General features: G+C 67.4%; 50 protein-coding genes and 1 pseudogene (1 of these 51 cut by a window edge). 21 read left to right on the top strand and 30 right to left on the bottom strand.

Going from position 1 to position 55852, the window contains the following annotated elements; genetic code table 11:
* Both ABDZ36_RS10330 and cdd read left to right on the top strand, forming a co-directional pair.
* Positions 1-533 carry the 3' end of a phosphohexomutase domain-containing protein gene (locus ABDZ36_RS10330; protein WP_211312172.1) on the top strand. It extends 826 nt beyond the left edge of the window, so only the last 533 of its 1359 coding nucleotides appear in the window; its start codon lies off the left edge, out of view; it ends in the stop codon at positions 531-533.
* A gap of 57 nt (positions 534-590) precedes the next feature.
* Positions 591-983 (top strand): cytidine deaminase, encoded by a 393-nt coding sequence (gene cdd / locus ABDZ36_RS10325; RefSeq protein ID WP_211312173.1) that lies wholly within the window; start codon positions 591-593, stop codon positions 981-983.
* Here the strand turns inward: cdd and ABDZ36_RS10320 are convergent.
* The 3 genes from ABDZ36_RS10320 to ABDZ36_RS10310 all read right to left on the bottom strand — a co-directional run bounded on the left by ABDZ36_RS10320 (position 980) and on the right by ABDZ36_RS10310 (position 3787).
* Positions 980-1891: a DMT family transporter gene (locus ABDZ36_RS10320; protein ID WP_211312174.1), complete on the bottom strand. Its 912-nt coding sequence runs from the start codon at positions 1889-1891 to the stop codon at positions 980-982. The genes cdd and ABDZ36_RS10320 overlap by 4 nt on opposite strands.
* A 95-nt stretch (positions 1892-1986) precedes the next feature.
* Positions 1987-3153, bottom strand: a complete 1167-nt coding sequence (locus ABDZ36_RS10315) for an NAD(P)/FAD-dependent oxidoreductase (protein ID WP_211312175.1) — start codon at positions 3151-3153, stop codon at positions 1987-1989.
* 100 nt (positions 3154-3253) lie between these two features.
* Positions 3254-3787: an Rrf2 family transcriptional regulator gene (locus ABDZ36_RS10310; RefSeq protein WP_211312176.1), complete on the bottom strand. Its 534-nt coding sequence runs from the start codon at positions 3785-3787 to the stop codon at positions 3254-3256.
* Positions 3788-3914: 127 nt separating this feature from the next.
* On the opposite strand from ABDZ36_RS10310, the gene ABDZ36_RS10305 reads away from it, so the two are divergent.
* Complete coding sequence (locus ABDZ36_RS10305; protein ID WP_211312177.1) at positions 3915-4835, top strand: NAD-dependent epimerase/dehydratase family protein; 921 nt, start codon at positions 3915-3917, stop codon at positions 4833-4835.
* A gap of 195 nt (positions 4836-5030) precedes the next feature.
* The gene (locus ABDZ36_RS10300) at positions 5031-5699 is read left to right on the top strand and encodes an AIM24 family protein (RefSeq protein ID WP_211312178.1); all 669 of its coding nucleotides are present in this window, start codon (positions 5031-5033) and stop codon (positions 5697-5699) included.
* Between the two features lie 9 nt (positions 5700-5708).
* On the opposite strand, the gene ABDZ36_RS10295 is transcribed toward ABDZ36_RS10300, so the two are convergent.
* The 6 genes from ABDZ36_RS10295 to ABDZ36_RS10270 are packed head-to-tail and all read right to left on the bottom strand — an operon-like array spanning position 5709 to position 13324.
* Positions 5709-5945 carry a CDGSH iron-sulfur domain-containing protein gene (locus ABDZ36_RS10295; RefSeq protein WP_211312179.1) on the bottom strand — a complete coding sequence of 79 codons (237 nt, stop codon included), beginning with the start codon at positions 5943-5945 and terminating at the stop codon, positions 5709-5711.
* A 51-nt stretch (positions 5946-5996) separates the two neighbouring features.
* The gene (locus ABDZ36_RS10290) at positions 5997-7925 is read right to left on the bottom strand and encodes a molybdopterin oxidoreductase family protein (protein WP_211312180.1); all 1929 of its coding nucleotides are present in this window, start codon (positions 7923-7925) and stop codon (positions 5997-5999) included.
* Positions 7926-7928: 3 nt separating this feature from the next.
* On the bottom strand, positions 7929-8654 hold the full coding sequence (locus ABDZ36_RS10285) for a helical membrane plugin domain-containing protein (RefSeq protein ID WP_211312181.1): 726 nt from the start codon (positions 8652-8654) through the stop codon (positions 7929-7931).
* Positions 8655-10934: a formate dehydrogenase subunit alpha gene (fdhF, locus tag ABDZ36_RS10280; protein WP_343749304.1), complete on the bottom strand. Its 2280-nt coding sequence runs from the start codon at positions 10932-10934 to the stop codon at positions 8655-8657.
* The gene (locus tag ABDZ36_RS10275) at positions 10931-11860 is read right to left on the bottom strand and encodes a 2Fe-2S iron-sulfur cluster-binding protein (protein WP_211312182.1); all 930 of its coding nucleotides are present in this window, start codon (positions 11858-11860) and stop codon (positions 10931-10933) included. The genes fdhF and ABDZ36_RS10275 overlap by 4 nt, the downstream gene beginning before the upstream one ends.
* Positions 11861-13324, bottom strand: coding sequence for an NADH-ubiquinone oxidoreductase-F iron-sulfur binding region domain-containing protein (locus ABDZ36_RS10270; RefSeq protein ID WP_343749303.1), 1464 nt, complete (start codon positions 13322-13324; stop codon positions 11861-11863).
* 438 nt (positions 13325-13762) lie between these two features.
* Between ABDZ36_RS10270 and ABDZ36_RS10265 the strand changes: the two genes are divergently transcribed.
* The 3 genes from ABDZ36_RS10265 to ABDZ36_RS10255 all read left to right on the top strand — a co-directional run bounded on the left by ABDZ36_RS10265 (position 13763) and on the right by ABDZ36_RS10255 (position 16441).
* Complete coding sequence (locus ABDZ36_RS10265) at positions 13763-13954, top strand: hypothetical protein (RefSeq protein ID WP_211312184.1); 192 nt, start codon at positions 13763-13765, stop codon at positions 13952-13954.
* A gap of 90 nt (positions 13955-14044) precedes the next feature.
* Entirely contained in the window at positions 14045-15223 is a 1179-nt protein-coding gene (locus ABDZ36_RS10260) for a tubulin/FtsZ family protein (protein ID WP_211312185.1), read from the top strand.
* A 3-nt stretch (positions 15224-15226) separates the two neighbouring features.
* Positions 15227-16441 carry a tubulin/FtsZ family protein gene (locus ABDZ36_RS10255; protein WP_211312186.1) on the top strand — a complete coding sequence of 405 codons (1215 nt, stop codon included), beginning with the start codon at positions 15227-15229 and terminating at the stop codon, positions 16439-16441.
* A 42-nt stretch (positions 16442-16483) separates the two neighbouring features.
* Here ABDZ36_RS10255 and ABDZ36_RS10250 read toward each other — a convergent pair whose 3' ends face one another.
* Positions 16484-17227, bottom strand: coding sequence for a hypothetical protein (locus ABDZ36_RS10250; RefSeq protein ID WP_211312187.1), 744 nt, complete (start codon positions 17225-17227; stop codon positions 16484-16486).
* 59 nt (positions 17228-17286) lie between these two features.
* On the bottom strand, positions 17287-17844 hold the full coding sequence (locus tag ABDZ36_RS10245; protein WP_211312188.1) for a metal-dependent hydrolase: 558 nt from the start codon (positions 17842-17844) through the stop codon (positions 17287-17289).
* Positions 17845-17959: 115 nt separating this feature from the next.
* Between ABDZ36_RS10245 and rocF the strand changes: the two genes are divergently transcribed.
* Positions 17960-18880, top strand: coding sequence for an arginase (gene rocF / locus ABDZ36_RS10240; RefSeq protein ID WP_211312189.1), 921 nt, complete (start codon positions 17960-17962; stop codon positions 18878-18880).
* A 108-nt stretch (positions 18881-18988) separates the two neighbouring features.
* Positions 18989-19489 (top strand): hypothetical protein, encoded by a 501-nt coding sequence (locus ABDZ36_RS10235; RefSeq protein ID WP_211312190.1) that lies wholly within the window; start codon positions 18989-18991, stop codon positions 19487-19489.
* Positions 19490-19504: 15 nt separating this feature from the next.
* Here the strand turns inward: ABDZ36_RS10235 and gyrA are convergent, their stop codons facing one another.
* The 4 genes from gyrA to ABDZ36_RS10215 form a co-directional block, all read right to left on the bottom strand.
* Positions 19505-21991 carry a DNA gyrase subunit A gene (gene gyrA / locus ABDZ36_RS10230; RefSeq protein ID WP_211312191.1) on the bottom strand — a complete coding sequence of 829 codons (2487 nt, stop codon included), beginning with the start codon at positions 21989-21991 and terminating at the stop codon, positions 19505-19507.
* A complete protein-coding gene (gyrB, locus tag ABDZ36_RS10225; RefSeq protein ID WP_211312192.1) occupies positions 21988-23916 on the bottom strand; it encodes a DNA topoisomerase (ATP-hydrolyzing) subunit B in 1929 nt (642 codons plus the stop codon). Before gyrB ends, gyrA begins: the two co-directional genes overlap by 4 nt.
* Positions 23917-24000: 84 nt before the next feature.
* On the bottom strand, positions 24001-24540 hold the full coding sequence (locus ABDZ36_RS10220; protein WP_211312193.1) for a CBS domain-containing protein: 540 nt from the start codon (positions 24538-24540) through the stop codon (positions 24001-24003).
* Between the two features lie 31 nt (positions 24541-24571).
* On the bottom strand, positions 24572-24928 hold the full coding sequence (locus ABDZ36_RS10215) for a DUF555 domain-containing protein (protein WP_211312194.1): 357 nt from the start codon (positions 24926-24928) through the stop codon (positions 24572-24574).
* A 272-nt stretch (positions 24929-25200) separates the two neighbouring features.
* On the opposite strand from ABDZ36_RS10215, the gene ABDZ36_RS10210 reads away from it, so the two are divergent.
* From ABDZ36_RS10210 to ABDZ36_RS10200, 3 genes are all read left to right on the top strand, one after another.
* The gene (locus tag ABDZ36_RS10210) at positions 25201-25368 is read left to right on the top strand and encodes a hypothetical protein (protein ID WP_211312195.1); all 168 of its coding nucleotides are present in this window, start codon (positions 25201-25203) and stop codon (positions 25366-25368) included.
* A gap of 59 nt (positions 25369-25427) precedes the next feature.
* On the top strand, positions 25428-26162 hold the full coding sequence (psmB, locus tag ABDZ36_RS10205) for an archaeal proteasome endopeptidase complex subunit beta (RefSeq protein ID WP_211312196.1): 735 nt from the start codon (positions 25428-25430) through the stop codon (positions 26160-26162).
* A 231-nt stretch (positions 26163-26393) separates the two neighbouring features.
* On the top strand, positions 26394-26795 hold the full coding sequence (locus ABDZ36_RS10200) for an HIT family protein (protein ID WP_211312197.1): 402 nt from the start codon (positions 26394-26396) through the stop codon (positions 26793-26795).
* Here the strand turns inward: ABDZ36_RS10200 and ABDZ36_RS10195 are convergent, their stop codons facing one another.
* Both ABDZ36_RS10195 and ABDZ36_RS10190 read right to left on the bottom strand, forming a co-directional pair.
* Positions 26796-28361, bottom strand: a complete 1566-nt coding sequence (locus tag ABDZ36_RS10195) for a glutamate-cysteine ligase family protein (RefSeq protein ID WP_211312198.1) — start codon at positions 28359-28361, stop codon at positions 26796-26798. It abuts the gene before it with no gap.
* A gap of 69 nt (positions 28362-28430) precedes the next feature.
* Entirely contained in the window at positions 28431-28595 is a 165-nt protein-coding gene (locus tag ABDZ36_RS10190) for a hypothetical protein (protein WP_211312199.1), read from the bottom strand.
* 130 nt (positions 28596-28725) lie between these two features.
* On the opposite strand from ABDZ36_RS10190, the gene ligA reads away from it, so the two are divergent.
* The gene (gene ligA / locus ABDZ36_RS10185) at positions 28726-30390 is read left to right on the top strand and encodes an ATP-dependent DNA ligase LigA (protein ID WP_211312200.1); all 1665 of its coding nucleotides are present in this window, start codon (positions 28726-28728) and stop codon (positions 30388-30390) included.
* Positions 30391-30414: 24 nt separating this feature from the next.
* The gene (locus tag ABDZ36_RS10180; protein ID WP_211312201.1) at positions 30415-31185 is read left to right on the top strand and encodes an HAD-IIA family hydrolase; all 771 of its coding nucleotides are present in this window, start codon (positions 30415-30417) and stop codon (positions 31183-31185) included.
* Here ABDZ36_RS10180 and ABDZ36_RS10175 read toward each other — a convergent pair.
* The 5 genes from ABDZ36_RS10175 to ABDZ36_RS10155 all read right to left on the bottom strand — a co-directional run bounded on the left by ABDZ36_RS10175 (position 31182) and on the right by ABDZ36_RS10155 (position 39459).
* Complete coding sequence (locus ABDZ36_RS10175; RefSeq protein WP_211312202.1) at positions 31182-32282, bottom strand: DNA topoisomerase IV subunit A; 1101 nt, start codon at positions 32280-32282, stop codon at positions 31182-31184. The two genes, ABDZ36_RS10180 and ABDZ36_RS10175, sit on opposite strands and share 4 nt — an antisense overlap.
* The gene (locus ABDZ36_RS10170) at positions 32279-36379 is read right to left on the bottom strand and encodes an ATP-binding protein (RefSeq protein WP_211312203.1); all 4101 of its coding nucleotides are present in this window, start codon (positions 36377-36379) and stop codon (positions 32279-32281) included. Before ABDZ36_RS10170 ends, ABDZ36_RS10175 begins: the two co-directional genes overlap by 4 nt.
* A gap of 156 nt (positions 36380-36535) precedes the next feature.
* Entirely contained in the window at positions 36536-37534 is a 999-nt protein-coding gene (gene purM, locus ABDZ36_RS10165) for a phosphoribosylformylglycinamidine cyclo-ligase (protein WP_211312204.1), read from the bottom strand.
* A gap of 45 nt (positions 37535-37579) precedes the next feature.
* Positions 37580-38176, bottom strand: a complete 597-nt coding sequence (locus ABDZ36_RS10160; protein WP_211312205.1) for a zinc metalloprotease — start codon at positions 38174-38176, stop codon at positions 37580-37582.
* Positions 38173-39459 (bottom strand): TraB/GumN family protein, encoded by a 1287-nt coding sequence (locus ABDZ36_RS10155; protein WP_211312206.1) that lies wholly within the window; start codon positions 39457-39459, stop codon positions 38173-38175. Before ABDZ36_RS10155 ends, ABDZ36_RS10160 begins: the two co-directional genes overlap by 4 nt.
* A gap of 120 nt (positions 39460-39579) precedes the next feature.
* On the opposite strand from ABDZ36_RS10155, the gene ABDZ36_RS10150 reads away from it, so the two are divergent.
* Positions 39580-39882 carry a UPF0175 family protein gene (locus tag ABDZ36_RS10150; RefSeq protein ID WP_211312207.1) on the top strand — a complete coding sequence of 101 codons (303 nt, stop codon included), beginning with the start codon at positions 39580-39582 and terminating at the stop codon, positions 39880-39882.
* Positions 39879-40412, top strand: a complete 534-nt coding sequence (locus tag ABDZ36_RS10145; RefSeq protein WP_211312208.1) for a PIN domain-containing protein — start codon at positions 39879-39881, stop codon at positions 40410-40412. Before ABDZ36_RS10150 ends, ABDZ36_RS10145 begins: the two co-directional genes overlap by 4 nt.
* A gap of 57 nt (positions 40413-40469) precedes the next feature.
* Here the strand turns inward: ABDZ36_RS10145 and ABDZ36_RS10140 are convergent, their stop codons facing one another.
* From ABDZ36_RS10140 to glpA, 4 genes are read right to left on the bottom strand one after another with little or no spacing between them, the layout of a single operon-like run.
* Positions 40470-41510 carry a ferredoxin--NADP reductase gene (locus ABDZ36_RS10140; RefSeq protein WP_211312209.1) on the bottom strand — a complete coding sequence of 347 codons (1041 nt, stop codon included), beginning with the start codon at positions 41508-41510 and terminating at the stop codon, positions 40470-40472.
* A 46-nt stretch (positions 41511-41556) separates the two neighbouring features.
* A complete protein-coding gene (locus ABDZ36_RS10135) occupies positions 41557-42894 on the bottom strand; it encodes an anaerobic glycerol-3-phosphate dehydrogenase subunit C (protein ID WP_211312210.1) in 1338 nt (445 codons plus the stop codon).
* Positions 42891-44141, bottom strand: a complete 1251-nt coding sequence (glpB, locus tag ABDZ36_RS10130; RefSeq protein ID WP_211312211.1) for a glycerol-3-phosphate dehydrogenase subunit GlpB — start codon at positions 44139-44141, stop codon at positions 42891-42893. Before glpB ends, ABDZ36_RS10135 begins: the two co-directional genes overlap by 4 nt.
* Positions 44131-45855, bottom strand: a complete 1725-nt coding sequence (glpA, locus tag ABDZ36_RS10125) for an anaerobic glycerol-3-phosphate dehydrogenase subunit GlpA (protein WP_211312212.1) — start codon at positions 45853-45855, stop codon at positions 44131-44133. The genes glpB and glpA overlap by 11 nt, the downstream gene beginning before the upstream one ends.
* Before the next feature lie 121 nt (positions 45856-45976).
* Here glpA and ABDZ36_RS10120 point away from each other — a divergent pair, with 121 nt between their 5' ends.
* The 5 genes from ABDZ36_RS10120 to ABDZ36_RS10100 all read left to right on the top strand — a co-directional run bounded on the left by ABDZ36_RS10120 (position 45977) and on the right by ABDZ36_RS10100 (position 50777).
* Complete coding sequence (locus ABDZ36_RS10120; protein ID WP_211312213.1) at positions 45977-46435, top strand: DUF7992 family protein; 459 nt, start codon at positions 45977-45979, stop codon at positions 46433-46435.
* Positions 46436-46626: 191 nt separating this feature from the next.
* The gene (gene glpK, locus ABDZ36_RS10115; RefSeq protein WP_211312214.1) at positions 46627-48159 is read left to right on the top strand and encodes a glycerol kinase GlpK; all 1533 of its coding nucleotides are present in this window, start codon (positions 46627-46629) and stop codon (positions 48157-48159) included.
* 3 nt (positions 48160-48162) lie between these two features.
* Positions 48163-49242: a DUF7973 family transport facilitator gene (locus ABDZ36_RS10110; RefSeq protein WP_211312215.1), complete on the top strand. Its 1080-nt coding sequence runs from the start codon at positions 48163-48165 to the stop codon at positions 49240-49242.
* Positions 49243-49301: 59 nt separating this feature from the next.
* Positions 49302-50474, top strand: coding sequence for a Cdc6/Cdc18 family protein (locus tag ABDZ36_RS10105; protein WP_211312216.1), 1173 nt, complete (start codon positions 49302-49304; stop codon positions 50472-50474).
* Between the two features lie 117 nt (positions 50475-50591).
* Entirely contained in the window at positions 50592-50777 is a 186-nt protein-coding gene (locus ABDZ36_RS10100; RefSeq protein WP_211312217.1) for a hypothetical protein, read from the top strand.
* 19 nt (positions 50778-50796) lie between these two features.
* Here the strand turns inward: ABDZ36_RS10100 and ABDZ36_RS10095 are convergent, their stop codons facing one another.
* The 4 genes and pseudogenes from ABDZ36_RS10095 to ABDZ36_RS10080 all read right to left on the bottom strand — a co-directional run.
* Positions 50797-51168, bottom strand: a complete 372-nt coding sequence (locus ABDZ36_RS10095; RefSeq protein WP_211312218.1) for a DUF8048 family protein — start codon at positions 51166-51168, stop codon at positions 50797-50799.
* Positions 51169-51213: 45 nt separating this feature from the next.
* Positions 51214-52149: a DUF368 domain-containing protein gene (locus tag ABDZ36_RS10090; protein ID WP_211312219.1), complete on the bottom strand. Its 936-nt coding sequence runs from the start codon at positions 52147-52149 to the stop codon at positions 51214-51216.
* 7 nt (positions 52150-52156) lie between these two features.
* On the bottom strand, positions 52157-55258 hold the full coding sequence (locus ABDZ36_RS10085) for an oligosaccharyl transferase, archaeosortase A system-associated (RefSeq protein ID WP_211312220.1): 3102 nt from the start codon (positions 55256-55258) through the stop codon (positions 52157-52159).
* 89 nt (positions 55259-55347) lie between these two features.
* Positions 55348-55749 (bottom strand): annotated as a pseudogene (locus ABDZ36_RS10080) (hypothetical protein); the annotation flags it as partial.
* Positions 55750-55852 lie beyond the last annotated feature (103 nt).

Raw genomic sequence — 55852 nt, 5'->3', positions numbered from 1 at the left:
CGCCGAACGCCTCCGGGCGGATCGACGAGCGCGTCCGCGCGGCCGGCGGGCGGACCGAGCGCGTTCGTCTCGGCGCGCTCCACGAGGGGATCGCGAGCGCGCGCGACGCGGATGGTGACGTCGTCTTCGCGGCCGAGCCGTGGAAGCACATCCACACGCGCTTCGGCGGCTGGATCGACGGCGTCGCCTCCGCGGCGGTGCTCGCGCGCCTCATCGCGGACGCCGGCGGGCTCGACGCCCTGCGCGACCCCGTGACCGAGCGGCCGTACCGCAAGCTCTCCGTCGAGTGCCCGGACGACGCGAAGCCTGCCATAATGGACGCGCTCGGAGACGCCCTCCCGGCGGCATTCCCCGACGCCGACGTCTCGACGGAGTACGGTGTCCGTCTCACCTTCCCCGACGACGCGTGGACGCTGGTACGTCCGTCCGGCACGGAGCCGTACGTCCGGCTCTACGCAGAGAGTGAGGACGTCGATGCCCTCGTCGACGACGTCCGGACGGTCGTCGAAGACGCGATCGCGGACGCGACGTAGTCACGGAATCGCGTGCCGCCACGCGGCGCTTTTGTCGGTGCCGAACGAATCGCACGTATGGCCGTTGACGCGTTGATCGACGCCGCCCGCGACGCCTGCGAGAACGCCCACGTACCGTACTCCGACTTCCCGGTCGGGGCCGCGCTCCGGACGGCGGACGGAACGGTGTACGTCGGCTGTAACGTCGAGAATGCGAACTATTCGAACAGCCTCCACGCCGAGGAGGTCGCGCTCGGGAACGCAATCTCGGACGGTCACGACGCGTTCGATGCGCTCGCCGTCACGTCCGCGTCCCGCGACGGCCTGACCCCCTGTGGGATGTGTCGCCAGACCCTCGTCGAGTTCTGCGACGACGACTTTCCCGTGTTCTGCGACACCGGCGACGGGACGACGCGCCACCTGCTCGGCGACCTCATCCCGGACACCATCACGGCCGCGGACCTCGACTAGGCGAGTATCCGGGCGATAACCCGGCGGTTCGCGAGGACGAACCCGCAGACGATGAGCGCGAACCCCCCGACGAGCGAGAGTGTCAGGGACTCCTCCAGGAACAGGACGCTCACGACCGCGGTGACGATCGGCACGAAGTAGGAGACGAGCGTCGTTCGGGCCGCGCCGATCTCGGCGATGAGCGAGAAGTACGCGACGTACGCCACGGCGGTCGCGACGACCGCCAGGTAGGCAAGCGACCAGTAGAACGTCGGCCCCGCGGCTGCGAGGGTGAGCGGTTCGCCGAGCAGCCACGCCGTGACGGCGAGGAGTACCCCGCCGCAGAGGAGCGCCCACGACGTGCTCGCTACCGTATCGATGTCCGCCGGGAAGCGCTGACTCCCGACGCTCCCGACGGCGACGCAGACGGCAGCGCCAAGTAAGAAGAGTTCGCCGACGGCGTGCGAGCCGCCGAACTGGCTCGGGTCGGGGTGTGCGATGACGACGACGCCGAGAATACCGAGGAGAACGCCGACACCCTGGCTCGCGGAGAGGTCGTCCTCCGGGACGACGAACGCCGCGAGCGCCGTCGCGATGACGGGGTTGAGGCTGAAGAGGACGGAGCTGACGCTGCTCGTGACGTACTGCTGGCCGGCGAAGAGCAGCGCGTTCGCACCGCCGGTGATGAACAGCGCGCCGAAGCCGACGACGAGGAGGTCGCTTCGTGAGCGCGGGAGCCACCGGTCGCCGTCGCCCGCGAGGATCGCGGCCGCGGGAACGGCGATGATGCCAGCGATGAGGAGGCGGAGGGACGCGAAGAAGACGGGTGCGTCCGGGAGAGCGTTCAGACCAATCTTGATCGCGACGAAGGAGCCACCCCACGCGAGTGCGACGTACGCGAAGAGGGCGACGGTCCGGTTCCGTGACACGCCACGTCGCTACGACCGGGCGGGGTTTTCAGCTATCGGAAGCGGCACGCGAGGGGAACAAGACTGACTGCCACCTCCCGAGGGTCGTGAAGGGCTTACAGCACGCCCCAGGCGTCGACGACGCGCTTCGGGCCGGTGATCTTGTTGATCCAGCGGGCCGCGGCGGCCTTCTTCAGGTTCTTCGCGGCGGGGCCGCCGAACGTCTCGATCGGGCTATCGATGCCGTTGAACGAGACCTGGTGGGCGACGGCCTCCTCGCCGATGCTGATGAGCGTCCCCTGATCCTCGTACGTCCAGCGCGTGAGCGGGTGGCCCTCGATCGCGGCGGCGATGTTCTTACCGACGACATCCGCGGCCTGCCAGGCGGCCTGCGCGGTCGGCGGCGCGGGGTTCTCGCCCTGATCGACGAGCGAGTTGTCGCCGATGGCGAAGACACGATCGTCCTCAGTACGGAGGTTCGACCCGGCTTTCAGGCGGTTGTGCTCCTTCTCCAGGTCGACGTCGGAAAGCTCCGAGGGGCCGGTGACGCCGCCCGTCCAGAGGAAGACGTCGTAGTCGAGGTCGTCGCGCTCGTCGAACTCGATGTGGTCGGCCGTCGCGGCCGTGATCGGGTCGTCGGTGAGAATGTCGATGTCGCGGCCCTCGAGGCGGTGGCGCAGCGCGCCCTGGACCTCCGGGTTGCCCGGCGGGAAGATCTCCGGAAGCGCCTCGACGAGCGTCACGTCGATCGGGGCGTGGTTCTTATCGCGGAACTCCGCGACCTCACCGGCCGACTGGATGCCGGAGAGACCGGCCCCACCGACGACGACCTGTGCGGGGTCGTCGCGCGTCGCGTCGCGTGCGGCCTCGCGGACCTGCTCGTGGATTTCGAGGGCGTCGGCGCGACTCTTGAGCGTGAGGGGGTACTCGTCCATCCCCTCGATCCCGTACGTTGCGGTCTCCGAGCCGATCGCGACGAGCACGTAGTCGTACTCGACCGTGGAGTCGTCCGCGAGCTCGACGACGCGCTCATCGACATCCACGTCGACGACCTCGCCCTGAATGAACTCCGTCCCGGGGTCGGCAATCTCGCCGACAGGGATGGTGAGCTTGTCCTGCACGCCCGCATCGCGGATGATGCGATGGGACTCGTGGAGGACGAAGTGATAGTCGTTCTCCGCGACCCACATGAGCTCAACGCGCTCCGGGAGGTGCTTCTGGAGCGAGTTGATCGCCCCGGCACCCGCGTAGCCAGCACCGAGAACGACGACTCTGGTTGCCATGTCGTACGCTGTGCTGGCCGGGAATACAAAGCCTTTGGAATGCGACGAGAGAGAAGGGTCGAAATGAACCGCCGAGTCGCAGGCGATCGAAGGGGCCGTCTCAGTGCTCGGTCGGCTCCGCGGGAGCCTCCATCCGATCGATCTTCAGGATGAGGACGTTCCCCGTGTCGTCCTTGCCGTCGACCGTTCCCTCGACGACGAGCTTCGAGAGCGGCGTCGGGCCGACGGTCACGGCATCCCCCTCGTGGAAGTCACGGACGCTCCCGCGCAGGTGGATCTCCGCGCGACAGAGATCGGGATGGTGGACGCTCGTGAGGCTGATCTCCTGCACGTTCGCGTCCTCGTCCTCCTCGCCGTTGTGGTACACCGGTACCTCGGCGGCCGAATCGAGCTCCTGAACGTCGAGGGCCGTGTACGCGTTCGAGGTCGGCTTATACCCCCCCTTCGGACCGGGGACACCCTCGACCAACTGGAGGGCTTTCAGGCTCTGCATCTGGTTGCGGATCGTCCCCGGGTTCCGATCGACTTCCTCCGCGATGTCCTCGCCCTTCACCGCCCCGTCTTGTTGCGTATAGAGATCCACGAGTGCCCGCAAAATGGTCTTCTGACTCGGCGTGAGTTCGATCGATGACATTGCCGATCGTAGGGCTGGCGCGCGCATAAAACCCCCGAATACGTACCCCCCGGGGAATACAGCGCCCCCGCCTCGTTCGGCCCACGAACACCGGGAAGTTTTCACCGGCCGACACCAACAGTCGCGTATGAACGATCGACGTGTCCTCGTCACCGGCGGCACAGGCTTCATCGGATCGAACCTCGCGAATCGCCTCGCCGCCGACAACGACGTCATCGCACTCGACAACGGGTATCTCGGAACGGCGGAGAACCTCGACGCGGGCGTCGAATACGTCGAGGCCGACGTCCTCGACGACGACCTCCCGACGGATGTCGACGTGGTCTTTCACCTCGCCGCGCTCTCCTCCCGACAGATGCTGGAGGAGAACCCGCGGCAGGGCGCACGCGTGAACGTCGAGGGGTTCATCAACATCGTCGAGCAGGCGCGCGCCGACGGCTGTGAGACGTTCGTCTACGCGACAACGTCCTCGATCTACGGGAGCCAAACTGAGCCCTGCCCGGAGGACATGAACGTCGAGGCCGCGACCGGCTACGACGCCTCGATGCTCGGCCGGGAACGATACGCGGAGTACTACTCGAACTTCTACGATGCGGTGTCGCTCGCGGGAATGCGCTTCTTCTCGGTTTACCAGGGGTACGGTGGTGCCGAGGAGCACAAAGGCCAGTACGCAAACACCGTCTCGCAGTTCGCGGCGAAAATCGCCGAGGGGGAGTCGCCGGTCCTCTGGGGCGACGGCTCGCAGACCCGCGACTTCACGCACGTCTCCGACATCGTCTCCGGTCTCGTTCGCGCCGCCGAAGAGCGTCTCGACGGCGTCTACAATCTCGGGACGGGGGAGAGCTACTCGTTCAACGAGATGGTGGCGCTAATCAACGACGCACTCGATACCGACGTCGAACCGGAGTACGAACCCGTCCCCATCGACAACTATGTCTATCATACGAAAGCCGACATCTCGAAGATTCAGGAGGCGACCGGCTGGGAGCCCGAAATCGACTTCGAGGACGGCGTCGAGATGGTCTGCGAACCGTACCGGTCAGACTGAGCCGGGCGGACGAGTGCGGCATCGGATTCGAGGGGGCGGACGTCGATGGACGTCCGCTCTTGTGGTATTCGGTCTTGAACGCGCTCGATCCACCGATCTGAACACGACCCCCCCCGTTTTCAGCTAATGTTTTTTGTGCCCTCCCTGCGATGTCCCATGTGAGAGCCCTCCACGGCTCGGATACCGACAATGTCCATGGAACTCGACGAGTTCGTCACGGCGAACAAACCGGACGAGACCGGCGAACGCTTCGAACTGGAGAACGGCAAACTCCTCGACATCGCGGTCGATGGCTCCGTGATCACGAAGGCCGGCGCGATGGTCGCCTTCGACGGCGACCTCTCTTTTTCGGGGAAGTCGTCCGCCGAGGGCGGTCTCACAGGCTTCCTGAAGGAGAAAACGACCAGCGAAGGAACACCCGTGATGGAGGTTTCGGGGCAGGGGCATCTCTACGTCGCCGATCAGGGCAAGGAGATCCAACTGCTCAGCCTCGACGACGACGAAGCAATCTCTGTGAATGGCACGGACGTACTCGCCTTCGAGGACCGTGTCTCCTACGAGATCGGCGTCACCGGGAGCCTCGGCGGCGCGTCGGCCGCCGGCCTGACGAACGTCTTCCTCTCCGGACCGGGGACGGTCGCGATCACGACCCACGGCGACCCGCTCGTGCTCACGCCGCCCGTCCGCACCGACCCCGAGGCGACGGTCGCGTGGAGCCGCGACCTCTCCCCGAGCGTCGAGTCGAATCGGAGCCTCAGCGACCTCGTCGGCAGTTCGTCCGACGAGCGCTATCAACTCGTCTTCGAGGGCGAACGCGGCTTCGTCGTCGTCCAGCCCTACGAGGAACTCGGGCCGCAGGCCTGACAGCCGCCTTCAGTTCTCGTCGTCCTCGCAGACGACGTCCGTGACGACGCGGCGCTCGCCGTCGTCGTCGTAGCAGTACGTCTCGTCGGACGCTTCGTCCTCGGTGGCGCGATGCGATCCGTCGCAGAATGGGTGGTCGTCGGAGAGTCCGCAGCGACAGACAGCGACATCGCCCTTCTCGGGGTCGACGTCGTCGGCGTCGAGTGTGAGCGGGCCGTGCGCGTCGCGTTCGACGAGGCGGGACATACGACGAGAAAGGCGACGCGGCCACAAGACGCCGGCGCTACGGCCGCGTCGTCACGTCCGCTTCTCGACCTCGACGCTCGCCGTCCCGGCGCGCACGAGCGGATCGGCCACGTCCGCGTGGAGATACGCGACGCCTTCGCGGACGCCGTCCTCGACGGTGAGGCTCGTCTCGATACTGTCCCCGTCGCCGCGGACGACCACGGCGTCACTCTCGACGAGACCGAGCGCGTCGGCGTCGGCGGGATTGAGATGCAGCAGGTCGTCCGCGGTCGTATCGGCCGCACCGAAGCCGCCGGCGCGCGAGCCGACGACGAGCGCGAGTCCCTCGTCGTCGACTTCAGCGTCCGTTTCGGCGGGCTCGAAGGCGGCACGGCCGTCCGGCGTGGCGAAACGGTCGCGGTAGTCGTCGCCCCACCGCTCGCCGACCGTGACGTCGGCGTGGACCGGACTCACCGCGCGGAGTTCGTCGAAGACCTCACGCGGGTCGTCGTAGTCGAAGCCGTCGCCAACGAGACGAGTGCCGAGGTCGCACAGCGTCTCGAAATCCGGGCGTGCGTCGCCCGGTGGGTCGGCGACGGCGGTGAGCGCCTGCACCCGTCGATCGAGGTTCGTGACGGTCCCCGACTTCTCCACGCCGACGGCGGCCGGGAGGACGACGTCCGCGTGGGCGGTCGTCTCCGTCTCGTAGACGTCGAGAACGACGAGCGAGTCGAGCGCATCGAGGCGCTCGGCCGTCCAGTCAGCGTCACGCTTCGAGATGGCGGGGTTCTCGCCGACGACGAGCGCGCCGCGGATCGACTCGCCGAACGCGGCGAGCGCCTCCTTCTCGTTCAATCCGGGTTCTTCGGATACCTCGACGTCCCAGACGTCCGCGATGCGCGCGCGGGCCGCGGGATCGTCGAGGTCAGCGTGTCCCGGAAGCTCGTCCGGCCGACAGCCGACGTCCGTCGCGCCCTGTTCGTTGTTCAGCCCGCGGAAGAGGGCGAATCCCGCGCCACGTCGGCCGACGCTGCCGGTGAGGCAGAGGAGGTCGCAGAGCGCGCGCGCTGTCGCACCGTCGTCCGCCTCGACGCCCGTGCCGGCGATAATCGCGACGCCGTCCGCCGCGGCGATCCGCTCGGCGAGGTCGCGGACGTCATCCACTGGAACGTCGGTCGCCGCGGCGGCCTGCACGGCGTCCACGTCCGCCAGCGATTCGCGATACGCCTCGAAACCGGTGGTACGCTCGGCCACGAACGACTCGTCGTGGGAGCCGGCGTCAAGGAGTTCGGCGGCGACGGCGTGGAAGAACAGCGCGTCCGTCCCCGGCCGGGGCGCGAGGTGGACGTCCGCCGCGCGCGTCGTCTCGTTCGCCCGTGGGTCGACGTGGACGACGTCGGCGTCACCGCCGCGGACGAACGCGTTGAACGCCACCGGCTGCTGAACGGCCGGGTTCGCGCCGACGACGAGCACGAGGTCACTCTCGGCGAGTTCGTCCACACCGAGCGTCGAGGCCGGATAGCCGAAACGTTCAGCGAGCGCCGCGGCGGCGTTGTCGTGACAGAGGCGCGCGCGGTTGTCGACGGTGTTCGATCCCATCGTCCGCGCGAGCTTCTGCAACAGGTAGTTCTCCTCGTTCGAACAGTGCGGTGCGCCCAGGAACGCGAGCGAGTCGGGACCGTGTGCGTCCGCAGTGTCGCGCAGGCCCGCGGCGGCACGATCGAGCGCCGACGCCCAGTCCGTCGGCACGAGCTCACCGTCCTCGCGGACCAGCGGCTCGGTGAGTCGATCCTCGTCGCCGACGCTCTCGAAGGCGTTGATTCCTTTCGCGCAAAGCCGTCCGTTCGGGTTCGCGGGGCCGGCGACGCCGCGTGCCCGACCACGCATCGCGTCGTCCTCGTCGGCCGGCGCGAGGTGGCAGCCGACGGCACAGAGGGGACAGACGGTCGCGTCCGTCGCCTCCTGTCGTTCGGTCGCTTCGTTCGTACCCGCCTCTTGCATCACCTAGGCGTTACGGCGTCCGAGCCCCTTCAGTATCTCGACGACGTAGCCGAGACCCGCGCGGGCGTCGCTGCTGCCCATCGCGCGCATCGCGCCGAAGAGCCCCATCGGCTCGGATTCCTCCTCGGCCTCGCCCACGGCCCCGAGGACGTCGTTGAGGGCGTCCGCGGTCGTCTCGTCGGCTTCGAGTGCCGAGAACGTCGACGCGAGGTCGAGGAGCGCGTCGAGCTGGCCGGCCTGCTTCAGTTCCATCAGGTCGTCGAGGACATCCGCGAGCTCTTCTGCGTTCTCTCCGACGGTGTTCGCGAGGCGCTCGGCGTCATCCTCGTCGAGCGGCTCCGCGAGCGTTCCCGCGAGTTCGAGGAACATCGTGAGATGGCCCTGCTGTTGGAGACGAACCACGTCGTCGAGGAGGTCCGCGAACTGCCCGGAGTTCTCGCCGAACGACTCCGCGAGCGCGACGGTCCCCTCGTTGCTGATGGCGTCGCCTGCTTGCACGAGCGTCACCATCGACTCGGTGACGTAATCGACCTCCTCGTCGTCCGCACTGGAGATGACGAGGATCGCGGTTTCGAGGACGCTCTCCAGCTCGTCCGTGTACTCGGCGGCATCCGCGTAGTCGCCGCCGTACTCCTCGAGAACGGCTTCGAGTGCTTCGCGGCCCTCCTGCGGTCGCTCCGGCTCCGTGTTCGTCGCGCCCTCGGGGACCTCCCGAACCGGCTGGGCCATCTAGTCGTCACCCCGGGCGGGCTCGACACTCCCCGGCCGGCTCGTCGACTGCTTGCCCTCGACGGGGCTGATGCGGACGGCGGTCGCCTTGAACTCCGGCGTCTTCGCCTCCGGGTCGAGGCGTTCGGAGTCGGTGAGGGTGTTGACGGCCGTCTCGGCGAAGTGGATCGGTGCGAAGACCGCGTCCTCGCCGATGCGCTCGGTCACCTGCGCGGTGACGACGATCTCGCCCTTGTCGGACTCGATGCGGACCGGGTCGCCGTTCTCGATGCCGTAGGAGGCGGCGGTGTCCGGGTTGATCTCGACGAAGTCCCGATCGTTGTACTTCATAATGCCCTCCTCGGGGTGCGTCATCGTCCCCGTGTGGTACTGGTAGAGGACGCGGCCCGTGGTGAGCGTGAGCGGGAACTCCTCGGTCGGCGGCGACATCGGCTCCGCGTAGCCGACCGGCGTGAGGTTCGCCTTCCCGTTCTCGGTGTTGAACTCCTCCGTGTAGAGGCGCTCGGTGCCGGGGTGGTCCTCGTCCCAGCACGGCCACTGGATGCCGCCGTTCTCCTCGATACGCTCATGGCTGATACCGCCGTAGATCGGCGTCAGCGAACGCATCTCCTCGTTGATCTGGTTCGTGTTCTCGTACTCCCACTCGCGGCCCATACGGTTCGCGAGCGCCTGGAGGATCTCCCAGTCGGCCTTCGCGTCGCCCTTCTTCTCGAGGACCTGGTTGACCTTCTGGACGCGCCGGTCCGTGTTCGCGAAGGTACCCTCCTTCTCGAGGAAGGAGACGGCAGGGAGCACGACGTCGGCGTACTTCGCCGTCTCGTTCATGAAGAGGTCCTGCACGACGAGGAACTCCATGTTCTCGAGCACCTCGTCGGCGTGCTTCTTGCCGGGCTCGGAGAGCGAGGGGTTCTCGCCGATGCAGTACATGCCCTCGAGCGGGCCGTCGTCGAAGGCGTTGAACATCTCCGTCGTGTAGTAGCCGCGCTCGGCGTCGATCTCGCAGTCCCACGCGTCCTCGAACTTCGCGCGGACCTCGTCGTCGGCGACCTTCTGATAGCCGGGGAAGTTGTCCGGCAGGGGGCCCATGTCACCGCCGCCGCCCTGCACGTTGTTCTGCCCGCGGAACGGCGAGACACCGGTGCCGGGCTTGCCGACGTTCCCGGTGATGGCCGCAAGGTTCGCGAGCGCCGCGACGTTGTCCGTTCCGTGGGAGTGTTCGGTGATCCCGAGCGTCCACCCGAAGACCGCCCGGTCGGCCTCGGCGATGGTCTCCGCGGCGGAGACGATCTCCTCCGCGGGTGCACCCGTGACCTCCTCGACGTAGTCGAGGGTGAACTCCTCAACCGCCTCCTTGACGTCGTCGAAGCCGTCGGTGCGTTCCTCGACGAACTCCTCGTCGTAGAGGTCGTTCTCGATGATGTAGCGCGTGACGCCGTTGATCCACACGGTGTCGTAGCCCGGGCGGATCTCGGTGTACTGATCTGCGTACTCGGCGATCTGCGTCTCGCGCGGGTCGAAGACGATCAGGTCGCCGCCTTCCTTGACGTGCTGTTTGACGCGCGTGCCGAGCACGGGGTGGGCTTCGGTGGTGTTCGATCCCGTGAGGAAGATGAGGTCCGCCTCCTCGAAGTCCTTCACGCTGATCGACGCCGCGCCGTAGCCGTACGTCTTGGCAAGACCGGCGACCGTCGAGGAGTGACAGAGGCGGTTGCAGTTATCAACCGTGTTCGTCCCGAGCACCTGGCGGGCGAACTTGCCCATCAGGTAGTTCTCCTCGTTCGTCGCCTTCGAGGAGGCGATGACGCTCATGGCCTCGTTGCCGTACTCGTCGATGATGTCCTGGAAGCCCTCGACGACGCGCGAGAGGGCTTCGTCCCAGCTCGCTTCGCGCCACTCGCCGTTCTCGTCGCGGACGAGCGGGTCGGTGAGGCGCTCCTCGGAGTTCGCGAAGTTGTAGGAGAACTTCCCCTTCACGCACGTCGAGATGTCGTTGACGGGGGATTCCTCGGGGTCGGCCGCGCGCGTCGCGAGCACTTCCTCGCCGTCCGTGTAGACGTCGAATCGACAGCCGACGGCACAGTATCCGCAGGTCGTGCTGTCGACGGTGAGCTCGCCCAGGCGCTTATCGCTGATCTGCTGGGCGATGTCGAAGAGCTTGCCCTCCGGCATCGCGCCGGCGGCCATCCCCTCCGCGAAATGCTCGACGTTCCGGTTCGCCTGTTCCTTGGCGTGCTGCATGAAGCCAGCCACGCCCTCCTTCTGCTCGTTGTTACTACTCATAGCCAGTCACCGGGGTTCTCGTCGGGCTCCTCGCTCGGCAGATCCTTGGGTTCGTCGCGCTTCATTCGCGTCATCGGCCCCTTCTGCTCCTTGCCCGTGCTCTCGAGGGATTTCCCGATCGAGTTCTTCTGACTGAAGCCGGGCAGCGGGATCGTCGCCGCGTCCGTGATGCCCTGCTCGACGAGGCTCCCCGTCGGGCAGACCGTCACGCAGTGTCCACAGGAGACACACGTCGAGTCCTCCATCGTCTCCGAGCCGTTCTGGAAGCCGATACGGGTGTCGTTACCGTGGCCCTCCATCCGGAGGACGCCCTCGACCTGCACGTCGTTGCACGCCTCGACGCAGCGGTTACAGAGGATGCACTTGTTGCGGTCGATCTGGATGAAGTCGCTCGAATCGTCGAGGGGCTCGTACGCCTCGCGATCGTCGAAGACGCCGTATCGCGGCTCGACGACGTCGTTCTCGATGGAGGCGTCCTGCAGTTCGCAGCGGCCGTTCTTCCCGCAGGTCGTACAGCGGAGGTTGTGATCGGAGAGAACGAGATCGAGGTTGACGTCCCGGGCCTCCGTCGCGTCCTCGTCGGCCGTCGAGACGGTGAGGCCGTCCTCGGCCGGGAAGCTGCACGACGGCACCATCCCGTGCTCATCGGTCTCGACCATGCAGGTCCGACACTCGCTGCGCGGACCGATCTTCTCCGCTTCGGGGCTGTCCCGATCGTAGTAGCAGAGCGCGGGGACGTTCTCCTCCGTCTCGACGGCCTCGATGGCCTCGATAACCGTCGATCCTTCCGGGACGGCGACCTCCTGGCCGTCGACCGTCACGGTCGCCTCCTCAGCACTCTTCACGTCCGGGTCCGTCGCCGTCCCCGGCACGATCGTCTCCGTCAGTGGCGGTACGTCCGGTCTCTCCGCGTGTTCCGAGCTCATCTACTGTGTCCCTCCAACCGCGCAGGTGCCGCTGGGACAGTCCCCGGCGGCGTGCGCCTCGAACGCGTCGTCGAACTCCCGCATCGCCGTTCGCACCGTGCGGGGGACGTCGCGCCCGAACGCGCAGATACTCGTCGACTCCATCACACCCATCAGCTCCGTCATCCCGCCCTCGTCGTACGTCCCGTCGTAGACGTCGCGGAGCTTCTCGGTGAGCTGCGTCGTCCCCTCGCGGCAGGGCACGCAGCGCCCGCAGTTCGTCTCGGCCGCGACGTTGGCCCGCTGGCCAACGAACGCGACCGGACAGCGATCCTCGCCCAGGATCTCGACGGTTCCCTCAGTTCCGAGGTCGGCCTCGTGCAGCGCGTCGGGGGCGAGCCCGACGTCGAGGTCCGTCGTGATCCCGCCGAACTTCCCGCCTACGCAGGCGGCCGTGAAGTCCTCAACGCCCGCCGCGGCCGTCGCGCTCGCGACCGTGTCCGTCTCGACGAGTTCGACCGTCGTCGTCGCGTCCACGTCGCCCGTCACGGAGACGACGCGCGTCTCCGGGGCTTCATCGCGGAGCACACCGGCGAGACGCGCGTACGTGCGCGCGGTGTGGACGATCGTGGGATTGCCGTAGACGCCCTCGACTTCGGGGCCCGGCGGGCGCAGACGCGCCTCCAGCCGGTGGTTGCCCTCAATCGCCTCGATGGCCATCGTCGGCTCCGCGGCGCGATACGCGTCGGGGCCGGCGACGACCTCAACCGGCACGCCGTAGTCGCGGGCCTCGGCGGCGTCGCGCGCCCGTTCGAGGGCGGCCGCGTCGGCCTCGCTTGCATAGAGATAGAGATAGTCGGCGTCGACGGCGCGCACAGCGGCGCTCGCACCGTCAAGCACGGCGTACGGGTCGCTCTCCAGGAGGAGGGCGTCACCGGGGTTGCCGTGGGCGTTCACGACGACGGAGGTCGGTCCGTCGCGCTCGCGGACGCCGGCCCAGAGGTCGGCGTACGGTTCGTCGGCGCACCAGTCGCCCCAGCCGCGCCCGCACAAGCCCTCGGCGGCGTCGAGGACGGCATCGGCGTCGGCGTCGCTGAAGCCGACTGTGCTCGCGTAGTCGTCGGCATCGCGAGGGTCGGTCCAGCCACAGCGCGCGAGGACGCTGCGGTCGTCCGTGAATCCGTCGAGGGACGGGACCGGGAGCGTATCTGGGGTCTCGTCGTGCTCGACGCGCGCGTCCGCACCGTCGGGAAGCGCCCCATCGCCGAGTGCATCGGCAGCGGCGACAACGGCGTCGGCGTCCGCGTTCGTGACGAACGCCGATGCGCCCTCGTGGGTCGCGACGACGAGGGGTTCGAGCGCGCGGACCCCAGTCGAACCGACCGCGACTACCGGGACGTCGTCGCGCTCAACGCCGTCGACCAGGGCCGCGGCGTCCGCTCCGGCGACGCGGAGCACGGTCGTTCGTTCGGACAGATTAGTCACTACGTGTCACCATTCGGCTAGGGGTTCTCATCCCAGGCAAAAATAGTTACCCGCTCCGTTCCCATCTGCCCCTTCCTGATCGCGGGGGCGTCAGCGGGTTCGTACGGCGCGAAACCGACGGCCTTTGCAAATGTGTTCCGCGTGTTCGTCGCGGTCCCCCCACACGCCGGCGAGGAGATTCAGCGGAGTGAGGAAGGATTCCATGGGTCATCCGACCCGTGGCTGTTGACGTATCGGCACCCGGCCACCGTGATTCCGCCGTCCCGATGACCGGGAGGGTTATGCCGTCGCCTCGCGTCAAGGTGCGACGATGCTTTGGCGATATGACATGCCCCGCTCGACGGCGTCGGACGAACGGAGCAAGTGCTGATGCGCAGTGGGTCGTACTCCCTGGTATTACTCGTTGTCGGCTGCTTCGGGCTTTGTCTCGGTTCTACCGTGTTCCTCCACGCGTTCCTCGGTGCGCCCGTCGCCGTTGCCACCGGAGCGCGAGTCATCGTCGGCGGGAACGCACTCGCCGGGGCGATCGTCGTCGCCGCGAGCGTCGCACTGATGGCCTTCGCCGCTGTCGTCTTCTACATCGCCCAGTACAAACACCGGCGTCGCGCCCGTCACCTCCGGCGCTGGTGAACGCCGCCCCGTCCCCGACTTCGACGGTCGAGTCACCGAAACACACAGCGGATTTATCTGTCCGTGACGAGTTCAAGGAATACGATAGCTATGAAGCTCGCTACGATCGGCGTCGGGAACGCCGGTAGCAAGATCGTGGACCGAATGCTGGAGTTCGAGTCCCGCACGGACCGGAACCTCTGTCGTCACGTTCACGCCATCAACACCGCGCGCACGGACCTCGCGAAGCCCGACTACATCCCCGAGGAACGCCGCGTCCTGATCGGCGACACGAACCAGAAGGCGAAGGGCCACGGCGTCGGCGGCGATGTCGAGGTCGGCGCGGAGGTCGCGAAGGCCGATCTCGACGAGATCCGCCGCGCGTTCGACGACGTCGAGATCCACACGGTGGACGCGATCCTCGTCGTCGCCGGCCTCGGTGGCGGCTCCGGGAGCGGTGGCGGCCCGGTCGTCATCGACGCGCTCCAGGAGATGTACGACGAGCCTGTGTACGCCCTCGGCGTCCTCCCTGGCGAGTACGAGGGCGGGCGGCCGGCGCTCAACGCCGCGCGCTCGCTCCAGTCGTTCGTCTCGAAGGTGGACAACTTCATCGGCTTTGACAACGACGCGTGGCGGGCGCGCGAACAGACCATCGAGGAGGGGTACGAGCAGATGAACCGCGAGCTCGCGGCGCGCCTCGTCACGCTGCTCGCGGCCGGCGAGACGGACGACTCCGACGTCGCCGAGAACGCGATGGACTCGAGCGACATCATCCGCACGCTCAACACCGGCGGTATCTCCTCGATCGGCTATGCCGCGACGCAGGTCGAGGAGTCCTCCGAGGGCCTCCTCGATCGCTGGAGCTCCGATTCGCAGCGCGTCAACCGCGACGACGGGAGCCAGGCGACGAAGATCAAGGGACTCGTCCGGCGCGCCGTCAACTCCCGGCTGACGCTCCCGGGAGAGGTGTCGAGCGCGGACCGTGCGCTCGCCGTCATCTCCGGGCCGCCGAGCGAGTTCTCCCGGAAGGGGATCGAGAGCGCGCGCCAGTGGCTCGAACAGGAGGCCGACACCGTCGAGGTGCTCGTCGGCGACGACCCGCGCGAGAGTTCACCTCGCCTCTCCGCCGCGGTCCTCCTCTCGAACGTCACGGAGGCACCGCGGATCGACGAGATCCAGAACCAGGCCGTCGACGCACAGGAGAAAATCGCCGAGCAGGAGGCGGTGCGTGAGGAGCAGATCAACGACCTGATCACGGACGACAACAACGACCTCGACCCCGTCGTCTAGTCGATGAAGCTCGCACTCGTCGGCGTCGGCTCGGTCGGGAGTCGAATGGTCGATCGTATTCTCGAAGTTGAGGCGGACACCGGGCGGGCGTTCACCCGCGGGAACGCGCTCGTCTGCGACATCGCTCGGACGCCAGCCGACGGGTTCGACGCCGTGCCGGAGGACCAGCGCGTCCTCCTCGGCGACACCCACGAGCGCGTCACCGCGGACGGCGTCGAGGGCGACCTCGAGCTCGCCGTCGACGTCACGAAGAACGACCTGCCCGAGTTTCGGCGCGCCCTCGACTCGATCGCGATCCACGAGTCCGACGGCGTGCTCGTCGTCGCGGACCTCGGCAGTGCCACCGGCGGTGGTGCCGGCTCGGTGCTCGTCGAAGAACTCCAGGGGCTGTACGACGAACCGCTCTACGTCCTCGGCGTTCTCCCGGACGACGACGACGGCGATCACGCGGCGCTCAACGCCGCGCGCTCGCTCCGCTCGATCGTGCCGACCGCGGACAGCACGCTCGCTTTCGACCGCGAAACGTGGCCGGGCGAACCGGGAAGCGACGACGATCCCGAGATCCGCGCGCTGGCGACGCGCGTCGCGACGCTGTTCGCCGCCGGCGAACTCGACTCGTCCGCAGTCGCCGAGAACGCGATGGACTCGAGCGACCTCATCCGCACGCTCGAACCCGGTGGGATCGCCTCCATCGGCTACGCGTCGACGGACGTCGAACCGGACGAACGGGGCCTGTTCGCCCGGCTACTGGCATTTTTCAGCCGTAGCAGCGACGACGAGGACGAGGCGACCGACGCGGCGAAGGTGAAGTCTCTCGTTCGCCAGGCCGCAAACACGCGGCTCACGGTCCCCGCCGAGGTGTCGAGCGCCGAGCGCGCGCTCGTCGTGCTTTCCGGGCCGCCGAGCGAGCTCTCGCGACGCGGCTTCGAGAGCGCGCGCCAGTGGCTCGAAGCAGAGGCGGACACCGTCGAGATCCTCGCTGGCGACGACCCGCGCCCACGCTCGTCGACCCTCGAGGCCGTCGTCCTCTTTTCGAACGTCACCGACGTCCCGCGGATCGACGCCCTCCAGCAGCGGGCGGTCGGCGTGCAGGCGACACCCGACGACGAGCGTGACAGCCGCGACGAGTCGTCGGTCACGGAGGATACTGACGAGATCGAAGAGGCCGAGGAAGTCGCGGGGAATGAGACGGCCCCGCCGTCCGACGCCGCCGAGTAGCGACCGATCGGTCGATTCCGCGATCACCGCCGCGGGGTTCGTTCACCGCCGTCGCGGTTCTCGTTCCTGTGGTCGGACGGTGTCGGCTAGCGTGACGAGCAGGCCGAGCGCCCAGCCGATTGGGACGGCGAACCCGAACCACATCCCGACGAACGCGAACCCGGCGAGGTCGAACTGTGCTCTGATCGTCGCCGCGAGTCCCGCGACGCCGAGGACGTTGTCGAGGAGCCACGCGGCCAGCGATGTGCTGCCGGGGAGGACGACGTTTCCGAGTGTCGGCGAGAAGAGCGCGGCCGTCACCGGCGGGAGGAAGACGGCCGCGACGCCGAAGGGGTACGCGAAGATGAGCGTCAGGGCGCGTGAGCGGTGGCGTGCGAACGCCCAGCAGAGGCCGACGGAAACCGTGGCGACGACGCTCGCGGCGAGGACGGCGCGGAACCCCGCAGTTGGCAGGCGATTCCACGCGAGCGCGCTCAATCCGCCCCAGACGAGCGCGACGACGCCGACGATCACGAGGACGCCGAGCCCGGTGACGATGCGATCGAGCTGGTGGGCGACGTAGCGGATCCAGAACCCGAGGACGACGAACGGGTAGCCGACGGCGATCAGGACGGCACCCACGGCGCTCCAGAGCCAGTACGCGAGGCGCGCTGGCGTGCTGGCTGGTTGCCACCCGCGGGCGGCGTACTCGTCCATCGGCCGGTCGAAGGCGAGGTCGCGCCAGGCGGCCAGCAGCCGCGCAAGGTCGATCCGCACCGCGGCGAAGAGGTCCGGTGACGTTCCCATCGTCCGCTGCTATCGCCGGGGCGGTCATTACTCTCCCGACTCGCCGGCGGCGCGAGCGGCTACCCGAGCAACGCGCGCAGACAGAAGACGACGCCGAGCAGCGCGGTCATGAGTAGACCGACTAGCAGCGCGCTCGCGTTGACGATGGGGGAGTCGCTCCGGAAGAGTCCGACCGCGACGGACCGGTCGGAGACGGGCGCGAACGGCCGGAGGACGAAGCGATCGCGACCGTGCGTCGCGCCGTCGACGGCGATGTGAACGAGCCACGACCCGCCGACGGTCCCGGCGACGCCGAGCGCGATCGCCCCCCACGTCGCCGTGCCGATGGCCGTCCCGACGACCGTCCGGGCCTGTGTGCCCACGCCGAGCACGAGCAGGTAGCACACCGGCGCGAACGCGACCGGGGCGAGGATACTGTGTGGATACCCGCGATGACGCGTTCCCGTGAGCGATTCGAGCGCGTTCGGGAGCGGCGCACAACACGCCCCGAGTACGAGACAGCCGGCGAGCGCTGCACCGGTCGCGAGCGTCGGCGCGATCAGGTCCGCCCCGAGGAGGACGATCGCTCCGCTCGTGATCACTGTCAATACGACACCGAGGTGTCCGCGCGTCTCCATTCACCCCGTCTTTCGGCGTAGCCGAACTTAAATTTCCTCACAGCAGATGCAGGATTCAGATTAGTTCCGCTCGAGACCGTGTTTTTTTAACACGCATCCGCCCGTCAGCCGACGTATGACACGAGACGTACGGATCATCGGTGCGCCCTCTGACTACGGTGCGAACCGGCGTGGCGTCGACATGGGGCCATCGGCCATTCGCTACGCGGACCTCGCGGCCGGGATCGAGGCGGCCGGCGCGGCGGTCACCGACGTTGGCGACCTCGCGGTCCCGCGCGCGGAGGAGCGCGACCCGAACCGCGAGACGCCCGCGACGGGCCGGGCGAACTTCCTCCGCGAAACGCGCGAGGTCTCGCAGTCGCTCGCCGACGCCGTCGCGGGCGCGCTCAGCGAGGGTGCCTTTCCGCTCGTCCTTGGCGGCGACCACAGCGTCGCTATCGGCTCGCTCGCCGGGTCGTCGCGCGACGCCGAGATCGGCGCGATCTGGTTCGACGCGCACGGCGACTTCAACACCCCGGAGACGAGCCCGTCGGGCAACGTCCACGGGATGCCGGTCGCCGCCGCGCTCGGCAAGGGCTCCTTTGCGGACCTCGAGTGGGCGAACGCCCCGGGCCTCCGCGAGGAGAACGTCGCCTACGTCGGCCTCCGCGACATCGACGCCGACGAGCGCTGCGCGATCAACGAGAGCGACGTCACGGCGTTCACGATGTCCGATATCGACGAACGCGGGATCAGTGACGTCGTCGAGGACGCCCTCGACGTCGCAAGCACCGGCGTCGATGGGATCCACGTCAGTTTCGACCTCGACTGGCTCGACCCCAACGAAGCGCCCGGCGTCGGGACGCCGGTCCGTGGCGGCGCGACGTACCGCGAGGCCCACTGGGCGCTGGAGGCCGTCGCCGAACGTGACGCCGCTGAGGGCGTCCTCCGCTCGATGGAGTTCGTGGAGGTCAACCCCATCCTCGATCGCTCGAACCAAACGGCGGAGATCGCCGCCGAACTCGCCGCGAGCGCGCTCGGCAAACGCACGCTCTAGTTCTTCGCCCCCACACCGCGAACGTACTGTGACCGCACCGCGCGAAACGCCCCCACCCCCCTGCGCCCCCGAACCTTGATGGGACGTGACTCACTTCTCGGGAACACTGTGTTCCGCGATTCGCTCCCGGCGACAGTCGGGCGCAAGCCCCTCCAGGCGGCGAAATTCTTCGGGATCCTCGGGTGGTTCGCCCTGAGTGTTCTTGGGTTTCTCCGCGTCCTCGACGGCCCCGGCACCGGACTCCTCGTTGACGGGCAGTTCCTCGCGCTCGTCCTGACGCCGCTCGTCGCGTTCGTACTCGTGGCCGTCGTCTGCTGTGAGACGCTGTACTCGCTCGCACGCGTCGTCCGTTCGGACGCGTCGCTCAGAGAACAGATCGAGGGTCGTGTCGGCTACGTCGTTCTCCGCGGCGTCGAGGCCGCGATTGGCGTCGGCGGGGTGTTGCTCATCGCCTCGCTCGTGCCCGCGCTGGTCGCCGAGTCGACGCCCGCACCCGCCGGCGTCGGGATCATGCTGGTCGCGATGGCGGTCGGGCTCGGAATCCTCGTCGCGAGCCTCGTCCGCTCGACCGCGGAGCTGTTCGTCTACGGCGGTTCGACATCGGCGTAGGGGAGGAGGTGCGCGCTACTCGCCGTCTGCGTCCTCGTCTACGGCCTCGTCGGGCGTGAAGACGTCGACGGCGGCGAGGCGGTCGTGTTCGGCGAGGTCCATCACGGTGACGCCCTGCGTGTTCCGGCCGTACGCGGAGACCTCCGAGACGGAGGCGCGCATGATCTGGCCGTCCTCACTCATCGCGACGAACTCGTCGCCCTCGCCGACGGCGTGCACGCTCGCGACGCGGCCGTTGCGCTGGCCGGTCTTGATGTCGACGAGCCCCTTCCCGTTGCGGGACTGCTGGCGGTACTCGGTGAGGGGTGTGCGCTTGCCGTAGCCGTACTCGGTGACGGTCATGAGGTCGCGCGCGTCGTCGGGGCTCGCGGCGGCAACACCCGAGACGCGATCACCATCCTCGAGTTTCACGCCGCGCACGCCGCGCGCGGAGCGCCCCATCGGCCGGGCTTCGGTCTCGTCGAAGCGGATCGCCATCCCCTCCTCGGTGCTGACGATGACGTCGCTCTCGCCGTCCGTCACCTCGACGTCGACGAGCTCGTCGCCGTGTTCGAGGCGAACGGCGCGGATGCCAGTCGAGCGGATGTTGGCGAACTCGGAGACGGCGGTCCGCTTGACGTAGCCGTCACGCGTCGCCATCGTGAGGTACTCCTTGTCAGCCTCGAAGTCGAGGTCGTCGGCGGTGACGACGGCCGTGAGCTCCTCGCCGTCGTCGAGATCGACGACGTTCACGGCGGACGTCCCGCGCGCGGTCCGTGACATCTCCGGAACCTGATAGACTTTGAGTCGGTAGACCTGCCCCTGGTTCGTAAAGCAGAGGAGGTCGTCGTGCGTCGAGGCGGTGAACACCGTCGACACCCGATCGCCTTCCTTCAGGTCCGTACCGATGACCCCCTTCCCGCCGCGGTGTTGCGTGCTGAACGTCTCGACGGGCGTCCGCTTGATGTAGTCGCCCTCGGAGAGCGTGACGACGACGCGCTCCTCGGGGATGAGGTCCTCGTCCGTCACTTCGCCGGTCCCCTCGATGACGCGCGTCCGGCGTTCGTTCGCGTACGTCTCCTTCACCTCGCGGAGTTCCGCCTCGATGACGCCGAGGAGTTCGTCCTCGTCGGCGAGGATCGTCTCCAGGCGCACGATGCGCGCGGTGACCTCCTCGTACTCGTCCTCGATCTCCGCGGCCTCCATCGACGTGAGGCTGCCGAGTTGCATCCGGACGATGTGGGCGGCCTGCTCGGCGCTGAAGCCGTACTCGCTTTCGAGGGCCGTGCGTGCACCATCACGATCCTCCGCACCGCGAATGGTCTCGACGACGTTCTCTGCGTTCTCCAAGGCCTTCAGGCGGCCCTCGAGGATGTGTGCGCGGTCCTCGGCCTCCGCAAGCTCGTACTCGGAGCGCCGCCGGACGACCGTCTTGCGGTGATCGAGGTAGTGCTCGAGGGTCTCCTTGAGGCTCAGAACCTCGGGTTGACCGTCGACGAGCGCGAGGTTGATGACGCCGAACGTCCGCTCGAAGTGCGACTCCAGCAGGTGGTTCTCGACGATGTCCGTGTTCGCGTTCGACTTGAGGTCGATGACGACGCGGATGCCGTCGCGATCGGATTCGTCGCGGAGGTCGCGCACCCCCTCGAGGGTGCCGTCGTTGACGTCCTCGGCGATGCGCTCGACGAGGCGCGATTTGTTCTGCTGATAGGGGAGCTCGGTGATGACGATGCTGTCGCCCCGATTGCCCTCCTCGACGTGGTACTCCGCGCGAACGCGTAGGCGGCCACGGCCCGTGTGGTAGGCCTTGCGGATGGCGCTGCGGCCGACGATGTTCGCACCCGTCGGGAAGTCCGGTGCGGGAACGTGCTCCATCAGCTCCGGGATCGAGCAGTCGGGGTTCTCGATGAGGTGGATCGTCGCGTCGATCACCTCGCCGAGGTTGTGCGGCGGGACGTTCGTGGACATCCCGACCGCGATACCCGACGACCCGTTCACGAGGAGGTTCGGGAACGCCGCGGGGAGGACGTCGGGCTCCTCGAGACGGCCGTCGTAGTTCGCGCTGAAGTCGACGGTGTCCATATCGATGTCCGCGAGCAACTCCTCCGCGATCGGGGCCATCCGGGCCTCCGTGTAGCGCATCGCGGCCGCCGGATCGCCGTCGACGCTCCCGAAGTTCCCCTGGCCGTCCACGAGCGGTTCGCGCATCGAGAACGGCTGGGCCATCCGGACGAGCGTGTCGTAGATCGCCGAGTCGCCGTGCGGGTGGTAGTCACCCATCGTCTCGCCGACGATGGAGGAGCTCTTCCGGTGGGCGCTCCCGCTCGTGACCCCCGCCTCGTGCATCGCGTAGAGGATGCGCCGATGGACGGGCTTGAGGCCGTCCCGAACGTCCGGGAGCGCGCGGCCCGCGATGACGCTCATCGCGTAGTCGATGTACGACTGCTCCATCTCGTCCTCGACGCGGACGTTCTCGATCCGCTGGGCGACGTCCTCGGGGGCGTCGGGCGCGTCCGAGCTCATATATCCACCCACTCCGCGTCCGTCGCATGCTCCTGGATGAACTGCTTGCGCGGCTCGACCGCGTCACCCATCAGCACCGAGAACATCCGGTCCGCTTCCGCCGCGTCCTCGACGGAGAACTGCTTGAGGACCCTGTTCTCGGGGTTGATCGAGGTGTCCCAAAGCTGCTCGGGGTTCATCTCGCCGAGCCCCTTGAAACGCTGGACCTGCGTCGGGTTGCCGTCACAGACCTCCTCGACGACGCGATCACGCTCCTCCTCGGTCATCACGTCGTACGTCTCGCCGCGATAGCGAATCCGGTAGAGTGGCGGCTGAATGGCGTAGACGTGCCCGCCTTCGAGCAGCGGGCGCATGTGGCGATAGAAGAACGTGAGGAGTAGCGTGCGGATGTGCGCGCCGTCGACGTCGGCGTCCGTCGCGAGGATGATCTTGTTGTAGCGGAGGTCGTCGATATCGAACTCCTCGCCGATGCCGGTGCCCGCGGCGGTGATGAGCGCGCGGATCTCGTCGTTCTCCAGCACGCGATCGAGCCGGTGTTTCTCGACGTTCAAGATCTTTCCCTTGATCGGGAGAACGGCCTGGAACTCCCGGTTGCGGGCCTGTTTGGCCGACCCGCCAGCGCTATCGCCCTCCACAATAAATAATTCTGACACTTCTGGGTCGCGGCTCTGACAGTCCGCGAGCTTCCCCGGGAGCGCGCCCGACTCGAGGGCGTTCTTCCGGCGCGTCAGCTCTTCTGCCTTCTGTGCGGCCTTTCGGGCCTTCGCGGCCTCAACGGCCTTCCCGATGACTGTCTCCGCGATGTCCGGATGCTCCTCGAAATACGTGCCGAGCCCGTCGTGGACCGTCGACTCGACGATCCCCCGGACTTCGGAGTTCCCGAGCTTCGTCTTCGTCTGCCCTTCGAACTGCGGATCGGGGTGTTTGACCGAGACGACGGCGGTCAGCCCCTCGCGGATGTCCTCGCCCGTGAGGTTCTCGCCGTCGAGGTCGGAGAGGAGCCCATGGTCGCTCGCGTAGTCATTCACAGTGCGCGTGAGCGCCGTCTTGAACCCCGTGAGGTGTGTGCCGCCCTCGCGGGTGTTGATGTTGTTCGCGAAGGCGTGCGTCGAAGACTGGAGATCGTCGGTCGCCTGCATCGCGATCTCGACCTGGATGTCCTGGTCCTCGCCCGTGAGGTAGATGACGTCCTCGTGGAGTTCCGAGCGGGACTCGTTGAGGTAGCGCACGAACTCGCGGATGCCGCCCTCGTAGTGGAACGACGTCTCGCGGGCTGCTTCCTCCGCTTCCGACACCTCACGCTCGTCGCGCAGCGTGATCGTGACGCCGCTGTTGAGGAAGGCGAGCTCCCGGAGCCGGTTCTCCAGGGTCTCGTAGGCGAACTCGGTCGTCTCGAAGATGTCCGCATCCGGCGTGAAGCGGATGAGCGTCCCCGTGCCCTCTGCGTCGCCGATCCGTTCGAGGTCGCTTACGGGCTCGCCGCGCTCGAAGCGCTCGCGGAACCGACCGCCTTCGCGATCAACGACGACGGCGAGCTTCTCGGAGAGGGCGTTGACGACGGAGACACCGACGCCGTGGAGGCCTCCCGAAACCTGGTAGGACTTGTTGTCGAACTTCCCGCCGGCGTGGAGGACGGTGAGGATGACCTCGACGGCCGGCCGATCGTACTCCGCGTGGGTGTCGACGGGGATCCCGCGGCCGTCGTCCTCGACGCTGACCGATCCGTCGTCGTGGAGCGTGACGGTGATCTCGTCGCAGTGGCCGGCGAGCGCCTCGTCGATGGAGTTGTCGACGACCTCGTAGACGAGGTGGTGGAGCCCCCGCGCGTCGGTCGACCCGATATACATCGCCGGGCGCTTTTGAACGGCCTCTAGGCCTTCGAGCACCTGTATCTGCCCCGCGCCGTACTCGCCTGAATCAGACATGATCGTTGTCCGATCTAGCTCCCGCGATCGTATAAAGCCTCGCACACGCGCGCGCGTAGGCGCGACGCGTTGTCACAGGCTGCGTCAGCTGATCTGTGCGGCGACGTCGGCCTGCGTGATGATCCCGACGGTGTCGCCGTCCTCGGTGACGATGACGGCCGTGTAGTGATCGAGGAGGCTGGAAATCTCCTCCAGCGTCGCGTCCGGGGAGACGGTCGGGAACGACTCGCTCATCACTTCCCGTACGGGGTCGTCGCCGACGTCACCGCCGGCGTGGACGACGTCGCCCTCGCTGATCGACCCGACAGGGATGCCGTCGGCGATGACCGGGAGTTGTGAGTAGCCGGCTTCCTGCATCCGCTCGACGGCGGCGTGGACGTGGTCGCTCGGGGCGACGCTGACGACCGACTCGTGCATTAGATCACGGGCGCGAACGACGTCACCCGCCGCCTCGTCGAGTGCCTCAACGATGTGTCGAAGCGTGGAGAGACGCGGGTCGACGTCGCTCCCCTCGATGCGCGCGATGAGCGGCTGGGACACCCCGGCGCGCTCCGCGAGTTCGCTCTGCGTCAGCCCGAGGGCGTTCCGGCGTTCCCGGAGGTCCTGGGGCGTCGGGAGGTACATAGCCGTAATTACCGGTGGTTATGGATAAGTGTTAGTCCTCGTCCTCGGGCTCCTTGACGACCTCGATGACTTCGAGAGGGACGTCGCGGAGCGCGCCACCGACCTCGCTCTTCGCGATGCGCGAGGCGTGCTCCTCGCCGTCGGCGTTGAACACCGTCAGTTCGAGGACGAGGCCGACGAGGGCCGTCTCGGCCGCGAGGAACGCGGCGTCGAGCGGCTCGCCGCAGGCCGGGCAGGCCGTTACGCCCGCCTCCACCTCAACGTAGTCGAGGTCCTGATCGTTCAGTCGCCGGCCTGCCTCGCTCACCGCGACGCCGATTGCGTCGTCCGACTCCGCGACGTCACGAACCAACCATGCGGCTTCCATCGCCACGACGTAGTTGCTCATACAGATGGGAGACTCCCCGGGTAGTCGTGTCTTGTGGTTGACCGCCGCGGCTGTCGGCGCGCGGACGTGATGGAAATAATCCGTATAACGTACGCGAATCGACGGTGTAGGCACGGGTTGCGTGACGGCCCAGGCCGGCATCGCGTCACCGACCGGCGTGGCGGCGTCACCACCCAAGCAGATCCGAGAAACCACCCGATAGCGCCGGGGTTCGTCGATTGTCGCGGTGGCAAACTACTTATACCACCATCGGATGAGGAACGGCTACGCAGATGCCAACACGGTTCGCCCGTCTCGTCACCGCGGTCCAGTACCAGCTCACACTCGCCGTCGCGCTCGTACTCTTGCCAGTCGCGACGCTCGCCAGCCGCCTCGGCCTGACGCTCCCGCTCCACCGGCTCATCGAGCGCTCCGAGGCCGCATACGAGAGCGCCCGATGAGGCGACCGTAACGGCCGGAAGGGTGGCTTTTATACGTCGCCCGCGACTACGCGCTGTCAATGTATAACCCGAGTCAGTCCTCCGAGTTCTCGCGCAATGCACAGCGACTCCCCGACGGCCCCGGCAACCCCTACGAGCCGGAGGTCGGGGAGATGCCCCAGAGCAACGCGAGCCAGCAGGACATGGACAACATCAACAAGACCGGCACCACCATCGTCGGTATCACGACCACCGAGGGCGTCCTCATGGCCTCCGACATGCGCGCCAGCCTCGGCGGCCGCGTCGTCTCCAACAAGAACGTCCAGAAGGTCGAGCAGATCCAGGAGAACGCCGCGCTCTCCATCTCCGGCAGCGTCGGTGGTGCCCAGTCCTTCATCCGCACGCTGACGGCCGAATCGAACCTCTACGAGGCCCGCCACGGCGAGCGGATGTCCATCAACGCCCTCGCGACGATGGCCTCCAACCTCCTGCGCGGCGGCCCCTTCTTCATGGTCGTCCCGATCCTCGGCGGCGTCGACGACGACGGCGCGCACGTGTACAGCCTCGACCCGAGCGGTTCCTCGCTCAGCGATAAGTACACCGCACAGGGCTCCGGGATGCCCTACGCCCTCGGGACCCTTGAGAACAACTACACGGACGACCTGACGATGGACGAAGCCGAACAGATCGGCGCGAAGGCCATCCAGGCCGCCTCCGAGCGGGACACCGCGTCCGGCAACGGTATCCACCTCACGAAGATCACCGAGAACGACGTCGAAATCGTCGGCCACCAGGACGTCGACGACCTCCTCTAACGGACTTTTTTACGGTTCGGGTCGCCGGAGGCGACCCGTCACCGCAAAAACCTCCACTAAAAAGGCCGCGCGCCGTCGGCGCGCGGTCGGGTATCGGTTTCGCGACGCACTGCACCGTACAGCGACGCGCCGCGCCGCACTACGCGTCACCGCACCTACAAGACCGCGGCCGGCCCGACTCGCTCGTCGCGGCGAGAAGCTTTCTACGGTGCCGGTACGTGACTCCCGCCTATGCCCTGTCACTTCTGCGCGATCGCCGCTGGCGACGCCGAGGCCTCACGTCTCCACGAGACCGACGACGTCGTCGCGTTCCTCGACGCGAACCCCGCGATCCGCGGGCACACGCTCGTCGTCCCGAAGCGCCACGATCGCGACGTCCTCGACGACCCGACCGAGGCGACAGCCGTCTTCGGGGCTGTCCAGCGCGTCGGAAGCGCGCTCCGCGACACCCTCGATGCCGACGGCGTCAGCGTCTTCTACACGACGCCGGAACTCGTCGGTGACGTCACGCATCCGCACGTTCATCTGCTGCCGCGGGATGCCGGCGACGACGTCCACCTCGCGCTGGACCGCGGGACGCTCGATCCGTCGGACGCCGAGACGCTCACCGAGCGCGTCGGCGAGCGCCTCTGACTAGCCGCGCCGGTTGCTCCGATGCGTCTCGGTTTCGACCTCCCCGCCGCGCCCCGTCCAGTCCGCGAAGCTTCCGGTGATGAGCGTGTCGCGCTGATAGGAGAGGTAGTCGTACTGCATGTCGTAGACGGCGTTCTCGAAGGACGCGCCGTCGTCGAGGTTCTCGCGAACGCGCTCGCGCTTCCAATCCGCCGGCGTGATGCCGTGGCGGGCGCGCTGACGGAGCGGCCAGAGGTATTTCGCGGCCTCCTCCTCGTCGAGGCCGCGCGCGCGGAGCCCGGCTTCGGCCTGCTCGAAGAGGTCGGCGTACATCGCCGTCGCGTCCGTCGTCTCGCCCTCGGGTCCGAGATAGGTGAGGTCGGCATCCGACCCGTCGCGGACGGCGGCGTAGAAGTTCTCGCGCGCCGTCTCCCACGGGAGGTCGTAGAGCGGGTGGTCGCGCGCCACCATCGCCTCTAAAGCCCCCGCGAGGAGCGCCTGGAACGCCATCGTGTCCCGCACCGTCGGCTGGCCGGGGAGCGGCCGGAACTCGATGCGGGCGTTCGCGGACTCCTTGGATGCGCCGCCGAAGACCGGACGCACCCAGCGCCAGTAGGTGCCGTGTTTCATGCGGAAATGCGCGAACTCGTCGTCGAAGCGCCCGCCCGTGGCGATGTCGTGGGATGGCATCGGGACGATCATGTCGTCCTCGACGACGGCGTCCACCGCGTCCTGCACGCTCTCCAAGTCACGGGGGAAGCGGACCTTCTCGCTCTTCCCGGGGACGTTCAGGACGTCCTCGAAGACGTCGATACGCCCCTCGTCGTGGCCGTCCCGAAGGATCGCCTCCGGTGTGGCCTCGTCGTCGTAGAGGTCCGGCGGGTAGAACGGCGAGTTCACGCCGAGCGCAACGAGCGGCCCGGCGAGTCGGACCGCGTAGCGGAAGTAGGTCGGGAGATCGACGGCCTGGGGCACCTGGTAGTGGGGCTGGATCGACGTGATGAGCGCCTCGGGCATCACCGTGTCCGCGTCGAGGGAGACGTGTGGTGCATCGATCCCCATCGACGCCGGCCGGTCGGTGTTCGCCATCGCGTGATAGCGCGTGGAGGCGCTCATGTTCGTCGCGATCTCGACGCCGTCGTCGTCGATGCTGTCCGTGAGGTACTCGTGCGCCGTCTCGCCCTCCGGCGGGATCGTCCACATCGCGTCGCTCACCAAGTGGAGGCCCTCGGCGTCCATCGGTTCGGCCGCGGCCTCCAGGCGAGCGCGTACCTCCGACTCCTGGGCGGCGAGCCCATACTCGTTCAGCGGCTGCGGGCTCGCCGTCATCTCGGCGTTGTGGAGACCCAGTTCCTTCTCGAAGCCGACGAACTCCAGCACGCGCCGCGGGATGCGCGCCAGCGAGCCGTCGTCGGCGACGCCGTAGAACTCGTATTCGAGGCCGACGATGGCCTGCGGGTTGTCGAACGTCCCCGCCTCGATCTCCTCTTTGATTACTGCCGCGTCCTCGCGAACCCGCTCGTCGAACGCGTCCGGGTCCACCGCCAGCACCGACGCCACGTCCCGCGCGAGTTCCGATTCGGCCATGGCGATGCCTTCGTGCGGTCGGGACTTGAATGACGTGGCACCGCGGACGGGCGTCGGACGCCCGAGGCGCTACTCGTTCTCGTACGCCTCGCGGAGGTCGTCGAGGTGGCTCTCCAGGACGTGGAGCGCGGCGTCCGCGTCCGTGTACCCCCGTTCGTAGTCCTCGTAGACCGTGTCCGCGCCGCTGAGGAACTGCGCGACCGCCGCGTCGAGATCGTCGCCGTCGTCGCTCATGGACGCGTCTTCGGTCCACGGCCCCGAAAGCACCGTGGTTTGGGCCGAGCCAGAGACCCGGAAACGCCGCGATTCCGTCCTGCCCCCGCGTCCGCGCCCGTTAAGTACACACTCCGGCTAGCACGGACGAATGCAGTTCGCCGAGTTCGCCACGCGGGCCGCGGAAGTCGAGGCCGAACCCGCCGACCTCGAAACGATCACGCTCGTTGCAAGCATCCTCGATGATGCGGACGCTGCGCTCCCGATCGTCGCGCGCTTCGTGCAGGGTCGGGTGTTCCCCGCGTACAGCGAGCGGAAACTCGACATCGGCCCGCGCCTCTGTCGGGAGGCAATCGCCCGCGCCGCGGGACCGAACGTCGACGCCGACGACGTCGAGGACGAACTCGCTGAGACCGGCGATATTGGGGGAGTCGCGGCGAGCTACGACGTCGGTGGCCAACGCGGTCTCGGGGCGTTCACCGACACGGGTGGTGACGACCTCGATGTCCGCGAGGTGTACGACGAACTCACCGGCCTCGCGGCCGCAGCGGGATCGGGGAGCGAGGACGCGAAGGTCGCGACGCTGTTCGGTCTCCTCACCCGCTGTGAGACCGACGCCGAGACGCGCTACCTCGCGCGTCTCGTGCTCGGCGAGATGCGCATCGGTGTCGGCGAGGGAACGGTCCGGGACGCCACTGCGGAGGCGTTCGACGTCCCCGTGGCAGCAGTCGCGCGCGCCCTTCAGGTGTCGAACGACTACGGGCTCGTCGCTGAGACGGCACGCGACCGCGGCGTCGATGGCCTCGATGCGGTTCACCTCGACATCGGGCGGCCGGTTAAGGCGATGCTCGCACAGGCCGGGAGCGTCGCGGACGCCCTGGGTGCGTGGGACGACGTCGCGGTGGAGCCGAAGTTCGACGGTGCGCGCGTCCAGTTGCACCACAACCCGGACGGCCCCACCGAGGTTTTCAGCCGAAACATGGAGGACGTCACGGACGCGCTTCCCGAGGTTGTCGAGTTTGCCGAGGCGCACCTCGACGTGCCGGCGATCCTCGACGGCGAGGTGGTGGCCGTCGACGACGAGGGCGATCCGCTCCCCTTCCAAGAGGTGTTGCGGCGCTTCCGCCGGAAACACGACGTCGAGCGGATGCGTGAGGAGGTGCGCGTCGAGCTCCGGGCGTTCGACTGCCTGCACGCGGCCGGCGACGACCTGCTTAACGTGCCCCTCGTCGAGCGCCACGCGACGCTCTCGGAGCTGCTCGATGGGACCGACGCCGTCTCCGAGTTCCTCGTCTCCGACGACCCGGACGAGATCGAGGCCGTCGCGGCCGACGCACTCGACGCCGGCCACGAGGGCGTGATGCTCAAGGACCCCGAGTCGGCGTACACGCCGGGCAAACGCGGCAAACAGTGGCTGAAGCGCAAACCCGACGTCGAGACGCTCGATCTCGTCGTGACGGGCGCGGAGTGGGGCGAGGGACGGCGCGCGGAGACGCTCGGGACGTTCCTCCTCTCGGCGCGGACCGACGACGGCTACGAGACCATCGGGAAGGTCGCCACCGGCCTCGACGACGAGGAACTCGCGGCCCTCGACGACCGACTCGCCCCATACGTCCGCGACGAGGACGGCCAGACGGTCGAGATCGACCCCGCCGTCGTCCTCGAAGTCGGCTACGAGGAGATCCAGCGCTCACCCACGTACTCCTCCGGGTACGCGCTGCGCTTCCCGCGATTCCTCGCCGTCCGCGACGACAAGGATCCCGCGGATGCCGACTCGCTGGCGCGTGTGGAGCGCCTCGCCGAGAAACAGAGCTAAACGCCCGCATTCCGAAAATCAGCCATGACCTCTCGCGCAGCCGTCGTCGACCTCGACGGCACGCTCGTCCACGGAGATACCCTCCTCCCCGGCGCGCGCGACGCAATGGCCGCGATCCGCGAGCGCGTCGAGGCGGTGTGCTTTGTCACGAACAACCCGACCGTCCCACCGGAGGCGTACGCCGCGCGCCTCCGTGATCTCGGCGTCGCGGCGGCACCCGACGAGATACTGACGGCCTGTACGGCGACGATTGCGTATCTCCACGAACACCACGCGGAGGACGCGCTCTTTCTCATCGCGGGCGATGCCATCGTCAATCAGCTCCGCGATGCCGATCTCACCCTCGTCGCCGACCCCACCGCCTGTGAGTGCGTCGTCGTCGGCTACGATCCCGAGTTCGACTACGACGACCTGCACGCCGGACTGCGTGCGCTCCGCGATGGCGTCGGCTTCGTTGGCACCGACCCTGATCGCACGATTCCGACCGCTGACGGGCCGATCCCGGGATCGGGCGCGATCATCAACGCCGTCGCGGGCGTCACCGAGCGCGAGCCCGACGCAGTCCTCGGAAAGCCCTCCGAGGAGACAGCCACTCTCCTGCTTGATCGTCTCGGCGTCCCTGCCGAGGAGTGCGTGCTCATCGGCGACAACCCCGAGACGGACATCGCGCTCGGCGAGGCGGTGGGGATGACGACCGTGCTCGTCGAAACGGGCCTCGACGGTGCAAACGAGGATGGCGTGCACGCCGATCACGTCGTGGCCGACATCGGGGCCGTCCCCTTGCTGTTCGACTAGTCGAGGACGCCCATCTCGTCTAAGCGCTCGGGCAGGTAGGTGTCCGTCACGAAGTCCAGCCCGCGGGCGGCGAGCGCCTGCTGTTCGGCCTTCTTCCCGATGTCGAGTTGGAGTTCGATCTGCTCCGTCCAGAACTCCGACTGGAAACGCGGGTCCTCTAGCTCGCTCTCCAGGGCGTTGACGTCGGAGTCGCTGAGCGGGTCGGTCGGGAGGTCGTACTCCACGATGTCCGCGGGTCGGATGCCGATGAACTGGGCCTCGGGCGTCGCGAGGTACTCCGAGAGGTGGGCCGACTTGATCGACCCGTAGGAGACGGAGCCGAAGATGCGGTACGACCACGGGTCGCCGTCCGTGAAGACCGTGACAGGAAGGTCGAGTTCGTCGTGGAGGCGTTTCGTCAACCGGCGCGTCGCGCGCGCCGGCTGGCCGCCGAGGTGGACGACGAGCGCGTTGTAGTCGTCGTCGAAGCCGTTCTCGACGAGGCGATCGCGCATCCCGCCGGTCTCGACGCAGAGGACGAAATCGACGTCGTGATCGAGGAACTCGATCGTGTCGGGGTTGTTCGGGATCTGGTAGCCGCCCTGACCAACGTCGTCCTGACAGTGGATCTTGCGGTCCCCGCGGTTCGTCTGCTCGCGGAGGCGCAGCGGACCCATCACCTTCGCCCCGGACTCCTCCGGGCGCATGTGGAAGTCCTCGCGTTTCACGCCGGAGACGATCTCCAGGTCCTCGACGAGCTTGTCGGACTCCGACTGGCCGTTGAACTGCGCGGCCTCCTCGTCCCACGATTCGGAGAGGTAGTAGAGTTCACGCAGCGTCGAGGAGCGATCCTCGTCGAGCTGCTGGGCGAGGAAGTCGATCGTGTAGACGGCCTTCAGGAGCTTTTGGGCACCTGAGGCGGAGTTCGCCGAACGCGTCGACGTCCGATCGCCGTACACCCAGACGCCCGCGTCCTCGTCGAAGACGATGTTCGACTTCGAGCGCGTCGGCAGCTGCATGTTCGGGATTTCGCCGTCGGCGAACTGGTCGTAGAACTGTGCGGCCATGTCGATGAGGCGCTCGCGCGCCGTGTCGTCGGGGGCGGTATCGGAGCTCATTGGGAGACCGTGAGTTTCTCGTCGGCGACGCCGTTCACCGAGAGGTCGCAGTCGGCGTCGGCATCGACGGCGTATTCGAGCGTCGCTTCGTCGCCGCTCGCGATCGTCGGCGACCACTTCACGAACCACTCGCCGTCCATCTCGACGACGGTGCCGGCCGAGACGTCGCCCGGCTCGGTGGAGACGATGTCCGTGAGGTCGATCTCGGCGTTCGCGTTGGTGTTGTTCTCGATCGTGAGACGGACGGTGTCGTCCTCGCGCTCACGTTCGACGAGGACGTTGTTCATGATGCGTGCAAGCGAGTCGTCGACGCTGACGGGGTCGCGCCCGGTCATCTCGGAGACCTTCTCGGCCATCGTCGGCAGCACGTCCATGATGACGTTCTGCTTCTCCCGGCGTTTCTGCCGCGAGCGGCGCTCGTTGAGGAAGCTCTTGAGTTCGCGGGCGGCCTCGCGAACGGCGAGTTCGACCTCGTCCTCGATTTCCGGCACCGACGCCAGGGCGTCCTTCGACTCGCTCGTGAATGGGACGTTCGTCGAGGCGACGTGGATCATGATGACGCAGGGGCCGCTCGGCAGGCCGCTCCCGCCGGGCTGATCGAGACCGTAGTTGCGCCAGCCGATGTCCTTCAGGACCTTCGTCGTCGCGCAGGCCCCGCGCTGGTAGACGAGCGGCACGCGATTCGCAAAGCGCATCACGTCGACGCTCCCCTCAGCTTTGAGGTCGCCGCCGTAGGCGATTCCGGCCTCGACGACGAACGGGTCGCCGCCGTGGACGTCGGCGTCGCGCGTCGCAGCCGCGTAGAAGTCCGCGTCGAACTCCTTGCGGAGCCCGGCCTCGATGAGGTCGGCCTCGATGGGTGCGAGACAGGACGTCGGCGGTGCCATCACGTCGACGGTCTCCATCGCCGCCAGCAGGTCGCGCGCGAGGTTTCGGTCGGACGCGACCTCGCTCGCCGCGGGGAGGTCGTCGGTAACGGTGTGCGCCGCAGTCCAGAGTTCGTCCGTGACGTTCTCACGCGCCGTCTCGCCGACCGTGGCGTCGTCCACGTCCTCGGTCGTTTCGGCGGCGCGTTCGACGAAGTCGCGGAGTTCGTCGCGCGTCACCCGATCGCGCGGCGTGTCGTCGCCGAACTTCGCGGCGATGCGCTCCGCGAGCGCGTTCACCGTCGCGTCGTCCTTCTGCGTCGTCGTCGCTGCATCGACGTGTCGATAGACATCGCGTCGCCGGTCGGCGATGAGAGCGCCCCAGAGGGCGTCGACGACGTGACCCTGGACGGTGTCGCCGAAGGTAACTCCCGCGTCGACGTCCGTGGCGACGTCCGCGACGAGCGTTTCGAGGTCGGTGTAGGAGAGTGCGCCGCGCTCCGTGATCGCGTCCGCAACGGCGGCGGCGAACGCCTCGGTGTCCGCAGCGGGCTTGTTCGAGACGGCGTCAGTGACGCGCGCTTCGAGATCGGCCTCGTCCGCGTCTACGCTGGTGTCGATCGTCCACGCGAGTTCGCGCCCGTAGTGGCGATCGCGGAAGGCGTCACAGATCGAGTCGGCGGTCTTCGCGCCGACGCGCGTGAACTCCTCGCGGAGGAAGCCCCGAACGGTCCGGGAGTCCGTCCCGTCGAGCATCTTGATGAGCGCGCCGAGTTCCACGCCATGGGGATGTGGTCGGATCTCCTCCGTTTCGGCGGGGAGGCTCGCGTCCTCGGCGCGCTCGAATTTGAACTGGCCGTTGGGCTCGCGGAGTTCGAGGCGCGCGTGGGGGTTCACGACCGCCGTGTGCTCGGCGTAGTCGTGGAGCTGACCGCGTGCGCGCATGTTCGCCTCCATCTCCAGTTCGATGCGCGTCCCGTGCGAGCGGTCCCACGAGACCGTCTCCTCCTCGCTGATTACGGGCTCGTTCGTGTCCGTGTCGATGACGAGCTCGTAGTAGTTGGCCTCCGCGGAGCCCTGTGTGCGGGAGGTGATTTTCGCGGGCGTTCCGGAGGTAAGCTGGCTGTAAAGGACCGCTGCGGAGATACCGATGCCCTGCTGGCCACGACTGTTCTTCACGGAGAGCGCGCCGTCGTTCGCGACGACGAAGTTCTCGTCTTCGCCCGTCGCACCGGGGACGGAGATGTCGTAGACGTACTCGGGGGCTTCAGTCTCCTCGACCGACTTCACGGGAAGGAGACACATGTCCGTCTCCGTGATCCCCTGGAGATTCCGGACGGTCGAGTAGAGTTCTTCGAGAGTCTCCGTCGGTTCGTGCGCCGCATCAAGGAGCCCCATCTCGACGAGGTTGTGCGTGTATCGTGGTTTCTCGACATCGTCGCCGTTGAGCGCCGCCTCGATCAGGGATTGGTACACTGCGGCGTGTTCGAGATCGGAGCCGACACCCGCAGCGCGGAGGAGGCCGGGAATCGTGTCCGGGACGGTGTGTGCATCCACTTCGTCGACGTGGACGTCATCAAGGAGCGATGTCGGGACGCGTTTGTACCCCTGTTCGCCCGTCGGCTTCCGCTCGCCGAACGCGTTGAGAACATTCAGATCCTCCCCGTACACCTTCGTCTGATACGTCGTTGAGCCGTCGTCTGCGTATCCGCTCGTGTTCTCGATCGTCTCGGTGCTCGCGAGGACGCCCTGCATGTTCCACAGGACGGAGACGCCGCGCGCGAGCGTTTTACTGACTGTCGCGTGGGAGAGTTCGTTTCCGGGGTGCGAGTCGGAGCCATCTCCCTGATAGACTGCGGTGAGGAACTCCTGCTGGACGTCGTCGGACGCGTCGAAGAGGAACGACGGGACGCGCTTGTTCTCCGCACCCTTCCCACAGACGTTCCCGAGGAACATTGCGAGCGGCGATCCGAAGGCCTTCACGCGCGTCGCGTTCCGTTCGCGTTGGACGGTCGTCGTGCCACCGCCGACACCGGCGACAGCCGCCTCGGTGGCCTCGATCAGCTCGCTCTCGTGCGACCCAAACGTGAACCCAACCTGTCGTGGACCGACGTGCCCCTCGGCGACGTAGTAGCCGAGGAGCCGGGTGAACTCGTCTGTGAGTGGGACCGTGACCGGGACGGTGGTCTCGTCGCCACCGACCTGATACGTCTTGAGTTCGCAGTCAGCGGCTTTCTCCTCCCACCCGAGTTCGAGCACGGTCGATGCCGGGAGGTACCCCTTCTCCAGATAGTTCGATTCGAGGCTGTCTTTGAGGACATCGACACCGTCGTACCGGTAGTAGTATCGCTTCCAGTCACTGTCCGCGTTCGGCTTCTTTCGGATCGTCTCACCGTTGCGGATCTCTGCGAGCGTCTCCCGATCGAACCCGTAGACGTACAGCCGTCGCTCGTCGAGTTGCTCGCGCGTGAGGTGTTCAAGGAGGTTGACCGACTCGACCGACGAGTCGGTTGTCGGGAGCGATCGCGGTGTGAGAACGGCGTCCCCAGGCTCAAGCTCGCCCGCTTTCACCTGCTTCGTCTCCCCGTCTTTCGTCACGGAGAAGAGGCTGTGGTTACCCGTCACTTCGACGGTGCGTCCCTTCTCGGTCGTGATCTCGTACGTGCGCTCGTCCGTTTCGTGGCGGATCGCGTGCGTCACCGGCTGCCACGTCATCTCGTGAGTCTCCCTATTAAACGAGGGGACTTCGATGTCCGCCGAGAGCGGCGCGGTCGCCGCACCGTCGACCGGAAGATAGGCGTCGCAGAGGACGCCGATCGGGACCGTTTCGACGACGCCGTCACGTCGTACGAGGAGTTCCTGATCGGGTGTCAGCGACTGCTCGCGGGCGTGGAAGCGCGAGCCGTAGAGGAGCTTCCCGAAGACCTTCGGGATTTGTTCTTTGGTGATGCCGGGGCCGTTGTCCTCCACGACGAGCGTGTAGTAGTCCCCCGACTCCTCGATCTCGACGTAGATGTCGGGGAGGATGCCGGCTTCCTCCGTGGCGTCGAGGGCGTTGTCGACGGCTTCCTTGACGGCCGTGACGAGCCCGCGGGCCCCGGAGTCGAAGCCCAGCATGTGTTTGTTCTTCTCGAAGAACTCGGCGATGGAGATCTCGCGCTGGCCCGCGGCGAGCTCCTCCGCGATGCCGTCGTCGTCCCCATCGGCGAGTGTCGACTGGAAGGACGTCATTTCGGTATCCGCGACTTTGGACGTGTGGCTATAAAACCCCGCGGGTACAGCGTAGTGAAAGTGAACGACGCCGCGGCGAACGCCGCGGAGGGTCCGCGAGCGCGCCGGTTCGGGCGCGCTTCACTCCCGGCGACGATGGCGGGAGGGGCCGCGCCCCTAGAGCGAGAGGCCGCGGATCTCGACTGTGTCGCCCTCGCGGACGGTCCCGATGCGTTCGCCGTCGGTCTCGACGACGAGCTTCTCGGCTTCCGAATCGGGGAGCGCGACGACGAACCCCGTGCCCATGTTGAACGTCCGGTGCATCTCCTCGACGTCGACGTTTCCGCGCTCTTGGACGAAGGTGAAGACGTCCTGGGCGGGGAGGGGGTCCGTGACGTCGTACTCGTACTCGCCCATCCGGGAGAGGTTCGTCCAGCCGCCGCCGGTGACGTGGGCGGCCGCGTGGACCTCGCGCTCGCGGAGATGCGGGAGGAGGTAGGTGTAGAGGCGCGTCGGCTCGAGGAGCGCGTCGCCGACCGTTGCATACCCCTCGTAGGGGTACTCGTCCTGGTACGTGCCGTCGCCGTCGGTGGCTGCCTTTCGGGCGAGCGTGAGGCCGTTCGAGTGGATCCCCGTCGAGGCGAAGCCGACGAGCGCGTCGCCCGCCTCGGCCTCGCCGGGGAAGAGGTCGTCTTCGGTGGCGATCCCGGCGACGGTACCTGCGAGGTCGAAGCCGTTCACGACTTCGGGCATCACGGCCGTCTCGCCGCCGACGAGCGCCATGCCCGCCTCCTCGGCACCGGCCGCGAGACCTTGGCCGATCTGTGACGTGAGCTCCTCGCTTGGTTCGTCGACGGCGAGGTAGTCCACGAATGCGTCGGGTGCGACGCCCGCCGCGACGAGGTCGTTGACGTTCATCGCGATGCAGTCGATGCCGACGGTGGAGTAGTCGGCCATCGCCTCCGCGACGAGGAGTTTTGTGCCGACGCCATCCGTGGCGAGCGCGAGGTACTGATCGCCGACGGGGACGAGACCCGCGTAGTCCGTCGTGTTGCCGACGTCCGCGACGGCGTCGACGAGCGCGGCGGTTGCGGCCTCGCTCGCGTCGATGTCGACGCCCGCCTCGGCGTACGTCATGCCCTCCTCGTCGCTCCCGGTGTCCGCGTCCTCACTCATACACGGGCGTGCGTAATCGGACGCGAAAAGGATAGCGGTGTATGCTCAGACGTACAACGCGTACGCGGCGAGGGCGATACTCGGGACGGCGACGGCGACGTAGACGTACGTGTTCCACGAGCGGACCGTGTTGCCGTCGAGCGGGCCGACGGGGAGCATGTTGAAGCCGGCGAGCAGGAGGTTGATTGTCACGCCGCGCCACGCGAGCGCGCTGCCGACGAGCGCGAACGGCATGAAGAGGGCGGCGAGCGCGAGGTTCGTCACAGGGCCGGCGAGCGCGATCAGTCCGGATTGGCGTGACGTGAGTCTGCCCCGGTGGACGACTGCGCCGGGCGCGGCGAAGAGGAAGCCGGCGAGGCCGCCGAGCACCGCGAGCGCGAGCAGGCCGTAGTCTGCGCGGAACGCCGCAACTTGCCCGTAACGGACGGCGACGACCTTGTGTGCGAGCTCGTGGAGGAGGAAGCCGATGCCCGCGGTGAGGAGGCTGACGGCGAGGGCGACGAGGAAGCCCGGTGAGGTGAGGACGGCCCCGATGGTGGTGATCGTGACGCGCTCGTAGAAGAAGGTAAATGCGACGCCGAGCGCGAGCCACGCGACGAGGAGGTCGCGTAGTTCACGCCCGTCGAAGGAGAGGCTCGTCACGCTACCAGCCCCCGGAGGAGGTCGAGGCTGTTCTGTGCGCCCTGTACGAGGACGGCGACGATCTCGCTCACGCTCCCGAGGTCGCCGCCGACGAGCGGCAGGACGAGCGGGATGAAGAGGAAGCTCGCGATCATGCTCCCGAGGTTCGTGAGCGCGACGACGGCAATGAGCCGGAAGAGTGGAACGTTGGTCATCCGCGAGAAGACCTCCTTGATCGGGAGTGTCTCGTCGCTCAGGATGTCGTTCAGCGTCCCGATGTCGCTGATGCGGACGGGCGTGTAGCGCAGTTCGACGTAGCCCGCGAACCAGCCGGGGGCGAGCAACGGGTTGACGCTCGTCAGCCACGCCACCGCGCCGCCGACACCGGCGGACGTCCAGTGCGCGCCGCCGAGCAGTGCGAGCCCCGCGGCGACGATCCCGTTGAAGAGGAACCACGCGGCGAAGAGTCGGAGGAGCGTTCCGTTGCTCACGCCCGCCATCAACACGAGGCCGAAGAACGCGAGGAACCCGAGCGTGAGGAGGCTCCCGAACAGCTTGAACAGCGAGAAGCGCTTCTCGACGCGGCCCGTCAGTGACTCCATGGGCGGGAGTTCCTCCGGGTGGTCGAGGTAGCGCTCGATCCCCGCTTTGTGGCCCGCGCCGACGACTGCGACGACGTGTTTACCCTGCTCGCGGAGCCGGATGATGTTGTGCGCGAGGTAGGCGTCGCGCTCGTCGATGAGCGCTTCGGCCCCCGTCGGGCTGAACTGACGGAACTCCTCCATCATCGCGGAGACGACGTCCGTGTCGGTCAGCTCGTCCATCGACACTTCCTCGACCTCCTTCCCGCCGCCGACGCCGAGGACGGCGAGTAGGAGTTGTCCGACGAGTCGGAGTTTCTCGAAGAACCCCATCCGCGCCCAGAAGCGCTGGATCGTCACCTGGATGTCCCGATCGACGAGCGCGACCTCCGAGCCGACCGCCTCGGCCTTTTCGACCGCCGCGAGCATGTCCGCGCCGGGGTCGATGTCGAAGCGCTCGCCCATTCGCTGTTGGACGTAGGAGAGTAGCCAGTACGCGAGGAACTGGAGCGCCATGCTCCCCTGTAGGAGGTCGGCGGGCGCGATTTCGTCCGGTGTCCCGCCCTTCATCTGCCGGTAGCGCCCCTCGTCGAGCTCGACCGCCACCGCATCGGGTTTTTCCTCCTCGATGACGCGTTCGACCTCCGCGACGGAGTCGGCGGAGACGTGCGCGGTCCCGACGAGCCGCACCGAGCCCTCGCCGTCGCGCGCGCTGTCACTCATTATCGCGAGCGTACTCGCCACCGGCCCTTACGTGTGTCGTCACCGCACGCGGCCCGAAGCAGGGCGTCGCGGGGGCGACTGTCGCAACGATTATGCATTACGCCGTGCTACAGTGTATACATGCCGTCGATCAGCGCGCGGATCCCCGACGACGACGAGTCGGAACTGGAAGCAGTCGTCGACTTACTCGACGAGGACAAGAGCACCGTGATTCGGAAGGCGCTCGAAGAGGGGCTCACGACGCTTCGGTGCCGGATCGCGATCGAGCGGTACCAGTCCGGCGACGTCTCCACGCACGAGGCCGCCCGGCTCGCGGGCGTCAGCCTCGCGGAGTGGTTCGAGATTGCGCGCGAACACAACCTCACGACGCAGCTCTCTCCCGACGACCTCGAGGCGGACGTGAACGCGGCCCGCGATCTGTGACGGATATCTTCCTCGACGCGACGACGCTCATCGCACTCGGGACCATCGGTGAACTGGAGCGTCTCACCTGCCTCGACGGCCAACTCGTCGTTCCATCGGCCGTCCGCGAGGAGGTCACGACCGAACCCGCGAGGACGAACCTCGAACGGTTCGTCGGTCGCCACGACGTCTCGGCGGATCTCGATGGGGTTCGCGAGCGCGTGCCGCAGGCGCTGGACGTCCTTGGTGACGACACCGAGCACGGCGATGTCCACATCGTTGCCGCTGTCCTCGCGTACACCGGCGACGACCGAGCGGTCGGCGTCGTCTCCGACGATCAGCGCGTTCGGACGACGTGTCGCGGGCTGGGAGCGACCGTTACGGGGACGATCGGCGTCGTCGTTCGAGCCGTCGACGAGGGCCTCGACCCGGACGCAGCGAAAGATCTCGTCTCCCGCCTCGACGCACATGGACTCCACCTCACGGGCGCGCTCCGTGCGAAAACCGATGCCCTGATCGACGACGCGGCACGCTCTGCCGACGGCGCGTGAACGATTCGCCGTCCACCCGTACTCTTCACCCGCTTACCGGTATTCTTCTCGCCCCGCTCACCCGTACCCTTCGCCGCGGATGTCGCCGCCCTCGACGCCGACGCAGGAGCAGACGTCCTCAAGTGTCTGCACCATCGCGGAGACCCCACAGGCGTACACCTCTAGTTCGCCGGGGTCGATGCGGGCCTCGATGTCCGTCTCGGGCTCGGCGTCCAAGAACTTGCGGAGGTCGGCGTCGAGCGTGGGTGCCTCGGCGTCCTCGACGAGGTATTTGATGAGGGTCTGTTGGACGTAGTCGGTCTCGCCCGTCCAGCCGGTGAGGTAGCGTTCGCGCGTGAGACACGGCACGAAGTGGAAATGCTCGTGGGCGGCGTCGAGGGCGCGGAACTCCTCACGGAACGCGAGGTCGTCCTCCCACGACGCCCCGAGGAACACCCAGATGTCGCGGGGGTCGCCCTCGTAGGTGTCGCGGCCCTCCTCGAAGACGTAGTTCACCATCGAGCGCAGCGGCGCGATCCCCGTTCCGGTGGCGAGGAACGCCATGTCGTTCGCGGAAGGGGCCTGTAAGGTGAAGTCGCCGTTCGGCCCGCGAAGCTCCGGGAGTTCGTCGCCGGGACGGAGCTCCGCACAGAGCTTCTCGGAGAGCCGCCCGCCGGGCACGCGCCTGACGCAGAGCGACATCTCCTCGGCGTTCGGCGACGAAGCGATCGAGTAGGGCCGCGGCGTCCCGCGAAAGCGAATGGTGACGAACTGCCCGGGCGCGAAGTCGAAGGGCTCCTCGGGGTCGAAGGCCACCTCGACGAGCGAGGGGAAGTTCCGCTCGTCGCGCTCGCGGAGCGTCCGGAGTTTCTTCCGCGTCACATCCGGCAGATCGAGGTCCGCGGTGGCGTCCTCGAGAGCGTTCCACGCGATGCCGTCGTCCGCGATGTGTCGTGTGACGTCCGCGCCGTGCTCGCGCAGTAATCGGTGGACTGCCCGGCGGATCTCGTCGTGTCGTTGCTCATCGAGCGCCTCGACCCGCGTCACCGTCGCCGTGTCGGTCAACAGCGGGAGTTCCTCGACCTGCTCGTCGAGGCGGGGATGCGTGCCCTCGGTCATATACACAACCAGGTGGGCGAGCGCTGTAAACGCGACGGGCCGAGAGTCAGGAAACGAGGGCGGACTCGACGACTTCGAGCGGGTGTTTAATCTCGTAGCCGGTGCCGTGCTCCATCTGCATCGAGCACGTCGGACACTCCGTCATGCCGACTTCGCCCTCTGCCTCCTCCATGTGCTCGAACATCTCGTCGCCGATCTTCATGGACGTCTCGTACTTCTCTTCTTTCCAGCCGTAGGTGCCCGAGATGCCCGAACAGGAGTCGCCGACGTCCTCGGCGTCGACGCCCGCGAGATCCTCGAACAGTTCGAGCGCCTGGCCGTCGAGTCCCTGGTTGCGCGCGTGACACGGCGCGTGATAGGCGAGCTGGGCGAGGGACTCGTCCTCGACCGTCGCGGCCGAGAGTTCGCCCGAGAGGTCCTCCTGGACGCGGAGGTATTCGAGGGCCTCCCAGGTGTTCTCGGCGAGTTCCTCGATCCCCTCGATGTCGAAGAGCTCGGGGTACTCCTGGCGGAGCGCCATCGAGCACGAGGTACACGACGCGATGGCGTCGTACCCCTGCTCCACGAGGTCGCCCATCGAGGAGACGTTCACCTTTGCGTGGCGCTCGGCGTCCTCAAGCATCCCGTTGGCGAACATCGGCGTCCCCGAGCAGCGCTGCTTCGGGACGACGAGCTCGTAGCCGAAATGCTCGAAGACGCGCACCATCGCCTTACCCACCTCCGGGGTGTTGTAGTTCGCGTAACAGCCGTGGAAGTACGCGACCTTCTTCTCTGCGTCTACATCGTCGCCGCGGCGTTCGCGGGCCGCACGAGCGCGTTCGCGCGAGCCGTCTGCGCCGCCTTCGTGCTCCCACCACTCGCGGAAGGTCTCGGTGGCGAAGGCGGGGAACTCGCGTTCGCTCGTGACGCCGAGGGTCTTCTCCATCGCCCAGCGCGCCGGCCCGAAGTTCATCGCGAAGTTCGCGATGCGGGGGACCTTGCTGGCGAGGAACGCCGACGTCCGGTAGTTCGCGAGGATGCGATTGCGCCAGTACGTCGGGTCCGTCATGGAGAGTTCCTCCTCGACGTACTCGGCGCGCGCGGTGTTGTGCATCTGCGAGAGCGGCACGTCGCTCGGGCACGCCGAGTCACAGCGCATGCAGTTCGAGCACTTCGAGACCGAACTGTCGACGGAGGCGTCCTCCTTGCGCTTGAGTCGCCACTGCTCGGGGCCCTGGAACTTCGGCCCGGGGAAGTCGTCGTCGACCTCCGCGACCGGGCAGTTGGTGTCGCAGGCCGAACACTTATAACAGTCGTCCGCGCCCGGCCGGAGGTCGGGCGTCTCCTCGTCGGGGAAGACCTCGATCGGTTCGAACTCGTCGCTCGGGGATTCTGCGTCACTCATTGGGTATCAGCTCCTGCGGCGCTCCCGGCGGCGTCGCCCGTCGCGAGGCTGACGCCCATCCCGGAGCACTCCGCGGCGAAGTCGGCACCGCCGACGACGCTGCCGGCGGCGCGGAGGTTCTCGAATTCGATGCGGCCGTCCGCGTCCCGCGGTCGCAATTCGTCGTCCACGACGACGCCGAAGCGCGGATACGGGTGGTCGCCGAACGTCTCGTCCACGAACCAGTCGTACCGGTCCGCGGGATGGGGAACGTGGCAGTCGAAGACGGGTTCGTAGACGCCGTCGCGGTCCGAGTCGATGCCTTCGCCGACCAACCCGCCGGTGGCGAGGACGAACGCGTCCGCGTAGTGGGGGATATGCTGGCCGTTGCGCTCGACGATCGCCGCGGTCAGTCGGTTCTCACCGTCCGTCTCGTAGCCCGCGACGGGCCGGCGAACGACGTTGACGCCTGCCTCACGGAGCGCGCGCTCGTAGGCGGCCTCGAGTCTGGTGCCGGGGAGGCTCGGTGGCCCCATCGGCACCTCGAAGACGGCCGCGTCGAGGACGTCGGCGAGCGTCCCGCGCACGTCCGCAGGATGGTCCTCGCCGAGCACGGCCGGGAAGCCGACCCGCGGTTCGCCGTCGTGAACGCGCGCGACTCGTTTCGCGAGGCGCTCGCGCTCGTCGTCGGTATCCTCGTCGAGGGCGTGTGCGTAGCGCGTGATCTTCGCGTCCGCGCGGGGTTCGCCGGGGAACGACACCGTCGCGCCCCGGACGTCGAAGGGGACGCCGGCAGCGCGGAGGTGGTCGGCGGCGAGCGGTGCGTCGAAGTCGCTCAGCGTCTCGAAGCCGACGAGCAGGGCGTCGCGCTCGTCGCTCGCGAGGCCGGCAGCGGCGCTCGCGGGATAGCGTGCAGTCGGTTTCACCGCCCCACCGTGCGTCGGCAGGAGGGCGTTCTTCTCGGTGTGTCCGCCTCGGTAGAGATCGCCCGCCACGTCGTCGAATCGCGCGAGACCGTCGCGGACCGCCTTGACGCCGACCTTCGAGTAGGGGTGGTCGGCCGGGAGGTCGTCGAGCGCGTCGAACGGATCGGCGAGGAGCTTGTCGTCCGCGTAGCCGAGCACGTCGATCAGCCCGCTCGCGTGTCGGAGCGTGCTCTGGCTCTTCGTGACGAGCCGAACGGACGCGCCCGTGTCAGCGGCCGCGAGCGCCGCGGTCATGCCGGCAACGCCGCCACCGACGACGAGGACGTCGTCCTCAATCGCCATGTGCGCCCTCCGTGTCGCCCGTGGCGTGCTCGGTGTGCGTGCCCTCCGCACCGTCGTCGAAGGCGGCCCACTCGACATCCGTGTCGGTCCGTGCCGGATCGTCGTCCTCGTTCAGCGTCGCGGCGTGGAGCGCGTGGTTCAACATCGCCTGCGAGAGCTGTTCGCCCCAGAGCGCGTGGCGCTGGCCCTTCCAGCGTTCCGCGCGAAGTTCGTCGAGCGCCGCGCGGGCGCTCGGCTCGTCGTGCTCGGGATGGAGTTCGGCCGCCATCCGGTGCGCACACCGCCCGCCCTGACAGTTGCCCATCGAGGCGCGCGTCCGCAGGCGCACGGCGTTCAGGTCGGTGCCCGCCTGCTCGATCGCGTCCTGCACCTCCGCGCGCGTGACGCCCTCGCAGCTACACACGACGGGGTTCGGGTCGCACGACGCGAGGACGTCCTCGGTCCGCGAGCCGAGGCGCTGGGCGCTCCGGCGTGCGACGGGCGAGCGCAGGCCGAAGCGCTCCATCGCGGCCTCGATGTCGCCCGGCCGCTCGCTCCCCGGCAGCGGGACGTCGGCGGTGTCGCATTCGGCCTGGACGCCGAGTTTCTCGCAGACGTGATCGGTGATGGATTCGGCCATCATCCGGTAGGTCGTGAGCTTCCCGCCGACGATGGTCGTCATGCCCGGCACGTCGTCGCGTTCGGCGTGATCGAGCGTGAAGTAGTCGCGCGTGATGTCGGTCGGGTCCTGCGTCCCCGTTCCGGGTGGTTCGTAGAGCGGGCGGACGCCCCAGAAGGAGCGGATCGTCCGTGCCTCCTGGAGGATCGGGACGAGTTCGCTCAGCGTGTCGATGACGAGGTCGACCTCCCACTCGTCCTCGGGGTAGTCCTCGGGGTCCGAGACCTCCGCGTCCGTCGTCCCGAGGATGCACGCGGTCTCGTGGGGGACGATGATGTCCGCGTCGCCCTTCGGTCGACAGCGGTTCACGACCGTGTCGACCTGCCGAGTGTTCATCACGGTCATCACGCCCTTCGAGGGGCGGACGGCGACATCCAAGCCCGCGAAGTCGCCGATACGTCCCGCCCACGCCCCCGCGGCGTTCACGACGTGATCGGCGTAGATGTCCTCCGTCTCGCCGGCTATCCCGTGTTCACGCGGGCCCTTCCCGGATTCGTGGCGCACCGTCGCGCCGACGATCTCGCCGTCCTCGACGAGGAGATCCGTCACCTCGGCGTGCGTCTCGATCCGCGCGCCGTGGTCCTCGGCGTCGACGGCGTTGGCGACGCAGAGGCGGAAGGGGTCGATCGCGGCGTCGGGGACCGCGATGGCCTTCTCGACGTCCGTCGCCAGATACGGTTCGCGCTCGCGGGCTTCGGCACCCGTGAGCACCTCGGCGGGGATGTCGCAGTCGCGACAGCCCTGCAGTTTCTCCTGGAAGTATTCCTCGTCGTCCTCCGGGCGTTTCACGAAGAGGCCGCCGGTCTCCTCGACGCAGTGGCCGGCGATGTCGCGGAGGACGCGGTTCTCCTCGATACACTCGCGCGCGCTTGCCTGATCGGAGACGGCGTAGCGTCCGCCCGAGTGAAGCAGGCCGTGCATCCGTCCCGTCGTCCCGTTCGTGAGGTTCCCCTTCTCGACGAGGGTCACGTCGACGCCACGGCGTGCGAGGTCGCGGACGACACCACACCCCGTCGAGCCGCCACCGACGACGAGGACCCCGGTTCTCGTTCCCATACTGTTCGCCCGTATATCTCGCATGTGGCTCCTTATGTTTATCCCCTCTCGCGAGGTGAGAGTAAACCATAGCTGTCGTCGCAGCGCAATCTACTTCGGGCCGGGACGTCCTTCTCACGGCATGAGCCTCGACGTCGAGACGCCGGACCCGCCGGAGTTGGAGACGGACGCTGACCTGAGCGACTACGACGACGTGGACGCCTCGGGCGCGAACGACACGCACCGCGACGATCTCGATGCCTTCCTCCACGAGGGCGCGTGGGACGAGGCGTTCGCCGAGTGGGCCGCGCAAAGCGGCCTCGATGCGTCCGAGTGGCAGATCGTCGTCGACCTCGATCTGATCGAGCGCTTCGACTTCTTCTGGGACGACTTCGCCGACCGCGTGGGCTATCACGCGCCGGGCCTCCCGGAGGACTGGAAGGAGCGCGACCTCCATCCGGATCTCGATTCGTGGAGCACCGTCTCGGCCATCAACGCCGAACTCACGGAGCTCGGCCGGATCGTCTCCGATCGCCTGAAGGCCGACTACGTCGACTGGGACGCCGATTACGAGGCACCCGACGACCTGCCCGACTTCTGAGCCCCCAGCTTGGGGCTGATCCGGGCCGCCGTCGACCCGAGACGCCGAAGGGCCGAACGCCCAACTGAGCGAACTTACACGCGCGATGTGCCAGATATATCGACCGAGCAGAGAAACCTTTATCATCTATTATGTTTATATATCGGTAGGGCGGCGATATGCGTAAAGAAAAACGCCGCCGGAGGGAATCCATGGATGAAACATACGTCGGTTCGATCGATCAGGGCACGACGGGGACGCGCTTCATCGTCTTCGACCACAGCGGCGAAGTCGTCGCGAACGCCTACGAGAAGCACGAGCAGATCTATCCGGAGCCCGGATGGGTCGAACACAACCCGGTCGAGATCTGGGAGAACACACAGGCCGTCGTACGGACCGCGCTCGACGACGCCGACCTCGACGCCACGCAGTTGGCGGGCATCGGCATCACCAACCAGCGCGAGACGACCGTCGTCTGGGACGCCGAGAGCGGGCGGCCGATCCACAACGCGCTCGTCTGGCAGGACCGCCGGACGACCGACCGCGTCGAGGAGTTAGAGGCGGCGGGACGAACCGAGGAGATCCGCGCGAAGACCGGACTCGAGGTCGATGCGTACTTCTCGGCGACGAAGACCGAGTGGCTCCTCGACAACGCCGAGCCGCTCAAGCTCGAATCGTCCCGGGTACAGAACCTCCGCGATCGGGCCCGCGACGGCGAGGTGCTGATGGGCACCATCGACAGCTGGCTCATCTACAACCTCACCGGTGAGCACATCACGGACGTCACGAACGCCTCGCGGACGATGCTCTTCGACATCCATGAGATGGCGTGGGACGACGAGCTCTTAGCGGAGTTCGACATCCCCCGCGAGATGCTGCCCGAGGTCCGCCCGTCCTCCGACGAGGACTACTACGGCTACACCGACCCCGATGGGTTCCTCGGTGCCGAAGTCCCCGTCGCGGGCGCGCTCGGCGACCAGCAGGCCGCGCTGTTCGGCCAGACCTGCTTCGACGCCGGCGACGCGAAGAACACCTACGGCACCGGCTCGTTCTACCTGATGAACACGGGGAACGAGGCCGTCGAGTCCGACCACGGCCTGCTCACCACCGTCGGCTTCCAGATGTCCGGCGAGCCCGTACAGTACGCCCTCGAAGGCTCCATCTTCGTCACGGGCGCGGCGATCGAGTGGCTCGAAGACGTCGACCTCATCGACAACGCCGCACAGACCGCCGAGCTCGCACGCTCCGTTGACTCCACTGACGGCGTCTACATGGTCCCAGCGTTCACGGGCCTCGGTGCCCCCCACTGGGACGGTCGCGCGCGCGGCACCATCGTCGGGATGACCCGCGGGACGAAGAAGGAGCACATCGTCCGCGCGACGCTCGAATCCATCGCCTACCAAACCCGCGACATCGCGGAAGCCATGGAGGCCGACTCGGGCGTCGAGACGACCTCCCTGCGCGTCGATGGCGGTGCGGTGAAGAACAACTTCCTCTGTCAGCTCCAGGCCGACATTCTCGGAACGGACATCGCGCGTCCGGTCGTTGACGAGACCACGGCGCTCGGCTCCGCGTACGCCGCTGGTCTCGCCGTCGGCTACTGGGACACCATCGACGAACTCCGCTCGAACTGGCAGATCGACCGCGAGTTCGAACCCGAGATGGCCGCAGAGAAGGCCGATCAGATGTATGGTCGCTGGGACGATGCTGTTGAGCGCTCACTTGACTGGGCGCAGGAGGAGTGAGCGATGTACGCACCACTCCAAGCGATCCCGGTCATCGGGATGGAGATCGAGCCGTTCCTCGTCCTCGTCATCGCCGCGCTTGCGGGCGGGGCGCTCGGTGCGGCCCTTGGCGCGCTTCCCTCGTTCGTCTTCACGGGGTTCGTCGTCTTCCTCGGTGAGGGCCTCGCGATCCTGCAGCGGTCGATCAGCGGTCTCGACGTCATCCCGGACGGCCAGCTCGCCGTCGGGGTCACCGGCGTCATCGGCTTCGGTGCCGTCACCGGCCCGCACATCTCGTTCGCCGCCGGCGTCGCCGCCTCGGCGTACGTCGGGAAGAAGTACCCCGAGATGAACCCGAAGGGGTGGGACTACCACCTCGGGAAGAACATCACGGAAGCCTACGGTACCAAGCCGGACATCCTCGCGGTCGGCGCGATCTTCGGCGTGCTCGGGATGCTCATCTCGCAACTCTCAAGTGGCCTCGGCCTCCCGACCGACGGTATCGCGCTGTCGGTCTTCCTCACCGCGATGATCGCCCGCCTCGTCTTCGGCTACCCGCTCATCGGGAAGCCCGCGGGCGACGGCTACTTCGACATGGGGCCCTTCGAGCGCGAGGAATCGCGCGAGCAGGCCGACGACGTCCCCGAGGGGAACGCCGGCCGACTCGCGGTCGAACCGTGGCTCCCCCACCAGTACAAGTGGGTCGGTGTGACGGCGATCGGTCTCGTCGGTGGGATCCTCGGTGGCTACATCTGGCTCAAGACCGGGAGTGTCTTCCTCGGCTACGGCATCTCCGCGGCGAGCCTGCTGTTCCTCAACCTCGGCGTCGCGAAGATCCCGGTCACGCACCACCTCACCCTCCTCGGAGCGGTCGGTGCGGTCATCGCGATGCCGATGTTCGGGAGCGCGCTCGTCGCGCTGCTCGCCGCCGGCGCGCTCGGTGCCATCACCGGTATCGTCGGTGAGGCCTCCCAGCGTGTCTTCTACTCCCACTCCGGGACGCACGTCGACCCGCCGGCGATGGCGATTGCCGCCGTCATGTTCGCCATCGGCGTCTGCTACCTGATCGGCCTCCTGCCGAACGCGGCCTACCTCGGCATCTAAGGCCGCATCAGTCCGTTTTTCCATCGCGCAATCAGTAGAAGGTACACTTCCACACTATCATGGATATCGACGCACGGATACGACGACGCCAACACCGGGCCGACTCCCAGCGGCTGATCCGCGAACACGGTGCGCTCTCGCCGGTTACGCACGTCGAGGATCCGTCCGGCCGCGGACCGGCCATCGAGCGCCTGCTCGACTACCTCGACCCGGTGTTCGACGGCCGACTCCCCCCGAACGCGTACGTCCACGGACCGTTCGGCGCTGGAAAGACGGCCGTCGTGACGGCGCTGTTCGCCCGTCTCGACGATCTCTCCGTGCAGAGTCAGTCCGTTATTCACACGAGCACGCGCGCAAGCACCTCGACAGCGCCCCGGTTGGTCTACGTCGATCTACGCGAGACGCCGAGCGAGTTCGCCTTCTATCGCCGCGTTCTCGATGCCGTCGTCGAGGAGTCGATCCCCGAACACGGCGTCGGGACCGAGGAAATCCGTGACCGCCTTCACGAGCATCTCGATCGCTCGGGGGCCGGTGTCGTCATCGCCATCGATCACGTTGGTTCGCCACGCGTCGACACAAGCGCCCTTCGGGATCGCCTCGACTCGCTGCCGGACGACGCGCGCTGGCTGGCGGTCGGCCGCGACGCACCCGAGGCCTGCCCGTTCGCGACGGCCGCCACTGAGACGATCGAGATCGACGCGTATCGGCGTCGCGTGCTTATTGACGTGCTGATGACGCGCGCGTCCGAGGGGCTTGCGCAGGGCGCGCTCGAGCACGGCCTCGCCCGCCGGATCGCCGGCTGGGCCGATGGGAACGCCCACGACGCGCTCGCCGCGCTGTTCGCGGCCGCGGAGCACACCGAGAGTCGCGACGAGACACGCCTCAGTGCGGCCGATGTCGATGCGGCTTGCGACGCCATTCCGCGCCCCGACGTCTCGCTCGGCGAAGTACTCGCGCTCCCGGCGAACAAACGGCGCGTTCTCCGGGCGCTCGTCGATCTGACTGACGAAGAACGCCGTTCGGTCACCGCGACCGCGGAGGCGATCGGGACCGACGCCGACGTCGACCTCTCGACGGGAACGATCGAACGCTATCTCTACGAGCTCGCTGAAGCCGGCATTCTCGAACGCGTCCCCGTGGCTGACGGTGGGGGAAAGGGACGCATGCCGAGTCGCGTTGAGCTGCGATTTCCCCCGACGGTCTTCCGGAAGCTGTACGACCTGCGGCGGTGACACGGCCGGCCAGCCACCGGCCAGAAAACCGTAGATCACCGCCATAGACGCGTCTACGCGCTGAAAACGACGCTTTCGGGGGAAGCGCTTTTACTCGTCCGCTGTGTACGCCTGCGTATGTCACACTCACCGGAGGACGTGGCGCGATACGTCTGTAACGACTGTCAACTCATCCACGCCGGGACGCCGCGACGGACCGCGACCGGCAAACGCAGCTTCGACCCGCCCGAGGACTGTGGCGGCTGTGGAAGCGACGACCTCATCGCCATCCAGAACTGGGTTCACCACCAGAGCGGCGACTAGCGGCCGTCGTCCATCCGTTTTAGCGCCGTAGCACGAGCGCGAACCGTTCGTCGTCGACCTCATCACCGAGCGCCGCCTCGAGCGCGCGCTCGTGGGCGGCCTGTACGGCCTCCCGAACGGCCGCGTCCCAGTCGAGGCGCGCCGCGAAATCCCGCCAGACGCGCTCGCCCACTGCGAGGTAGTACGCATCGCTCGTCCGTTCGACGAGCGGGTCGTCGCGAAAGGCGTTACGCCACTCGTAGACGAGATCCTCAACGCTCTCGACGCCAGGTGAGTCATTCGCGAGGTCCTGAAACGCCGCGAGTTCGGTTTCGAGGAGGTCCGTCGAGACGTCGCGATTCGCGGCTACCTCGTGGATTGAGTCCGTCGACACCGGGTGATCGTCGCTCATACCTTCCGTACGGGTGCGTGTGTCTTCAGACGCTCGCCTCTCCCGTCAGTAGCCGACGGTCCCGCTCGCGCGTTCGAGGGCGACGATGACGAGCGCGCCGACGAGGGCGAGGAGAATGAAGCGCCCGACGACAACGACGTTGAGCGTCGCGACGTCCGCGAACGCAAGGCGGAGTGGCGCACGGAGCGCCCCGGTCATCAACGCGACGAGGAACGTGAGCGTCGCCGTTCGGTAGTGTTCGAATGCCCACGCGACGACGCGCGCGAAGGAGAGGAGGCCGACGAGCGCGCCGGCCATGAAGACGACGAGGGTCGTCGCGTGCTCGCCGAGTGCGCCCACGTCACCGGCGAGTGCCGCGGCCGTCGCCCCGTGGACCGCGCCCGTCATCCGGTCGTACTGGCCGAGCGTCAGGAGGATTAGCGATCCCGAAATGCCGGGGAGCACCATCGCGCAGATGGCGAGCGCGCCAACGAGGAAGGTGGTAACGGGGCCTGTCGGGAGCTGGCCGCCCGCGGTACCGCTTGCGACGAACGCGAGCACGAAGCCGACGACGGCCGCCGCGACGTGACGCGGCGTTCCGAGGCTGACGGTATCCGCGAGAACGAGCACGGAGGCGAGGACGAGCCCGAAGAAGAAGGCGTACGTCGCCACCGGCCGCGCATCAAGGAAATACTGCACGACGTTCGCGACGGTGACGACCGCCGAGAGGACGCCGACGCCGAGCACGCAGAGGAAGGGGACGTCCATCGCGACGAGTTCGTCGCGGACAGTCGCGCGGGCGTCAGCGTCGATCGGCGTGCGGACCGAGGGTCCGAGGAGCGCGAGCGCGGTGCGCGGATCGAGGCCGGCGATGGCGTCGATCAGCCGGGCGTAGATCCCGGTGATGAGCGCGATGGTGCCCCCGGAGACGCCGGGGACGGCGTCCGCGGCACCCATCGCGGCACCGCGGAGATAGACGCCGAGCCACGCGCGCACACTCATCGGACGATTAGGCCGCTCGTGCTGTCGGGGCAGTCACGTCCGCGGTCGTGGTGCCGCTCGTGCCGTCGCTCCCGCTGCCGCCGCTCGTACTACTGCCACTGTCGCTTCCGCTCGACGAGCCGCTTTCGCCACTCGACGAGCCGTCGTCGCTACTGCTACTCCCGCTGAGGAGCGACGAGAGGTCGAGTTGGCTCATCGAGACCTGCGTGGCCGTGTCGTTCGCGCCGTTGACCTGGCCTTCGGTCACGTTCGCCGAGCCGGTCCAGTAGGACCCGTTGGCGTTGGCGCTGAACGTGTAGCTCCCGGTCGAACGGACGCTGACGTTCGTGTAGCCGTTCTCCGGCCCGTACTCGTCGTAGCCGGTCGTCGAGTACGGCAGCGTCATCGTGAACTCACCGTCCGGCCCGGTCTGGGCGCGCTGTGTGTAGGTGAAGTTCTGCCCCTTCCCGAGTTGGGTCGAGTACATCGTCACCGACGCGGTGACGTTCGCGTTCGCGGGGCCGCTCCCCTGCACTGTTGCGCCCGGCACGCGCTCGTAGAGCTTCGCCCACGCCGGCATGTTCGAGAGCTGCTGGGCGGGCGCTTCCGTGCTCAATCCGACGAGCCGGTAGTGCTCCAGCGCGGGGATGTACTCGCTCGGGTAGCGCCCGACGCCGCCGATCTGCGACGTCGAGTCGTTCGCGACGTACGCCTCGGCCTCAGCCGTGGTGTTGAACTGCTGGATCGTGCCCTGTCCGTCCGTGATGTAGTAGGGGCCGGTCGTCTGGTCCCAGTCGACCACGATCGGCTCGGGCGACATCGCCGAGCCCTGATAGCGGAACAGGCGGACCATCATCGTCTCGTAGTAGTTCTGCGAGTGGACGTACGCCCGGATCTGGTAGCCCCCGCTCTCGGTCTGTTGCAGCATCGGGCGGTAGTAGTCGTACTGGCTGACGTTCTCCGCGAAGACCGTCGGCGCGCTGAACTTCGAGTTCACCGCGGCCATCTGCCAGTCGACGGCGACGTAGCGGGTCTTCTCGTCTGCGGTCCCCTTCGAGTCGAGGATGTTGTTGGCCTGCGTCTCGTTCTGCGCGAGCAGGTAGTTCGCGGCGTACGTCGCGCCACCCTGGAACGGGTTGGCGTCCGGGATCCGCTCGCCGAGGACGGTGATCCAGTGGCCGTAGTCCCACCAGCTCATCACGCCGTAACTCCCCTTCGGATAGTCGTAGTCGTCCGTCTGGTGGTACGTGCCGTAGTAGTCGAGTTGGTCGGCGTTGTTCGCGTTCCCGTAATCACCCTCCGCGGGCGTGTTGTTCTGCATCCAGTTGAGCATCGGTGCCCATCCGGTCACGCCGCCCGGGCCGGTCGATGCGCCAGTCTGAGCCGCCGTGGACGTCTGGACGTTCCCGCGCGGCGTGCTGAGCGTCACGGACGCCGCGAGCGGGACGATCAGGACGAGGAGGACCGCCACGACCGCGAAGACGTGGATCGCCTCAACGTCGTCAACGGAGCTGCGGACTGCACCGATGTTCACGTAGTCCGAGTGGAGCAGCGTCGCGCCGGCGTAGCCGCTGATCACCGCGACCGGCACTGCGAGGTAGTAGTTGAAGCGCACCTGCGTGAACGCCGCCGCGATCAGGAACAGCGTCCAAACGACGATGAAGGCCTTCTCGGCGTCGTGATCGCCGATAACGACCGACGCGAAAAGTAGGCCACCGACGACGACGATCCCGGTCCACGTCGGGTTGAGCCCGAGGTTGCCCGCGATCGTCGGGATGAGGCCGGGGAGCGCGACGACGACCGCCGTGACGACGAACGCGACGACGGCGAACCAACGCTTCCGGCTACTCGCGTTAATGAAGGGTCGCCAGAGCAACCACGCGAGACCGGCGAGCATCGCGAAGAACGCGAGGCCGTAATAGCTGAAGAACAGCGCGAAGCGCGACCCGCCGTAGTTCGAGAGGCTCCCGAGCCACGGCTGGGCCTCGCCGATGGTGCGCTGGGCAGCGCTCGCGTCGAACGCGACGAAGCGCTGGAGGTTCGAGAAGATCATCGAGAAGACGTCGGGGAGGAGGGTGGCCACGAGGCCAGCCCCGACGGCCGAGATGAGGAAGACGGCGACGGGGTACGCACGCCGGTCGACGTCCCGCGCCTCGAAGGTCCGCGAGAGCCACGCGAGGAAGAGACACGCGACCGCGACACCGAACGCCGCAGCGGGCTGGAGGAGTGAGAAGCGCGACGCGGAGAACCCGACCGTGTCGAAGGGCAGGAGCAGAAGGGCACCAGTGACGATGGAACTCGTCACGCCGACGATGGCGAGGTGATCCGGGCTCGTGCCGTTGTAGTGGTTGCTCGCGAGCTTCAGGAGGAAGAAGACCCCGACGATCCCGACAAGGAGGACGCCCGGCGGCCACATCCACATGTAGAGCGCCGTGGCGACCCCGGCGAGTGTGCTCCAGCCGAGGACGGGCTTGAGTGCGCCCCATTCGCGTGCGCGGACTTGTTCCCAGACCGGATTGTCGCGCTCCGCGACATGGAACGCGACGAGGAGGCCGAGAACCGCGAGCGACTGGAAGAGCGGCTCCGCGATGTTGTGATCCGCGGTGCCGACGAGGCTCCGCTGGAGGAAGAGCCCGGGGAGGAACGCGAGGACACCGGCGGCGATGACACCCGCGGAGCGCCCGGCGAGCCGCTTCCCGAGGTAGTACGTCGGAATAGCGACGAGCGCTCCGACCACGACCGGCGTGAACAGGACGACCAAGCGGACGAGGTGCTCGCTCGGGCTTCCGAGGCCGAGGATTATGGCGACGGTCGCCATAATCTGGTCGAACAGCGTGCCGAACTGGCCGACTGCGACGCCGGTCGGATACTGCGTCCAGACATCGAACGGCATCGTCGACGGCCAGTGCTCGACGACGTACATCGTGCTTCGGAGATGGTACCACGGGTCGTTCCCGCTCAGTAGTACGGTCCCGTTCTGTACGAAGTTCTGCCAGGACTGCCCGCGCACCCATAGCATGAACGCCATGAGGAGCGCGACCACGGGAACTGGGTACCAGCCCGCCGCGATATCGAGGACCGATCTCCCGGTAGTGGAGGGACTACCGGACCGGTCGGTATCGTCGCTCATTACGTCGGACGACACGGAAAGTGAGGATAAGCCTTGTGAAGTGGGGCGGGTGTACGTGCCGTCGGTCGGTGGATATGTGGCGTCATTGTTCAGATTAGCTGATTTTGGCAGAAGGCTTGGGCGAGCAACCACGTTTCGGCGGTTGCTGGGTCGGCGTGGCGGAGGTAGTTTGCAAACTGGTTTGTTCGTCGTTTCATCTCTTTGTAGAGACGTTCGACAGCATTCCGATTCCCGTGTGTCGTGTTGGAATCGGAGGCCATGGCGACGGAGGGCTTCTTGAAGCCATGGCGCGCCATCGACGAGAAACACAGCGTTAACGAGACGCGTTGCGTCTCGTTCGCACACCAGAAATCCCTGATTTCTGGGGACGTCCTCGACGTCGTGTTTCTCGCGGAGTTCGCCAAAGAAGAGTTCTGAAAGACCGAGGTTTGCACTGTACCAAGCTTGACGTGAAGGAATTCGTTAGATTCAGGATCGACGGCGTTGACGAGACGCGTTGCGTCTCGTTCGCCAATCAGAAACGCGTAGTACCTAGCGTAACTTCTGGAGGTATCCGCCAAGATACTCGTCGATCCACGAAGCCGCGAAACTCAG

Source organism: Halarchaeum salinum (genome assembly GCF_039520965.1).
In the GTDB taxonomy this organism is placed as follows: domain Archaea; phylum Halobacteriota; class Halobacteria; order Halobacteriales; family Halobacteriaceae; genus Halarchaeum; species Halarchaeum salinum.
This window is presented reverse-complemented; position numbering and strand designations above follow the sequence as displayed.

Excerpts from the sequence above, each read along its gene's own strand:
- cdd (WP_211312173.1), top strand. The coding sequence starts at position 591 with ATGGCCGTTGACGCGTTGATCGACGCCGCCCGCGACGCCTGCGAGAAC.
- ABDZ36_RS10315 (WP_211312175.1), bottom strand. The coding sequence starts at position 3,153 with ATGGCAACCAGAGTCGTCGTTCTCGGTGCTGGCTACGCGGGTGCCGGG.
- ABDZ36_RS10310 (WP_211312176.1), bottom strand. The coding sequence starts at position 3,787 with ATGTCATCGATCGAACTCACGCCGAGTCAGAAGACCATTTTGCGGGCA.
- ABDZ36_RS10305 (WP_211312177.1), top strand. The coding sequence starts at position 3,915 with ATGAACGATCGACGTGTCCTCGTCACCGGCGGCACAGGCTTCATCGGA.
- ABDZ36_RS10300 (WP_211312178.1), top strand. The coding sequence starts at position 5,031 with ATGGAACTCGACGAGTTCGTCACGGCGAACAAACCGGACGAGACCGGC.
- ABDZ36_RS10295 (WP_211312179.1), bottom strand. The coding sequence starts at position 5,945 with ATGTCCCGCCTCGTCGAACGCGACGCGCACGGCCCGCTCACACTCGAC.
- ABDZ36_RS10290 (WP_211312180.1), bottom strand. The coding sequence starts at position 7,925 with ATGCAAGAGGCGGGTACGAACGAAGCGACCGAACGACAGGAGGCGACG.
- ABDZ36_RS10285 (WP_211312181.1), bottom strand. The coding sequence starts at position 8,654 with ATGGCCCAGCCGGTTCGGGAGGTCCCCGAGGGCGCGACGAACACGGAG.
- fdhF (WP_343749304.1), bottom strand. The coding sequence starts at position 10,934 with ATGAGTAGTAACAACGAGCAGAAGGAGGGCGTGGCTGGCTTCATGCAG.
- ABDZ36_RS10275 (WP_211312182.1), bottom strand. The coding sequence starts at position 11,860 with ATGAGCTCGGAACACGCGGAGAGACCGGACGTACCGCCACTGACGGAG.
- ABDZ36_RS10260 (WP_211312185.1), top strand. The coding sequence starts at position 14,045 with ATGAAGCTCGCTACGATCGGCGTCGGGAACGCCGGTAGCAAGATCGTG.
- ABDZ36_RS10255 (WP_211312186.1), top strand. The coding sequence starts at position 15,227 with ATGAAGCTCGCACTCGTCGGCGTCGGCTCGGTCGGGAGTCGAATGGTC.
- ABDZ36_RS10250 (WP_211312187.1), bottom strand. The coding sequence starts at position 17,227 with ATGGGAACGTCACCGGACCTCTTCGCCGCGGTGCGGATCGACCTTGCG.
- ABDZ36_RS10245 (WP_211312188.1), bottom strand. The coding sequence starts at position 17,844 with ATGGAGACGCGCGGACACCTCGGTGTCGTATTGACAGTGATCACGAGC.
- rocF (WP_211312189.1), top strand. The coding sequence starts at position 17,960 with ATGACACGAGACGTACGGATCATCGGTGCGCCCTCTGACTACGGTGCG.
- gyrA (WP_211312191.1), bottom strand. The coding sequence starts at position 21,991 with ATGAGCTCGGACGCGCCCGACGCCCCCGAGGACGTCGCCCAGCGGATC.
- gyrB (WP_211312192.1), bottom strand. The coding sequence starts at position 23,916 with ATGTCTGATTCAGGCGAGTACGGCGCGGGGCAGATACAGGTGCTCGAA.
- ABDZ36_RS10220 (WP_211312193.1), bottom strand. The coding sequence starts at position 24,540 with ATGTACCTCCCGACGCCCCAGGACCTCCGGGAACGCCGGAACGCCCTC.
- ABDZ36_RS10215 (WP_211312194.1), bottom strand. The coding sequence starts at position 24,928 with ATGAGCAACTACGTCGTGGCGATGGAAGCCGCATGGTTGGTTCGTGAC.
- ABDZ36_RS10210 (WP_211312195.1), top strand. The coding sequence starts at position 25,201 with ATGCCAACACGGTTCGCCCGTCTCGTCACCGCGGTCCAGTACCAGCTC.
- psmB (WP_211312196.1), top strand. The coding sequence starts at position 25,428 with ATGTATAACCCGAGTCAGTCCTCCGAGTTCTCGCGCAATGCACAGCGA.
- ABDZ36_RS10200 (WP_211312197.1), top strand. The coding sequence starts at position 26,394 with ATGCCCTGTCACTTCTGCGCGATCGCCGCTGGCGACGCCGAGGCCTCA.
- ABDZ36_RS10195 (WP_211312198.1), bottom strand. The coding sequence starts at position 28,361 with ATGGCCGAATCGGAACTCGCGCGGGACGTGGCGTCGGTGCTGGCGGTG.
- ABDZ36_RS10190 (WP_211312199.1), bottom strand. The coding sequence starts at position 28,595 with ATGAGCGACGACGGCGACGATCTCGACGCGGCGGTCGCGCAGTTCCTC.
- ligA (WP_211312200.1), top strand. The coding sequence starts at position 28,726 with ATGCAGTTCGCCGAGTTCGCCACGCGGGCCGCGGAAGTCGAGGCCGAA.
- ABDZ36_RS10180 (WP_211312201.1), top strand. The coding sequence starts at position 30,415 with ATGACCTCTCGCGCAGCCGTCGTCGACCTCGACGGCACGCTCGTCCAC.
- ABDZ36_RS10175 (WP_211312202.1), bottom strand. The coding sequence starts at position 32,282 with ATGAGCTCCGATACCGCCCCCGACGACACGGCGCGCGAGCGCCTCATC.
- ABDZ36_RS10170 (WP_211312203.1), bottom strand. The coding sequence starts at position 36,379 with ATGACGTCCTTCCAGTCGACACTCGCCGATGGGGACGACGACGGCATC.
- purM (WP_211312204.1), bottom strand. The coding sequence starts at position 37,534 with ATGAGTGAGGACGCGGACACCGGGAGCGACGAGGAGGGCATGACGTAC.
- ABDZ36_RS10155 (WP_211312206.1), bottom strand. The coding sequence starts at position 39,459 with ATGAGTGACAGCGCGCGCGACGGCGAGGGCTCGGTGCGGCTCGTCGGG.
- ABDZ36_RS10150 (WP_211312207.1), top strand. The coding sequence starts at position 39,580 with ATGCCGTCGATCAGCGCGCGGATCCCCGACGACGACGAGTCGGAACTG.
- ABDZ36_RS10140 (WP_211312209.1), bottom strand. The coding sequence starts at position 41,510 with ATGACCGAGGGCACGCATCCCCGCCTCGACGAGCAGGTCGAGGAACTC.
- ABDZ36_RS10135 (WP_211312210.1), bottom strand. The coding sequence starts at position 42,894 with ATGAGTGACGCAGAATCCCCGAGCGACGAGTTCGAACCGATCGAGGTC.
- glpB (WP_211312211.1), bottom strand. The coding sequence starts at position 44,141 with ATGGCGATTGAGGACGACGTCCTCGTCGTCGGTGGCGGCGTTGCCGGC.
- glpA (WP_211312212.1), bottom strand. The coding sequence starts at position 45,855 with ATGGGAACGAGAACCGGGGTCCTCGTCGTCGGTGGCGGCTCGACGGGG.
- ABDZ36_RS10120 (WP_211312213.1), top strand. The coding sequence starts at position 45,977 with ATGAGCCTCGACGTCGAGACGCCGGACCCGCCGGAGTTGGAGACGGAC.
- glpK (WP_211312214.1), top strand. The coding sequence starts at position 46,627 with ATGGATGAAACATACGTCGGTTCGATCGATCAGGGCACGACGGGGACG.
- ABDZ36_RS10110 (WP_211312215.1), top strand. The coding sequence starts at position 48,163 with ATGTACGCACCACTCCAAGCGATCCCGGTCATCGGGATGGAGATCGAG.
- ABDZ36_RS10105 (WP_211312216.1), top strand. The coding sequence starts at position 49,302 with ATGGATATCGACGCACGGATACGACGACGCCAACACCGGGCCGACTCC.
- ABDZ36_RS10100 (WP_211312217.1), top strand. The coding sequence starts at position 50,592 with ATGTCACACTCACCGGAGGACGTGGCGCGATACGTCTGTAACGACTGT.
- ABDZ36_RS10095 (WP_211312218.1), bottom strand. The coding sequence starts at position 51,168 with ATGAGCGACGATCACCCGGTGTCGACGGACTCAATCCACGAGGTAGCC.
- ABDZ36_RS10090 (WP_211312219.1), bottom strand. The coding sequence starts at position 52,149 with ATGAGTGTGCGCGCGTGGCTCGGCGTCTATCTCCGCGGTGCCGCGATG.
- ABDZ36_RS10085 (WP_211312220.1), bottom strand. The coding sequence starts at position 55,258 with ATGAGCGACGATACCGACCGGTCCGGTAGTCCCTCCACTACCGGGAGA.